Source organism: Streptomyces sp. 378, assembly GCF_030124145.1.
GTDB lineage: Bacteria > Actinomycetota > Actinomycetes > Streptomycetales > Streptomycetaceae > Streptomyces.
This window is the reverse complement of sequence record NZ_JASKMS010000004.1, coordinates 282,664-339,742: the sequence shown is the minus strand read 5'-3', so window position 1 is coordinate 339,742 and position 57,079 is coordinate 282,664. Positions and strand designations below refer to the sequence as shown.

Sequence of the window (57,079 nt, the reverse complement as noted above, 5' to 3'; positions counted from 1 at the left end):
CGTGGCGGTCTTGACGGCGGGGTCGAACTCCCAGCCCGGCACGAGGGACGGGATCTGCACGGTGGCCGTGACCGTGACCTCTTCCCCGCCGATCGACGCCGGGCAGCTCGTCCCGTCGGCCAGCCAACTGCTCACCGCGGCACGGCAGTCCGCCTCGTGCGGCCCGTCCAGCGACGCGCTGCGTGCCCCGGTCCGGGCCGCCGTGCCGGCCTGCTGGGCCGTGTAGGCGATCAGGCCGAGCTGCACGGCCCCCAGGGCGACGATCAGCAGGATCGGCAGGAAGCCGATGTACTCGATGGCGACCTGGCCGCGGTCGCGGCCCTTGCGGACACCGGTCATCTCGGTTTCGCCTCCTCGACCGCCCCGGCGTGGCCGCGGACCGTGAACCCGAAGGACAGCGTGCCGGGGAAGAGGATCGGCACTTCCAGCCTGACGTCGGCCGTCACATAGCCGGAGCCGCCGCAGGTCACGGTGGCGCCGGATCGCCACGCCTCCGACAGGTGCCTGAGCCCGGCCTCCTCGCACGCCCCCTGCCGCGCCCCCGGCTCCGCCGCCGTCGCCTGGCGTACCGCCTCGTCCGCGGCGTTGCCCGCGAGGATGAAGGTGTAGCCGACGAGGACCGCCTGCCACAGGGCGATCAGCGTCACGATGATCGTCGGCGTCATGCCGAGGAACTCGATGGTCACCTGGCCCCGATCCCGCTCCCGCTCTCTCAAGGGCACGTTCATCCCTCCCTCCTCCGCCGAAAGCTCACCGCCCCCCGGCCTCCCTTCTGGGCACCGTCCGGGGCCTTGACCAGGCCCAGCTCCCCCGCAAGGCCCCACAGGGCCTGCTTCACCGAGCTCTTGCTCTCCAGTTCGTGGACGCGGCCCGCGTCGACGACGCTCTGCAGTTCCTTGAAGTTGGCGGGGACCACGGTGGCCGCGACCGCCGTGCCGGTGATCTTCTGGATCAGGGGCGGCTGGATCTCCGTGGCGCGCGAGTGCCGGTTGACGACGACGGTGGTCTCCTCGGCCTTGCGGATCTGCAGCCGGTCCCACATCCGCACGGCCCGTTTGGCGCCCCGGACGGCCACCACGTCCGGGGTGGTGACCAGCAGGGCCCGGTCGGCCATCTCCACCGCCGCCGCCCCGGCGCCGCCGAGCTGGGCGCCGCAGTCGATGACGACGACCTCGTAGCGCGAGCGCAGGGCGCTGACGATCTGCCGGGCGGCGCGGTCGGTGACGTCCTCGCCGCGTTCCCCCTCGGCGGGGGCGAGCAGCAGGGCGAGGCCGCTGTCGTGGCGGAAGACGGCGTCGGCGAGGACGCGGGGTGAGATGTCGGTGATCGCGGCCAGGTCGACGACGGAGCGGCGGAACTGGACGTCCAGGTAGGAGGCGACGTCGCCGGTCTGGAGGTCCATGTCGACCAGGGCGGTGCTGCGGCCGGAGGCCTGGGCGGCCAGCGCCAGCTGGATCGCGGTCAGGGTGGTCCCGGCTCCGCCCTTGGCGCCGCTGACCGTGACGACGGTGCCGCCGACGCCGGTGAAGACGTCGCCGCCGGCGCCCAGGTGCCGGCGTACGCCGACGGACCACTGGGCGACGGCCTGGACGCGGCTGGCGAGTTCCTCGTAGCTGAGCGGCAGGGCGACCAGGCCGCGGGCCCCGTAGTCCATGGCGGCCTGGAAGAGGCCGGGGCTCGCGTCGGAGGTGACGAGGATGACGCCGACGGCCGGGAAGCGCAGGGCCACTTCGCGGATCAGCTCCAACGCCGGGACGGGACCGATCCGCTCGTGCACGACCACGACTTCCGGCAGCTCGTCGACGGACTCGGCGGCCAGCCGGGCGAGGGTGTCGATGAGCTGGGTGGAGTCGACCACCGGGGCGACGGGCTCGGCGTCCGGGAGCTGGCTGAGCAGCGTCGTGACGGACCGGACCGCGTCCGCGTCACCGACTGCCGGGAGGATCCTCGTGGGCATGGCAGCCTCTCACTTGTCTTTCGCGAGTTCGTACGTCCGGTCCCGCTCGGGGACGGTGGTGTCGCTGCCGGGCGCGACGAGGGCGAGCCGGACCCGCTTGGCGAACGACTCGGCGTAGGTGATGCGCTGGGCGTCGAGGGCGGACAGCGCGAACGTGATCGGGACGGCGTCGGTGGGCTGCTGGGTGCGGTTGCCCTCGTCGGGCTTGAGCGGGGTGAATTCGCCGACGTCGAGGACCTTGGCGTTGGTGACGATGATCTTCGACTGGTCGGGGTCGCCCTCGCGCGCGCCCTCGAAGGTGGCGTAGACGTTGACCGAGGCCCCGGGGGTGATCTTGCCGGCCACGCCGGTGGCCGCGTCGATCATGATGGCGACCTCCTGCTGGCCGGGCTGGAGGGCCGGCCGGCGGACGATCATGTCGGACTGGAGCAGGGAGCCCGCGCGCAGCGTGGTCACGGCGATCTTGCCCTGGATCTCCCGCAGATCGGTGACCGCGTTGTCGGACAGCCACCGTTCGGGCATCGTGATCTCCTCGAACTGGCCCGTGCTGAGGGTGGTGTAGGGCGGCACGTCGGAGGTGAGCCGGTAGGCGGTGACCTCGGGGCCGACTTTCGACTTCACGTCACTGATGACGGAGAGCACGCCGGCGAAGGCGCCGAGGGCGCAAATGACCGACAGGAGCAGGAGAATCACGCCGCGGCGCTGACGGGAGTTCATGAACCGTACAACCTCGTTGGGGATATCGGTCGAGCGGGATCGGAACAGGGCTGACGAGCGGTGCCGGGCCTCACCCGACGGCCGTCCGGTTCTCGAGCTGTCGGCCGGGCGGACTCTCGTGGGCGGGGGGCGTGGCCGAGCAGAACACGCAGCGGTCACCGATGACGTCGATCCCGCACCAGTGGCACCGACCCCGGCGTACGGACGTGACCAGCTGGTAGAGGACGGACAGGTCGGGCAGGTAGCTGCAGAACTCGATGAGCTTGCCGGTGCCCCACCAGCCGGGCGACTCGGCCGGGAGCGGGGTCTCGCGCAGCCCCTGCACCTTCCAGGAGGGGGCGAGGGTGCCCGTGACCCAGTCGGACTGGAGCTGGCCCTTGGCGACGAGCATCCAGGTGCCGAACTCGGGGCCGGGGAGCTGGGCTTCGGGGGTGATCCTGACGAGGTGCGGCTCGGGGTGGGCGAGGACACCGAACTGCGTGCCGGGCACCCAGGACTTGGCGTGCGACTTCAGGCCGACGGGTACGCGGTCGAGCCGGGTGACGGAGTTGAGGAGCGCGCCGGCGTGGATGTAGTGGACGAGCAGCCGGCCGGCCGAGGCGAGTACGCCGGGGCTGATGTCGCAGGAGGCGAGCTGCCGTAACTGACGGGCCAGGACGGCGAGTCCGAGGGGCGGAAGTTCCGGCCGGAACAGGGCGATCCGGTCGCTCTCCATGAGGGAGCGCAGGGTGTGCAGCCGTCGCTGCACCGCGGTGGGCGCGGCCTGTGAGCAGACCACGATCACATGGCCGTGGTGCTCGACCAGGGCCTGCATCTCCGCGAGCGCCTGCTCCAGGGGGCGTCGGTCGATGTCGCGGAGCACGACGGCGGGCAGGGTCCGTTCGTCCTGTGGCGGCAGCGCCATGTCGGCGCTGGTCACGGCAATGGCAGTTGGCACGCGCAGCTCCCCGTTTTCCCCATGCCCGTCGGAACGCCGGGTGTCACTCCGGCGCACCGTGTCGACTTCACTGCGTGACTACCTCAGCACTGTATCCACGGCTCTGTGACCGGAGAACAGCGTTTGTGTAGCTGGAGAGCAACTGCCGTTGCACAAGATGCGCCAAAACGGGGCAGGTTGAGCATCTTGCCGGTCGTTGTGACGGGCTCCGGCGGTTCCGGGCGATGGACCCAGGGAGCCTGGCGTTGACGGTGGGCCTTCGTTTCGCGGATGCCGCGCCGGTCGCCGCCGAGAAGGACTTCAAGCCGGGCATGAAGGGTCGGGGGAACTGCTGGGCGACAAGTTGGTCTGGACCTCTTGACACCGTCGCTGGTCTGGACCATTTTCTTGTCATGTCCAGACACAGACGATCCCTGCGGCTGTGGTCGGGTGCCGTCACGGCTGCCCTGGCCCTCACTGTCACGACCGTCGGCCAGGCGAACGCCGCCGACGTCAACAACGCCAGGAACGCCGGCTTCGAGTCGGGCCTGAGCGACTGGACCTGCTCGGCGGGCAGCGGGACGACGGTCTCCTCCCCGGCGCACTCCGGGTCGGCCGCGCTGCGGGCGACCCCGTCGGGGCAGGACAACGCCCGGTGCGGCCAGACGGTGGCGGTGAAGCCGAACTCCACCTACACGCTGGGCGCGTGGGTGCGGGGCGGGTACGCCTACCTCGGTGTGACGGGCACGGGCACCACGGACGTGTCCACCTGGACGCCGGACTCCTCCTCCTGGAAGCAGCTGTCGACGAGCTTCAGGACGGGTTCGTCCACGACATCGGTGACGGTGTACACGCACGGCTGGTACGGGCAGGCGGCGTACTACGCCGACGACGTGTCGGTGTTCGGCCCCGACGGCGGCGGGGGCACGGACCCGGGCCCCACGATCCCGTCCGCGCCGAGCGGCCTGAACGTCTCCGGCACGACGTCCTCGTCGGTCTCCCTCGCCTGGAACACGGTCTCCGGAGCGACGGGTTACACCGTCTACCGCGACGGCACGAAGGTGACGGCCGTCTCCGGCACCTCGGCGACGGTCACCGGACTCGCCGCCTCGACGTCGTACTCCTTCCAGGTCACGGCGTCGAACGGGGCCGGTGAGTCGCCGAAGTCGGCGGCGGTGACGGGAACCACGAGGCAGCCGAACGGCCCGGGCCCCGCGCTCCCCAAGCACGTGGTGACCGGCTACTGGCAGAACTTCGACAACGGCGCGACGGTCCAGCGCATCTCGGACGTCCCCGCCGCGTACGACATCATCGCGGTGGCCTTCGCGGACGCCACGGGCACGCCCGGGGCGGTGTCCTTCACCCTGGACTCGGCCGGGCTGAAGGGCTACACGGTCGACCAGTTCAAGGCGGACGTGCGCGCCAAGCAGGCCGCGGGCAAGAAGGTCGTCATCTCCGTGGGCGGAGAGCGCGGCACGGTGTCGGTCAACGACGCCACAGCCGCGGCCAACTTCGCGAACAGCGTGTACTCCGTGATGCAGACGTACGGCTTCGACGGGGTCGACATCGACCTGGAGAACGGCCTCGACGCGACGTACATGACGCAGGCGCTGCGCGCGCTGTCGGCGAAGGCGGGCCCGTCACTCGTCCTCACGATGGCTCCCCAGACCATCGACATGCAGTCGACGTCCAACGGCTACTTCCGGACCGCGCTGAACGTGAAGGACATCCTCACGGTCGTCAACATGCAGTACTACAACAGCGGCTCCATGCTCGGCTGCGACGGCAAGGTCTACAGCCAGGGCTCGGTCGACTTCCTCACGGCCCTGGCCTGCATCCAGCTGGAGAACGGCCTCGCCCCCTCCCAGGTGGGTCTGGGCCTGCCGGCCTCGACGCGCGGGGCGGGCAGCGGCTACGTCTCCCCGACCGTGGTGAACAACGCCCTGGACTGCCTGACCAGGGCCACGAACTGCGGCACCTTCACACCGCCCCGGACCTACCCCGACCTGCGGGGCGCGATGACCTGGTCGACCAACTGGGACGCGACGGCGGGCAACGCGTGGTCCAGCGCGGTGGGACCGCACGTGCACGGGCTGCCGTAGCCAGACCGACGAGGCCGGCGGGGTGAGGGGGGCCGCGACTCCCCTCACCCCGCTCGCCGCTCGCCGCTCTAGAAGAACTCCCCCCACGGCTGGTCCCAGATCTGCTTCACGCACAGGACGAGGAACAGCAGGCCCGCCCCGGCCAGCATCGCGTTGCTGAGGGGGCCGTTGCGCCACTCGCGGGGCGTACGCGAGGAGTTGAGCAGCCAGATCAAGGTCGCGGCGAGGAAGGGGAGGAAGGCCGCGCCGAGGACGCCGTAGATGATGATCAGGCGGAAGGGCTGGCCCTCGAAGAGCAGGATCATCGGCGGGAAGGTCAGCCAGAGCAGATAGGCGCGGAACGGCCGGGAACGCTCGCGTTCGCCCGAGGCGACCTCCGCGCCCCTGGCCCGGCCCCGGCCCGACAGACGGCCCACGAAGTCGGCGAACATCAGGCTCACGCCGTGCCAGACGCCGATGAGCGAGGTGAAGGACGTGGCGAAGAAGCCGATGAGGAAGAACGTCGCCGTCGCCGAGCCGTACTCGTCCTCCAGGATGTCGCCCAGCTGGACCAGGCCCTTGTCGCCGCTCGCGATCGCGATGTTCGCCGAGTGCAGCAGCTCCGCGCCGACGAACAGCATGGCGATGACGAAGATGCCGGTCGTGGCGTAGGCGACGCGGTTGTCCAGCCGCATGACCTTCATCCAGCCGGTGTCGGTCCAGCCCTTGGCGTTGACCCAGTAGCCGTACGCCGCGAGCGTGATCGTGCCGCCCACGCCGCCGATCAGACCCAGCGTGTTGAGGATCGAGTCCTTCTCGTCCGGCAGCACCGGCAGGAGCCCGGCGAAGGCGTCGGGGATGTTCGGCGTGACACGGACCGCCAGGTACACCGTCACCACGAACATGACGCCCACCAGAATCGTCATGACCTTCTCGAACACCGCGTACTTGTTGAACCAGACGAAGACCAGTCCGACCAGACCGCAGGCGATGCCCCACCACTTGAGGTCCATCACGTCCGGGAACAGCGCCTGCAACGGCAGCGCGCTCGACGACATCGCCGCGGCGCCGTAGACGAACCCCCAGACCACGACGTAGACCGCGAAGAACCATGTGGTCCAGCGGCCGAGGCTCGCCCAGCCGTCGAACAGGGTGCGGCCGGTGGACAGATGCCAGCGGCCCGCCGCCTCCGCCAGGGAGATCTTCACCAGGCAGCCGATGATCGCGGCCCACAGGAGCGTGTAGCCGAAGTTGCTGCCCGCGATGAGGGTGGCGACCAGATCGCCGGCCCCGACGCCGGTCGCCGCGACGACGATGCCCGGCCCGATGTACTTCCAGCTCGCCTTCCGGGGCTGCGGGGGATGGGTGGCCGCGCTTTCCGTGGTGTTGCCCGTGGTGTCCGCCATGAAGGTCAAGAAACCGCAAGGAGGCCGGACCGACAAGAGGGCCTGGACGGAATCACCCCGGGGGTGCGAGACCTGCGCGAAACCACCACGACGACGAGCGGGCCGGAGCCGGGCCCGGGCGGCTGGACGCACCGCCGGGGCCCGGCCGGCGGAGCGTCACGGCTGTCGCCGACCACAGCCGCCCGATCCGCATGTGCCGAGCTCGAACCACACGGTCTTGCCCGGCCCGTCCCGGTGGCAGCCCCACCGCTGGGCGAGCGCGTCCACCAGGAACATTCCGCGGCCGCTCTCCCCCGTGCCCGCGTCCAGCACCCGCGGCACGCGGTGTTCGCCGTCGGCGACCTCGCAGCGCAGCACACCGTGCGCGGCGAAGAGCGTGAGCCGGAAGCGGCTCCGGGCGTGCACCAGGGCGTTGGCCGCCAGTTCACCGACGAGCAGTTCGGCCGCCTCGGCCACCTCACCGCGCTCGGCGAGCCCCCAGGCCTCCAGCTGCCTGCGGACCTCCGCACGCGCCTCGCGGACGGCGGAGGGCCGCGGTGCGTACTCGACACTCAGATGGCCTGCTCCCAGGGGCGGTTGCGGGAACGGGCCGTACTGGGCGTCGGGGTCCGGGAGGGACCACCCGGAGAGTTGCAGCATGGGTCAAGGGTGATCCGCGGGGGTGGTCCGGCGCACGGGGAGGACTACCCGATCCCCTACCTGTTCGCGTAGGTGGGGTGGTCATGCGTACTGGAGACGGACCGTCGCTCCGTCGGCGTCGTCGCGGATGTCCACGTAGGCGCAGACCTGACGCGCGTACCAGAGTCCCGGGCCCGGTTCCGGGCCCGCGGCGGAGGGCGGGACGAAGCCGGCGAGCGGGTCGTCGAGACGGCGGGCCGAGCGCAGTTCACAGACGCAGGCGGGTGCCTCGCCCCAGAGCAGGGCGTCACCCCCGAGGGGCGCGAGGGCCGCCGCCGTCTCCGCCACCGCGGCGGCGAACAGCTCGGCGTCGGCGGCGGGCAGCCCCCGATCCGCTGCCCAGCGCCGCACGCCGGCGGCGTCCGGCTCCCGCAGGGGCCGCGCACCGGCCGGGGGCAACGGCAGGGGCACGGCGTCGAGTTCGGCCGCGAGGCGCAGCGGGTCCTCGTACACCTCCGTGTCGGGGTGGGTGCGGCGGGCCGCGGCGACGACGGCGGGCCCGGCGGTGCGGGTGTCGTACGCGCACAGGGCGGTCGTGGCCATGGGCGCGAAGAGGAGGTTGGCGAAGGCCTCGTAGCGGATCCACTCGGTGGTCTCGCGGGCCGAGCGGCCGGCGCGACCGCTCCAGACGGGCTCCATGACGAGGTGGATCCGGCCACCGGGGCCGGCGTGCGCGGTGAGGTACGCGGCGGCCCGGGCGACGGCGTTGGCGGCGGAGCCGGTGTACCAGTCGGTGTGCGGGATGCAGGTGACGTCCTTCGCGTCCCGGCCGAGGGCGTCCCGCAGGAGGTCCAGATGGCGCGGGGCGGCGATGGCCACCGGCGGCGGTTCGCCGGAGGCGCCGAGTCCTTCGCCGAGAAAGGGCAGGGCGGCGGCGACGAAGCCGTCGTCGGAGTCGAAGACGGCCATGCGGTGGTCGAAGGCGCCGCGTTGTCCGGTGGTCATACGATCCCCTCGGGTGGGTGTGCGTGCGGGTCGTGGGGGCGGGTCAGCGCTGCGCCGTCATCCAGGCGGCGATCTGGCTGCGGTTGCTGAAGCCGAGCTTGCCGAGGATGCGTTCCACATGGCCTTCGGCGGTGCGGCGGGCGATCACCAGGCGGTCGGCGATCTGCTGGTTGGCGAGTCCCTCGGCGACGAGCCGGGCGACTTCGGTCTCGCGGCGGGTCAGCCGCACCGCGGTGTCGTCGTGCGGCGGGGCGGCGGGCTCCGTGGGGTGCGGTCGGCCGGGCTCCTGGAGCGCGTGGCCGGCCAGCTCGGCGAGACCGAGCGCCGCGCCCCGCCGGTGGGCCCGCTCGAACGCCTCGCGCCCCAGGGCCCGCACGGCCCGCTCCTCGCTGTCCCGGCGTACGGAGGTGAGGACGGAGGCACCCCAGCGGCCGGTGTCGATGTCGGCCCAGACGCGGTCGGCGCCGCCCAGCAGCAGGGCGGCGTGCCGGTGGGCGTCGCGAGCCGCCGCGACGGACGCCAGCAGGTCGAGGGTGAGGGCGATGCCGATGACGTCGTGGACGGCGAGTTTGAGCCGCAGGGCCTCGCGGGCGTGCCGTTCGGCCCGGGGCCAGTCGCCGCGCACGGTGTGCGCGAGGGCGAGTATCCGCAGCACGTACGAGCGCACCCATTGCTCGCCGTGCCGCTCGCACAGCCGCAGGGCCTGCTCGCAGACCTCCACGGCCCGCTCGGCCTCCCCCAGGAAGCCCAGCGCGCAGGCGAGTTCGACCTGGTCCAGGCCGACGAGGCTGAGGTGCTGGCCGGGCACCGGGCCACGGCCGACGGTGGTCTCGAAGTGCCTCAGCGCTCCGGGCAGGTCACCGCCGAACAGTCGGATGACGCCGATGACGTACTCGGCGTGGGCGCCCTCGGCCGCGTCACCGAGGGCCCGGGCGAGGGTGAGGGCCTCGGTGGCGTGGCGGCGGCCCCGGGGGAAGTCCCGGGTGGCGGCGGCCAGCAGCCCGGCGACCCAGAGGCCGCGGGCGCGTTCCCGGGTCGGTTCGGGGGCGGCGGCCAGGGCCCGGTCGAGCCAGTACAGGCCCTCGCGGGAGGCGCCGCATGCATGCCAGTAGAACCAGAGCGCGCCGGCGAGGCGCAGTGCGGCGAGCTCCTCGCCGGGGGTGGACAGGCTGAAGTCGAGGGCGGCGCGCAGGTTGTCCCGGTCGGCGCGCAACCGGGCGACGGTCTCCGGCTGCCCGGGCCCGAACCAGCCGCGCTCGCATTCCTCGGCCCGCCGCAGCATCCAGTCCCGCTGCCGCCGCCGGGCGGTCTCCTCCTCCCCGGCGTCCCGCCGCAACTGCTCCAGCCCGTACTGCCGCAGGGTGTCGAGCAGCCGGTAGCGCACCCCACCGGGCCCGGGCTCACGGCTGAGCACGGACTTGTCCACGAGCCCGGCGACGGCTTCCAGCACGTCGTCGGCACGCAGGCGGGGCGCGGAAGCCAGGGCCCGGGTGGGCGCCGCGGGGGGCCGGGCGTGTGGCCCCGGGAGGCCCGTGAGCCCGGGGGCGTCCGGGGGCCGGGCCTGTGCCCACGGGACGTCCGGGGGCCGGACCTGTGACCCCGGGAGGTCCGGGGGCCGGACCTGTGCCCTCGGGGGGTCCGTGAGCGGGGCCTGTGCCCCCAGGGCGTCCGGGGGCCGGACCTGTGACCCCGGGAGGTCCGGGGGCCGGACCTGTGCCCTCGGGGGGTCCGTGAGCGGGGCCTGTGCCCCCAGGGCGTCCGGGGGCCGGACCTGTGACCCCGGCGCATCCGTGAACCGGGCAGGGAACGCGGCCGGGCGAGCGGGCGGGGGCGCCGTCAGGGCCGGGGCCGGCAGCGCGACGAGCCGCTCCCCGCCTTCCGGACACACGACGGCGCCCTCCGAGGCCCCGGAGACATACAGGGATCGGGAGCCCTCTGGGACCTGGGAGACATACGGGGCTCGGGAGCCCTCCGAGGACCGGGAGTCGTCCGGCAACCGGGAGCCCTCCGAAGACCGGTGGCCGTCCAAGAACCGGCGGTCCTCCGGAAACCGAGAGCCCTCCAGGGACCGGGAGCCCTCCGGAAACCGAGAGCCCTCCAGGGACCGGGAGCCCTCCGGGAACCGGGAGCCCTCCGGCCCACAGCAACCCTCCGGCGGCCGGAAACCCCCCGGCGCACAGCAACCCTCCGGCGGCCGGAAACCCCCCGGCTCACAACAGCCCACCACGGCCCGACAGTCCCCCGCCCCACAGCAACCCCCCAGAGACCGACAGCCCTCCGTCCCACAGGAACCCTCCACGGAGCGACAGGACCCCGGCCCGCAGCAACCCTCCACGGAGTGGCATCCCCCCGGCCCGAAGCAACCCCCTGGCGGCCGAGAACCCACCAGGGGTCGAGGGCCCGGGCCATCCGGGACGGCGTCCGCGCACACCGCCTCCGCGGTTTCCAGGTCGAAGCCGCCCGCCAGGACCGACAGCCGGGCCCACACCGTCTGCTCGGGGGTGGTGCACAGATCGTGGCTCCAGGCGACCGCCGCCCGCAGGGTCTGGTGGCGGGGCAGGGCGGTGGGGCTGCCGGTGGTGAGGAAGCGGTAGCGGTCGTCGAGGCGATCGAGGAGCTGGTCGACGTCGAGGACGCGCATGCGGACGGCGGCCAGTTCGATGGCGAGGGGCAGACCGTCCAGGCGGTGGCACAGCCGGGCGACGGAGGCCCGGTTGGCGGCGGTGAGGCGGAAGCCGGGGACGACGGCGGCGGCCCGGTCGGCGAAGAGGGTGAGGGCCGGGTAGCCCTCGGCGGCGGACAGGTCGCCGTCCGGGTCGGGTACCGCCAGCGGCCGTACCTCCAGCAGGTGTTCCTCGGTGAGGCCGAGGCGGTGCCGGCTGGTGGCGAGGATCCGGACGCCCTCGGTGCCGTGCAGCAGGGCCGCGGCGAGCCGGGCGCACGCGCCCGCCAGGTGCTCGCAGTTGTCGACGACGAGGAGCAGCCGCCGGTCCCTCACCTGCTCGACGAGGGCGTCCAGGGGCGGCTTGGCGGAGTGGTCGTGGAGGCCGAGCGCGTCGGCTGCGGCGAGCGGGACGAGGGCCGGGTCGCGCAGTCCGGACAGGTGCACGAAGCGCACGCCGTCCGGGAAGGCCCGCCGCACCCGGGCCGCGATGCGCGCGGCGAGCCGGGTCTTGCCGACGCCGCCCGGCCCGGTCAGCGTCACCAGTCGTGCGCGGGCCAGCAGTTCGCGGCCCTGGGTCAGATCGCCACGCCGGTCGACGAAGCTGGTCGTCTCGGCCGGCAGGTGGTGGTCCCGTCGTGGCGCTGATCCGCCCATGATCAGCCAGTCCTCTGAGGGGTGTCGTCCGGGGAGCCGGACACTCGGCTCCCCTTGTGGGGACCCTCACCCTCTCCCGCGGCGTACATATATGCACGCCGCGGCCACCCCTGTGGGTGTACTTCCACCGGGTCACCTCGATCGCGGCGACGCACGCGTACACTGCGCGGCCACTTTCAGTCTTGACCTGCTCATGCCATTGGCAGAACGATGTGCGCCACCCGCACCCAGCACGTCGCACGGAACAACCCCACCTCCCACAAGGAGATTTCATGCGACTTCGCATACGAGGCTCCGGTGCCCGCACCGGCAGACGCACCGCCGCCCTCGCCGGCCTCCTCGCCCTCGCCCTCGCGGCGCCGTTGTCCGCGACGACGACCGACGCCACCGCCGACAGCGCCCGTCAAGCGGCCGCCACGGCCGACGACGTCCGCCGGTACGAGATCCATCTGCACTCGACGGCCGAAGACCGCACGGCACTTCAGCGCACGGGCGTGACCGTGGACGAGGTCCACGACCACGGTGTCGTGGTCTCCGGCCGCGCCGACCAGATCAGGAAACTGCGCGGGCTGGGCTACGAGGTCGCCCCGCTCGGCGCGGTGCCCGACCGTTCCGCGGGCGAGGACGGCGTCCGGCTCTTCGACTTCCCGTCGGGCGACTCGAAGTACCACAACTACGCGGAGATGACGAGCGAGATCAACGCGCTCGTCTCGGCCAACCCGTCCATCGCGAGCCAGCGCGTGATCGGCAAGTCGTACCAGGGCCGGAACATCGTCGCCATCAAGATCAGCGACAACGTCGGCTCCGACGAGTCCGAACCGGAGGTGCTGTTCACGCACCACCAGCACGCCCGCGAGCACCTGACCGTCGAGATGGCGCTCTACCTGCTGCGCGAGCTGACCTCCGACTACGGTTCCGACTCACGCGTCACCGGCATGGTGAACAACCGTGAGATCTGGATCGTCCCGGACATCAACCCGGACGGCGGCGAGTACGACATCGCCACCGGCTCGTACCGCTCCTGGCGCAAGAACCGGCAGCCCAACCCCGGCTCGCGCTACGTCGGTACGGACCTGAACCGCAACTGGAACTACCGCTGGGGCTGCTGCGGCGGCTCCTCGGGCTCCACGTCGTCCGACACCTACCGGGGGCCGTCCGCCGAGTCCGCACCCGAGGTGAAGGTCGTCGCGGACTTCGTGCGCAGCCGGGTCGTCGGCGGTACGCAGCAGATCAAGGCGGGGGTCGACTTCCACACCTACAGCGAGCTGGTGCTGTGGCCGTTCGGCTACACGTACTCCGACACGGCGACCGGGATGACAGCGGACGACAACGCGGCGTTCAAGGCGGTCGGGCAGAAGATGGCCGCGAGCAACGGGTACACGGCGGAGCAGTCCAGCGACCTGTACATCACCGACGGGTCGATCGACGACTACCTCTGGGGAGCACACAAGATCTTCGGGTACACCTTCGAGATGTACCCCCGCTCCGGTGGGGGTGGGTTCTACCCGCCCGACGAGGTGATCGAGCGGGAGACCTCCCGTAACCGCGACGCGGTGCTGCAACTGCTGGAGAACGCCGACTGTATGTACCGGTCGATCGGCAAGGAGAGCCAGTACTGCGCCTAGTCGGCGTCTTCCTCGAAGTAGGCGTCCAGCACCGCGTCCAACTGCGCGTCCCACTCCGCGAAACGGCTCCTGGCCGGCGCCTCGATCTCGATCGGGTACCAGCGCCGGTCAGGGGTGTGGACGGTGACGGTGTACCGCTTGCCGAAGCGGGCCGTCTCCGTCTCCACCGCGCCGATCTCGTCCCAGCGGAACTCGCATTCCTGGTCGTCCAGGGACAGTCGTACGCCTCTGTGGTCGGCGACCAGCCTGGCGCGGCGGTCGGACGCCTCGAAGACGGGGCCGTCGGTCTCGGTCTCCTCCTCCTGCTCGGAGGAGGCCGTCTCCGCCGGGTCCGCCGGGTCGGGGCCGGCCTCCTCGGCCTCCTCGGTGTCCGCGCCCTCGGGCTCCTTCTCCGGCCCGTCCTCCTCCGTCGGCCGGGACGCGGGTGACGTGAGCCCGGGGATGAAGGCCGGGTCGAATCCGGCGCCTTCCAGGGGCTGGCTGCTCGAACCTATGCGCTGCTCCACAGCGGAGCAGTATGGTCGACAAACCTGTGCGGCACACAGTCGACCGCGGCATCGTTATGAGACGCCTACACGAACAGACTCAAAACCGCCGCCACCGCGAACCCCGCCACCGCCGGCACGCTCTCCCGCACGGTCCGGGTCCTGAGACGAGCCCGGCCCCGTTGATCGGATCGGCGACACCTCCCGAAGGGGGTCACGCACGCGGCGGGCGAGGGGAGCGAACCATCAGCCGAGCACGGCCAGAGCATCGATCTCGATGAGCAGGCCCGCCGGCAGGCCGACGTAGACGGTCGTGCGCGCGGCGGGCGGCTGGGTCAGCCCCTGCTCCTCGAGGTACGCGTTGTAGATCTGGTTCATCTCGGCGAAGTGGGCCACGTCCGTCAGGTAGACGCGGATCATCATCACGCCGTCCCAGGAGGCGCCGCCCTCCTCCAGGATCGCCTTGACGTTGGCGAGGGTCTGGAGGGTCTGCTCGCGCAGGGTGGGCCCGGCGGGCGTGGGCGCCTTGCCCTCCTCGGCGGGCAGGAAGCCGACCTGGCCGGCGACCTGGAGGATGTTGCCCTTGCGCACGCCGTGCGAGAACTTCGCCGGCGGTGTGGTGTGGGTCTTCGGGGTGAGTGCGGTCTTGTCCGTCATACGGTGCCCTTCACCGGTGTCCTGCCGGAGTACTCGCCGCTGATGGCGTCCGCCGTGCGGCGCACCAGCGGCAGGAGGGTGAGGAGTTCGTCGGCGGTGACGACGACGTTCGGCGCGGAGACCGACATCGCGGCGACGACCCGGCCGTCGGCGCCGCGGATGGGCGCCGCGACGCAGTTGATGGACTCCTCGTGGCCGCCGAGGTCGGTGGCCCAGCCCTGTTCGCGCACCTTCTCCAGCTCACGCAGGAACGCGCCGGCGTCGGGGGTCGAACGGGACGTGTAGGCGGGGTAGTCGAGCTTCTGTGCGACCGCCCGCCGCTCGTGCTCGGGCAGGTCGGCCAGCAGCAGCTTGGCGACCGCGGCGACGGTGATGGCCACGGGCTTGCCGATGCGGGAGTACATCCGCACCGGGTAGCGGCTCTCGACCTTGTCGATGTAGAGGACCTCGTTCTCCTCGTACACGGCGAGGTGCACGGTGTGCCCGCAGTCCTCGTTGAGGCGGACCAGGTGGGGGTGGGCGATCTCGCGGACGTCGAGGTTCTCCATCGCCTCCTGGGCGAGGGCGAAGAGCCGGGCGCCCAGGCGGTAGCGCTGGTCGGACTGGCGGTAGACGAGCCCGTGCTCGTGCAGGGTGCGCAGCAGCCGCAGGGCCGTGGACTTGTGGACGCCGAGGCGGTCGGCGACCTGTCCCAGGTCGGCGGGGCCCTCGGCGAGCAACGGCAGGATGCTGAGCGCGCGGTCGACGGTCTGGCTCATGACGTACGTACCTCCTCGTCGGCCCGCTGTGTCCGCTCGGTCCAGCCGGGGCCGAGTCGCAGTCTCCCCCATGCCGCGTCGTCCAGGGCGACGAGCCGGTCGGCGTGCTCCCGCGCGGGCGGTGTCGCGAGGTCACCGGGCACGGTGAGGGCGGCGGCGGCCATCAGATGCCCGTGCCGCAGCCGGTCCCGGACGGGCAGCGCGCGCAGGGTGGCGGAGAGGAACCCGGCGGCGAAGGCGTCTCCGGCGCCGACGGCGGCGACGACGTCCACGCGGGGCGCGGGGGCGAGGGTGGCCGTGCCGTCCGCGTCCTCCGCGTCGCCGGGGTCCTTGCCGAGGGCGACGGCGCCGCCCGGGCCCATCTTGAAGATCACGAGCCCGGGCTCGGGCAGCGCGTCCCGGACGGCGGACGCGCCGCGCAGTCCCCACGCGCCGAGGGCCTCGTCGGACCCGACGAAGACGAGGTCCGCGCGGCGGGCGAGGCCCAGCAGGACCCGGGGCGCGTCGGGGTCGGGCCAGAGCCCCGGCCGGTGGTTGACGTCGAAGGAGACGAGCGGCCGGCGCGGGCCCGGCTCGGTCAGCTCCCACAGCAGGTCGAGACAGCCGCCGGAGAGCGCCGCCGTGATCCCCGACAGGTGCAGCACCCGGGCGGCCCGGACGGCCGCCAGGTCGACGGTGTCGGTGGACATCGCCGAGGCGGCCGATCCGGCCCGGTAGTAGGCCACCTCGTGGGCGTCGGTGGCCCGGTCCCCCGCCGTGCGGAAGTAGACGCCGGTGGGACGCGCCGGATCGCGCCGTACGGACGCGACGTCGACGCCGTAGGAGCCGATCTCCTCGACGAGGTGGTCGCCGAAGCCGTCGGCGCCGACCGCGCCGACCCACCGCACTGAGTGCCCCGCCGCCGCCAGCACGCACGCCACGTTGGACTCCGCCCCGCCGATGCCCCGCTCGAACGAGGGCACGTCGGCGAGGCGGCCCGGCCGGGAGGGCAGGAACGTGACCATGGACTCGCCGAGCGCGACGACGTCCACGACGTCGGGGGCGTTGCGGGGCCCGGTGGGGGTCACGATGCTCGTAGCTCCTCGGCGAGGTCGGTGGGTGGCGGTTTCATTGACCGGCGGTGGCCGAGATGTTAGACAGCGTTGAGCGACATGCGCAATGAAGGTTGCACACACTGCAACATCACAGATCAGGAGAGTCCATGCCAGCCGACCCCGCAGCCGAGCCCCTCGCCCGGCTCGCCGCAGAGCGCGTCGACCACCGGTTCAAGGGCCTCCCGCCGGACGCCGACGGCCTGACGGTCGGCGAGCTGGCCGGCCAGCGCCGCAACCTCTTCACCGGCGGCTTCGCCACGCCCGTGCTCGCGCTGTCCGCCGAGCGCCTGGAGCACAACCTGAAGCTCATGGAGACGTATTCGGCCCGGCACGGCCTGGCCTTCGCGCCGCACGGCAAGACCTCCATGGCGCCGCAGCTGTTCCAGCGGCAGATCGAGCACGGGGCGTGGGGCATCACCCTGGCCGTGCCGCACCAGGTGCGGGTGGCGCGCGCCTTCGGGACCCGGCGCGTGTTCCTCGCGAACGAGGTGGTCGACGCGGCGGCCCTGCGCTGGATCGCCGCCGAACTCGACGGCGACCCGGACTTCCGGTGCGTCTGCTACGTGGACTCCGTGCGCGGCGTCGAACTGATGGACGAAGCCCTGCGGGACGCCACGCGGCCCCTGGACGTCGTCGTCGAACTCGCGGCCGGCGAGGGCGCCCGGACCGGGGTGCGTACGGAGGCGGAGTGCGCGGCGGTCGCGGACGCGGTGGCGGGCACGCGGACGCTGCGGCTGGTCGGTGTCGCGGGCTACGAGGGCGAGGTACCGAAGGCCGACACCGGGCGGGTGGCGGCGTGGCTGCGGCGGCTGGTCGCGCTCGCCGCCGAGTTGGACAAGGCGGGGCGGTTCACCGGACTGGACGAGATCGTGGTCAGCGCGGGCGGCAGCGCCTGGTTCGACGCGGTCGCCGAGGTCTTCGCGGAGATCCCCGAACTGTCGCTCCCCGTGCTGAAGCTGCTCCGCTCCGGCGCCTACGTCTCGCACGACGACGGGCACTACCGCCGGCTGACCCCGTTCAACCGGGTCCCCGAGGAGGGCGCGCTGGAGCCGGCGTTCCGCCTGTGGACCCAGGTGGTCTCACGGCCCTCGGCCGAGCAGGCCTTCGTCAACGCGGGCAAGCGGGACGCGGCCCACGACCTCGACCTGCCCTTCGCCCAGGTGATCCGCCGGGACGGCACCGAGCGCCCGGCCACCGGCGTGTCGGTGACGGCCCTGTCCGACCAGCACGCCTGGCTCGCCACCACCCCGGAGGCGGATCTGGAGGTCGGTGACTGGATGGGTCTCGGCCTGTCCCACCCGTGCACCTCGTTCGACAAGTGGCAGCTGATCCCCGTCGCGGAGGCGGACGGCACGGTCGTCGACTACGTCCGCACGTTCTTCTAGGAGGGGCGGGGCGCGATGGAAGAACTCGTCATCCGGGACGCCGATGTCGTCGACGGCTCCGGCGCGGACGCGTACCGGGCCGATGTGGTGGTCGGCGGCGGCCGGATCGTCTCCATCGTCAAGGAGGCCGCGGCGGCCGGCTGTCAGCGGCCGAAGGCGCGCCGGGAACTGGACGCCGAGGGCCTGGTCCTCTCCCCCGGCTTCGTCGACATGCACGCGCACAGCGACCTGGCGCTGCTGCGCGACCCCGACCACAGCGCCAAGGCCGCGCAGGGCGTGACCCTGGAGGTCATCGGCCAGGACGGCCTGTCGTACGCGCCGGTCGACGACCGCACGCTCGGCGAGGTGCGGCGGGCGATCGCCGGGTGGAACGGCCCGGGCGACGACATCGACTTCGACTGGCGCACGGTCGGTGAGTACCTGGACCGGCTGGACCGGGGGATCGCCGTGAACGCGGCCTACCTGATCCCGCAGGGCACGGTCCGGGCGCTCGCCGTCGGCTGGGAGGACCGCGCGGCCACCCCCGCGGAACTGGACCGGATGCGCCGGCTGGTCGCCGAGGGCCTGGAGCAGGGCGCCGTCGGCATGTCGTCGGGGCTGACGTACACGCCCGGGATGTACGCGCGGGACGCCGAACTGACCGAGCTGTGCCGGGTGGTGGCCTCCTACGGCGGCTACTTCTGCCCGCACCACCGCTCCTACGGCGCCGGGGCCCTGGAGGCCTACACGGAGATGGTCGCCCTGACCCGGGAGGCGGGCTGCTCCCTGCATCTCGCCCACGCCACCTTGAACTTCGGCGTGAACACCGGCCGGGCACCCGAGCTGCTGACCCTGCTGGACGAGGCGCTGGCGGCCGGGTCCGACATCAGCCTCGACACCTACCCGTACACCCCGGGCTGTACGACGCTGGCGGCCGTGCTGCCGAGCTGGGCGAGCGAGGGCGGCCCGGAGGAGACCCTCAGGCGGCTGGCGGACGAGGAGACCGCGGAACGCGTCCGCCACCACCTGGAGGTCACCGGGTCCGACGGCTGCCACGGCGTGCCGATCGAATGGGACACCATCGAGATCTCCGGCGTGCACGATCCGGCCCTGGCGGATTTCGTCGGCCGGACGGTCCGGGAGTCGGCCGACCGGCGGCGCGAGGAGCCCTGGGCGACCGCACGTGGCCTGCTGCTGGCGGACCGGCTGGCCCCGACGATCCTCCAGCACGTGGGCCACGAGGAGAACGTCCGGGCGATCATGCGCCACCGGGTGCACACCGGCGGCTCGGACGGCATCCTCCAGGGCGCCAAGCCGCATCCGCGCGCCTACGGCACCTTCCCGCACTACCTCGGGCGCTGCGTCAGGGAGTTGGGGGTGCTGTCGCTGGAGGAGTGCGTCGCGCACCTCACCTCGCGCCCGGCCGCGCGGCTGCGGCTGCCCGACCGGGGCCTGGTCCGCGAGGGCTACGTGGCCGACCTGGTGCTCTTCGACCCGGCGACGGTCGCGGCGGGCTCCACCTTCGCCCGGCCGCGCACGCTCCCGACGGGCATTCCGTACGTCCTGGTCGACGGCCGGTTCGTGATCGAGGACGGCCGGCGCACGGACGTGCTGGCGGGCCGGGCGGTCCGCAGGACTCCTCCCGCGTGACCGCCCGGCCGGCACCCTGCCTTACGGCTTGGGCAGGGTGCAGCCGCTCGCGCTCAGGTCGAGCTTGTTGTCGATCCCGAAGCAGGCCGGGATCCCGTAGGTCTGCTGGGCGTAGTTGATGCCCTCGCGGACGGTCACGGTGCCGTTCGCGTCGACCTCGCACGGGTTGTTCACCGTGCAGCGCTCACCGTCCTCGTTGCCGGTGTTGTTGATGGCGACGACCTTGTTGGTGGCCTGGTCGACGACGGGCGAGCCGGACGTGCCGCCGATGGTGTTGCAGGCGGAGGTGTAACGGACCGAGTCCTTCCAGGTCCAGTCGCCCTCCTTGAGGCGGTACGCGAACCCGTCGACGGAGCAGCTGTAGATCCGCTTCCAGTAGCCGGAGGGGATGCTGATGGCGGTGCCGGCCACCGGGCGGGTGTCGTTCAGGGTCAGCGGGTTGATGTTGTACGAGCTCTTGATGCGCGCGTACGTGGTGGTGAGCTGGTACAGCGCGACGTCCGTGTCGGTCATCGTGCCGTAGGCGAGCTTGGCGGCGCGCAGGGTGGCGACGCGCGAGCCGGAGGCGTTGAGCAGGCCGAACGTACGGCTGGACGCCTTGTCGACGAGGACCTCACCGGGGCCGGGGAAGCCGGACTCCAGGCAGTGGCCGTTGGTCATCACGAGCGCCGGGTCGTCGGCCTCGGAGTCCGGCATCCGGACGACCGAGCCGGAGCAGTTGCTGAGCGCCACGGTGCCGGCGAAGTTCACGGCCTTGGCCGACGGGTTGGTGAGCCCGGACAGCGTCTGCTCCACGGACGTGACCACGCCCGAGACGGCGGACGTGACCGAGCCCGTGTCCGCGGCCTTGCCGACGCCCGTGGGGGCGGCGTCGGCGGCGGTCGCGGGAGCCGCGCCGGCTCCGGCTATCGCCAGGGCGCAGAACGCGGCGGCGAGAGGTTTTCTCATGGGGGGTCCCCTCTTGCGACGAGGCGACCGGAAATCTTCCGGCCGCCTGCACTGTTGTCATGTGCATTGTGATCGTCGCAAGGGAGCGGCACAAGAACCTGTTCCACGACCGGAAGGCCGATGTCCGGTCCACGCCTGCTCAACCTCCCTTATGGGAAGGTCACTTGGGCCCCTTCGTACCGCCGCGACCGCGCCCGGGCCTGTCACCGGAGTTGCCGGGCGCCGAGGCCGTGGCGGTGGGGGCGGTGTCCGCCGGAGCGCTGCTCGCCGGCCCGGTGGCCGGGGGCGCGCTGTCCGTGCCGGACGCGGACGGGGTGCGGCCCACCGCGGCGGACGGCGACACGGACGCCTTCGCGGACGCCGCTTCGGACACCCCGCCGGACGACCCGTCAGAACCGCCCGACGGGCCGACGAGCGGAACGTCGGGGTTCGACGCGGAGCCGGTACCCGCGCTCTCCGCCGCGGACGCCTCCCCCGCCGTGGGACCCGTGCGGCCGCCCTCGCCGCCGCGCGCACCCCCGGAGGGCCCACCCGACAGGGTGAACCCGGCGATCAGAGCGACCGCCGACACGGCCCCCACGGCACCGGCGGCGACCGCCACCCGGCGCGCGAGCCGCGGAGCCGGTTTGCGCCGGCCGCGGTGGCCCGCAACCGGCCGAGGACGCGCCGGCACCGAAGGCAGCTCACGGGTGTCACCGGCGCCGTCCGCACCGACGGCACCGCCCGTGCCGTCGGGGTGCGCGCGGCCGGGGGTGGCACCGGGGTACGCGCCCGGGGTGTCCGCGCCGTATCCCGGATCACCGGCACCCCCGACCGTCGCGTCGTACACGTCCTGCCATCCGTGCGCCGCGGCCGGATCGGCGTAGGCGTCGTAGACCGGGGGCGCGGCGGACTGCGGCAGGTACACGTTCGGGACGCCCTGCGGCTCGCTGCCGGTCACTCCGTCGGCGTACTCGAATGACTTGGACATGGCGGCGCATTCTAGGGACCGAAGGGGCTGGTGGGACAGCGCGCGCCGATACCGACGCAAATCCCCGCGTCTCACGTGGCGGAAAACACGGCCCGGGACGCGTTACCGGGCCGTAAGCTCCCAGACATGCAGGTGATCCAGTCGACCAAGCTCGCCAACGTCTGTTACGAGATCCGGGGCCCGGTGCTCGAGGAGGCGATGCGGCTGGAAGCGGCCGGTCACCGGATCCTCAAGCTCAACACCGGCAACCCGGCGGCGTTCGGCTTCGAGTGCCCGCCCGAGATCCTGGAGGACATCCTCCGCAACGTGTCGTCGGCGCACGGCTACGGCGACGCCAAGGGACTGCTGGCGGCCCGCCGGGCCGTGGTCATGCACAACCAGACCCTCGGCATCGAGACGGACGTCGAGCACGTCTTCATCGGCAACGGTGTGTCCGAGCTGATCGTGATGGCGATGCAGGGCCTGCTGGACGACGGCGACGAGGTCCTCGTGCCCGCGCCCGACTACCCGCTGTGGACCGCCGCCGTCTCCCTCTCCGGCGGCACCGCCGTGCACTACCGCTGCGACGAGCAGGCCGACTGGATGCCGGACCTCGCCGACATCGAGCGCAAGGTCACCGACCGGACCAAGGCGCTCGTGATCATCAACCCCAACAACCCGACGGGGGCCGTGTACGACGAGGCGATGATCAAGGGCCTGACCGACATCGCGCGCCGACACAACCTGCTCGTCTGCTCCGACGAGATCTACGACAAGATCCTCTACGACGACGCCGTGCACACCCCGACCGCCAAGGTCGCCCCCGACCTGCTGACCCTCACCTTCAACGGCATGTCGAAGGCCTACCGGGTGGCCGGTTACCGGGTCGGCTGGATGTCGATCTCCGGGCCGCGCGCCCACGCCGACTCCTACATCGAGGGTCTGACGATCCTGGCGAACATGCGCCTGTGCGCGAACATGCCCGGACAGCACGGAGTCGTCGCGGCGCTCAGCGGGCGGCAGACGATAAACGACCTGGTACTGCCGGGCGGCCGGCTGCGCGAGCAGCGGGACACGGCCTACGAGCTGCTGACCCAGATCCCCGGTGTGACCTGCGTGAAGCCCAAGGGCGCGCTGTACCTCTTCCCCCGCCTCGACCCCAAGGTCTTCAAGATCAAGGACGACCGCCGCATGGTCCTGGACCTGCTCCGGCGCGAGAAGATCATGGTCGTGCAGGGCACGGGCTTCAACTGGCCGGAGCCGGACCACTTCCGGGTGGTGACCCTGCCGACGGTCGGGGACCTGACCGACGCCGTGGGGCGGATCGGACACTTCCTGGACGGCTACAGCCAGCCCTGATCCGACGGAAGACACACCCCACCAACCTGCCCGCCGTACCCCACCGGACCGCCCGCTCACCCTATGTGCGCGGGCAGTCCTGTTTTGTGAACAACTCAACTTTAGACGAAATCTAAGCTAGGATGGTTTCCTGCAAAAGCTCAGGAGGCCTTCCCATGTACGAACCGATCCGCGCCAAGTCGGTCCACAGCACGGTGGACGGCCCCAACCCGGACTTCCCCCACCGTTCCCGCGAGGAAGAGCTGGACATCCAGCTCGCGGGCCATCTCGCCGCCCTGCTCGCCGTCACGGACGAGCTGCGCGCGACGCAGGCCTCGACCGACCTGGACACCGCGGCGGAGCGGCTCGCGGAGCAGGTGAGCAGGCTGCGCGGAGGACGCACCCCGGTGCGCGCGCCGATGAGCGCCCGGCCCGAGCAGGGCACCACCGCCCTGCACCGGCGGGCCCACGCCCTGGCGGGCCGCGCGCTGGTCGTCGCCGCCTCCCGGGCCGACACGGCGGCCGCGATCCTGGCCGCCGAGCGGATGGACGCCCACACCGCGGCGCTGGAGCCGCGCCCCCTGGCGTCCCGCTGAGCCCTGCGGGGCTCCCCCAGACGGCCCCGGTCCGCGCGCACCCGCAGCGACGCGCGGACCGGGCGCCACTAACCCCTCCGTGAGGGCCGTCGGGTACCCCTGCCCGATGGCCCTCACGCCTGTCGGAGACGGCGATGCGATCCCTCGGTCTCCCCGGCTGCCGCCCGCCCGCGACCACGCGCGACCGGATCCGCCGGAATGGCCGGACCGACCGGAGTGCCGAGAGCGGTGGCGACGCGACGGAAGACCACGCGGCCGTCCGACCCCACCTCCACCTCCGCCCGTCTCCGTGGCCGCTTTGGGAGTGGCATCGCTCGTCCTGTGGACCATTGGGGTCCGTAGCAGGGCCAAGAGGGACAGCAGCTGACTCTGTTCGTAGTGAGCGGTAGTGCATTCGGACTGTTCCGCATCGTCCTGGCCGCTCGCGACCAGAACCATGTGCTCATGGGCGCGCTCTCGGCGGGCTGGCGCTGACCATCATGGCCATGGCCCGCCGGAGAACGACGAGGTGAATTTCCCCCTTGTCGAGGCCTTCGCACACGCCGGTGACAAGCGGGCTCCCACTCCAAAGGGGGTCAGGCGACAGGCGCCGACTTGAGGGACGTGACGAAGGACGTCCACGCCGGGGCCGTGATGGTGAGGACCGGGCCGTGGGGGACCTTGGAGTCACGGACGGGGACGACGGCGGTGTGGGCGTCGCACACTTCGAGGCAGTCGCCGCCGTCGCCGTTGCTGTAGCTGCTCTTGCGCCAGTGGGCGGCGCCGGGGAAGGCCTCGGCTACCTCGACGCAGTTACCGCCGTCGCCGTTGCTGTAGGTGCTCTTGCGCCAGACCGCTGTGCTCAAGTCACGTGCGCTCTTTACCATTTCGGTCATCCTCAGCCGCTTGCTCGATCAGGGCGAGGGACGCCTCCGGGGGCAGTGCGGCGGCCCTGAGCCGATCGTATGCCTTGCGGTACTCCTTCACGAGGGCCGGATCGTCGATGGTGTCCCCGCTGTACTGTGCCTCCGTGTAAACCAGGGGCGGGGCGTCCGGGAAGGTCATGACCATGGCCGAGCCCAGCATCAGCGGGTACGCCCCGCAGTTCCACGGAAGGATCTGGGGAACGATGCGACGGCGTCGCGCCAGGTCCGCGACGCGCTCCCACTGTTCGGCGCTCTGCTCGGGCGGCAGGATCGGCTGTCGCAGCAGCGACTCGGGCAGGATCACCCAGTACTCCGGGGTCTTGTGGTCGTCCTCGAACAGCCGCGCCCGCGCCAGCCTGGCGGTCACCTTCTCCTCAACCTCCACGTCCGGAGCCAGAGGGTGGGCAGAGCGGGTGACCGCCCGCGCATACGCCTCCGTCTGCAACAACCCCGGCACCAGCGTCGGACACCACTCCTCGATGGTCTCCGCGTGCTGCTCCGCCTCCAGCACCCGCTCGAAGTAGCTCGCGTGCCCCCGTCGTTTCGCCCGCCGTACGTCCTCACACCGCCGCCGGAAGAAGCCGTCCGTGCCGAGCGCCCTGTCCACGTGCTCGGCGAGTTCCGCCGGCATCCGGCGCGTTCCCCGCTCGATCTCGCTGAGGTGGCTCGGGCCGTAGAAGCTGCCCTCGACGAGTTGCTGGAGGGTGAGGCCCGCCTCCTCCCGCTTCCAGCGCAACTCACTGCCGTAGAAGGTCGGGACGCCCGTCGACCCGTCGATGTCCTTGCGCTGACCCATCGTTCACCGTCCTTGGTGTGCCGTTACCGCCCGCTACCGGACTCAGCAGCGCGTACGCGCAGTCCAGGCGCGGGATGCCGATGGGCTGTCACGGTACGGCGGTCGGCGTCACAGTGTGAGGAGTTCGTCACTCAGCGCACTGGAAGGTGTGAACCCCCATGCACAGCCCCGCCGAAGCCGACGCCTGCGTCAAGGAGTTGCGAGTCGCACTCGCCGCACACGGCATCACCCTGCCGTCCCTGGGACTCGATCTCCCCGCTTTCGCCTCCCGGCCCACGCGGCCGCTGATCGCGCTCGGCAACTGCAACCTCCTCACCGCCCGAGCCCTGACCGCCGCCCTGCGCAAGGGCGCCGCGTGATGCGGCGGCCGGAGGTGACCCTGGAACTGCTCGCGACCCCGGCCGAGGTGTCCGGCGTGCGGCGGGCCCTGCGTCCGCACGGGATCGACGTGCAGCTCTGCGCGAGCGAACTCGTCACGAACGTGATCCGGCACGTCGGGGAGGGCGTTCCCGTCACCGTGCGGGTGTGGCGGGAGGAGGGCGGGTGCGTCCGGCTCGGGGTCACCGATCCCGACCCCCGGGCCCTGCCCGTCCTGGTCGGGGCGGTCGGCGCCGGGGGTGAGGCAGAATCCGGCCGGGGGCTGGCGCTGCTGGACGCGCTGGCCGTGCGGTGGGGTGTGCAGCAGGAGGCCGGCCGCAAGACGGTGTGGTGCGACCTGTTCACCGAAGCCGGCACAGGCACGGACACCGACGCCGACACCCCGAAAGCGCCCGAGCGCCCCGGTCGACGTAGGCCGTCGGCCGGAGCGCTCGGTCATCCATCGGCACGTTCGTGAGCCCGCTGGGCGGGCCGCGCCGAAGCGGGCGGGGTGGGTCCGTCACCGCCGGCCCCGTCGGGGCGGACGGGAGGCGGTGGCAGGCCCGGTACCCGCACGCCGTTGTGCGGGGTCCCGCCAGTCGGTCCCGCGGCCGGCCTTGACGATGTTGCTGGTCAGGGCACTGTCGGTTCCGGCCGGCCGCGGAGTTCGGGGGGTGGGGGTTCAGCCCAGGCGCTCCACCAGGGCGCGGTGCTGGTCCCACAGCTCCTTCGGCGTGTGGTCGCCGAAGGTGTTGAGGTGCTCGGGGACCAGCGCGGCCTCCTCGCGCCAGACCTCCTTGTCGACCGTGAGCAGGAAGTCCAGGTCGGACTCGGCCAGGTCCAGGCCGTCGGTGTCGAGGGCCTCCTTGGTCGGCAGGACGCCGATGGGGGTCTCGACGCCCTCGGCCTTGCCCTCCAGGCGCTCCACGATCCACTTCAGGACGCGGCTGTTCTCGCCGAAGCCGGGCCAGACGAACTTGCCCTCGTCGTCCTTGCGGAACCAGTTGACGTAGTAGATCTTCGGCAGCTTGGACTGGTCCTTGTCCTTGGCCACGTCGATCCAGTGGGCCATGTAGTCGCCCATGTTGTAGCCGCAGAACGGCAGCATCGCGAACGGGTCGCGGCGCAGTTCGCCGACCTTGCCCTCGGCGGCGGCGGTCTTCTCGGAGGCCACGTTGGCGCCGAGGAAGACGCCGTGGTTCCAGTCGAAGGACTCCGTCACCAGCGGTACGGCGGTGGCGCGGCGGCCACCGAAGAGGATCGCCGAGATCGGCACGCCCTTGGGGTCCTCCCACTCGGGCGCGATGATCGGGCACTGCGAGGCCGGGACGGTGAAGCGGGCGTTGGGGTGCGCGGCCGGGACGCCGGACTCGGGCGTCCAGTCGTTGCCCTTCCAGTCCGTCAGGTGGGCCGGGGTCTCCTCCGTCATGCCCTCCCACCAGATGTCGCCGTCGTCCGTCAGCGCCACGTTGGTGAAGACCGAGTTGCCCCACAGCGTCTTCATCGCGTTGGCGTTGGTGTGCTCACCGGTGCCGGGCGCGACGCCGAAGAAGCCGGCCTCGGGGTTGATGGCGTAGAGGCGGCCGTCCTCGCCGAAGCGCATCCAGGCGATGTCGTCGCCGATGGTCTCGACCGTCCAGCCGGGGATGGTCGGCTCCAGCATGGCGAGGTTGGTCTTGCCGCAGGCGCTCGGGAAGGCGGCGGCGACATACTTGGCCTCACCGCGCGGCGGGGTCAGCTTCAGCACGAGCATGTGCTCGGCCAGCCAGCCCTCGTCACGGGCCATGACGGAGGCGATGCGCAGGGCGTAGCACTTCTTGCCGAGCAGGGCGTTGCCGCCGTAGCCGGAGCCGTAGGACCAGATCTCGCGGTCCTCGGGGAAGTGCGAGATGTACTTGGTCTGGTTGCAGGGCCAGGGGACGTCCGCCTGGCCGGGCTCCAGCGGGGCGCCCAGGGTGTGGACGGCCTTGACGAAGAAACCGTCGGAGCCGAGCTCGTCGAGGACGGCCTGGCCCATGCGCGTCATCGTGCGCATGGAGACGGCGACGTACGCCGAGTCGGTGATCTCCACGCCGAGCGCGGACAGCGGCGAGCCGAGGGGGCCCATGCAGAAGGGCACGACGTACATGGTCCGGCCGCGCATCGAGCCGCGGAACAGACCGCCCTGGCCCTCGGAGCCCTGGAAGATCTCCCGCATCTCGGCGGGGGCCTTCCAGTGGTTGGTCGGGCCGGCGTCCGCCTCCTTCTCGGAGCAGATGAAGGTCCGGTCCTCCACGCGGGCGACGTCGGTGGGATCAGAGGCCGCGTAGTAGGAGTGAGGGCGCTTGATCGGGTCGAGTTTCCGGAAGGTGCCCTTCTCCACGAGCTCTTCGCACAGTCGCTCGTACTCGGCCTCGGATCCGTCACACCAGACCACGTTGTCCGGCTGCGTCAGTTCAGCGATCTCGTTGACCCACGAGATCAGCCCCTGATGGGTGGTGGGGACGGGGGGAGCCGCGATATCGCGCGCCACGATTGCTCCTAAATGAGGGATTTTTTGTGATGTCAGGCCCCGTGGGGGCTGCGACCCGGATGCTTCACGGAGGATCTTGGGCGCTCATCCGGTGCCGACCGCACTCATTTGATCATCCGATGCTCGCGCCCATCTGTCCAGAGGAGCGCACAGGTGAGCAACGTGAGGCTCGCCACGGTTTCTCGCGCCGCTTTACGTGCACGTTGCGTTCACCTGACCTACCGTTTGCGTAACCATCACCGAGCCGGAGTGAGAGGATGGCCACTCTTCACCGGTCAAGCGCAGCCGCTGATACGTCACTTACGGTTCCGTAGCTACCATTCGGCCATGACTGCGTTCGTCCCCGACGCGCCCACGGACTCGGCGGCCGACGGCCACGGTCCACAGGCGCTCTCCCTGCCTCACCCGGTGAAGCCGAAACTGCGTGGCTGGCTGCACCTCGGCATGTTCCCGGCCGTTCTGGTCGCGGGTCTGGTGCTGACCGCCCTCGCCGACTCCTCCAGAGGGCGCATCGCCTGCGGCGTCTTCGCTCTGACCGCATGCCTGCTGTTCGGCGTCAGCGCGCTGTACCACCGGGGCGACTGGAGCCCGCGCATGGACGGCGTCCTGCGCCGGCTGGACCACGCCAACATCTTCCTGATCATCGCGGGCACCTACACACCGCTGACCATGCTGCTCCTGCCGGACTCCAAGGGCCGGTGGCTGCTGTGGGGCATCTGGGGCGCGGCCGTGGCCGGGATCCTCTTCCGCGTCTTCTGGGTCGGCGCCCCACGCTGGCTCTACACCCCGTGCTACATCGCGATGGGCTGGGCGGCCGTCTTCTACCTGCCCGACTTCATGCGCACCGGCGGTGTCGCCGTCCTCGTCCTGGTCGTCGTCGGCGGCCTGCTCTACAGCGCGGGCGGCGTGGTCTACGGGATCAAGCGGCCGAACCCCTCGCCGCGCTGGTTCGGCTTCCACGAGGTGTTCCACTCGCTCACCCTGGCGGCCTTCGTCGCCCACTACGTGGGGATCTCGCTGGTGGCGTACCAGCACGGGTAGGCCCCCACCCGCTCCCCTCCCGGCCACGGCTCGCGCGCCGTGGCCTTTCGCGTGCCCGACAACGACCCGCATGACGGCTCCCCCCCCACCCCACCCCCTCCGGCCGGGACTGCGGGAACGGAAGAAGATCAAGACCCGCCGGGCGATCCGCACCGCGGCCTACGCGCTGATCGAGGAGCGGGGCTACGACGCCACGACGATCGAGCAGATCGCCGACCGCGCCGAGGTGTCGCCGTCGACCGTCTTCCGGTACTTCCCCACGAAGGAGGGCATCGTCGTCAAGACGACGTCCGGGATCTCGCCGACCGCGCCCTGGACGTCCTGGAGCACGGCCTGCCGAGCGGAAAGACCTGAGGCCGGCGACCCGGGCCATGGCATCCTGACCGGGTGAACGGTCCCGAGATCCAGGTCCATTTCGCCCCCGAGCTGACGGTGTTCGTGCCCCGGGCCCGGGGCACGAACACCGTGCGGGCAGGCACCGACGGCGTCTCCAGCCTCGGCCATGTCGTCGAGTCGCTGGGCGTGCCGCTGACCGAGGTGGGCGCCCTCGTCGTGGACGGCCGCGAGGTGCCCTTCGCGCACGTCCCGTCGGCCGGCGAGGCGGTGACCGTACGGGTCGTCGCACGCCCCCAGCGGGTCCCGGGCGCACCCCTGCGCTTCCTCCTCGACGTGCACCTCGGCACGCTGGCCCGTCGGCTGCGCCTGCTCGGCGTGGACACCGCCTACGAGTCGACCGACATCGGCGACCCGGCCCTCGCGACGCGCTCGGCGGCCGAGCAGCGGGTGATGCTGAGCCGCGACCGGGGTCTGCTGCGGCGCCGGGAGCTGTGGGCGGGGGCGTTCGTCTACAGCACCCGGCCCGAGGAGCAACTGCGCGACGTCCTGGACCGCTTCCGCCCCGTGCTGCTCCCCTGGACGCGCTGCACGGCCTGCAACGGCGTGCTCCGCAAGGCGACCAAGGACGAGGTCGCCGACCAGCTCAAGCACGGCACGCATGCCACGTACGACGTGTTCGCGCAGTGCACGGCGTGCGGCCGGGCGTACTGGAAGGGCGCGCACCACGAGCAGCTGGAGGCCATCGTGGAGCGCGCCCTGGCGGAGTCGCGCAGCGACGGCTAAGAGCGTTTCACGTCGCCCTTGCCGCAGGCGGTCCCGTCCCGGTTGCGGTCCAGGCCCAGCGGGTCGTCCTTGCCGTTGACCTTCAGGCGGCCGTAGTCGTTCGCCTTGAGCCACTTGCAGCGTGCGGCCGTCGTCTTCTTGACCTCCGCGGGGAAGTCGGTCGGCACGCAGACGTTGATCGAGCCGTAGTGCCGGTCACAGCCGGAGATCGTCGGGCTGACCTTCTGCGCGGTGCGCTTCTTGCCGGGCTTGACCACCTTCCCCTCCGGCTCGTCCGCGAAGTCGTGGACGTGGGCCGAGGCGTCCGTCGCCCTGAGCGCCTGCGGGCCCTGGAGGTGCACCCACTTCGCCACCGACGGCACCCCGTTGGCGTCGACCGCGAAGAGCATGTACCAGCCGGGCGGGGCCAGGTTGGGGTTGCTCGTCACGTTCAGGTCGACGTTGTTGCCGTCGACGGACAGCGGCAGGTCCACGAACCGCTGGTTCGGGTCCGAGGAGTGGGTGACGGCGGCCGGGCGGATCAGCTCGGCCTTGGCGATGGGCCGGTCGACGGTGATCCGCTGGGTGTCGCCGTAGTTCCACTCGGTGTCGATGACCGACGTGATCTGCGGGCGCGGGCCCTTGAACAGGTAGGGCGGGCTGTAGACCGACACGTCGTGGTTCCAGGAGCCGTTGCCCGGGTTGTCGCCGGTGGTCATCACCCGGCCGTCGGGGAGCAGGAACGCCGAGGCGTGGTAGCCGCGTGCCTCGGGGTCGACGGCCACCGGGTCGAAGGTCTCCGACTCCGGGTCGAAGAGCGACGTCTCGTACACCGGGTTGGCGCGGTTGTGCAGCGCGCCGCCCGTCTCCAGCACCTTGCCGTCGGGCAGGAGCACCGCCGAGACGTACATCTTGCCCTGGTTCCCGGTCTGCGGGACCGGGCCGTTGCCGAGGTCGACCGTGCCCTGCGGGATGGGCGGCCCGGCCACGTACGACGGGTTCGGCTGCTTGAGGTCGATGATGTCGGTCAGGCGGTTCGCCTCCGGGTTGGAGTCGATGTTGCCGCCGCCGAGAGTGAGGACCTTCTGGTCCTGCGCCGGGGGCAGCAGCACGCTCGCCGACTGGTCGCGCTCGTCCTTGTTCTGCAGGCCCGGTACCTGCGTGATGGTGTTGGCGCCGTAGTCGTAGATCGCCGAGCCGGTGCCGGGGATGTTGTTGCCGAAGACGTGGCTGCCCGAGTAGAAGAGGCGGCCGTCCTGCATCAGGATCATCGACGGGTACAGACCCCAGTAGGACCAGGTCTGGTTGACCTTCCACAGCGGCTGCCACCGCTGCTCGGCCTCGGAGAACAGCTCGGCGGTGACCGAGCCGGTGGAGTCCTCCTTCAGGCCGCCGAAGGAGATGACGTCGCCGTTGCCGAGGATCGTGGCCGACGGGTACCAGTGGCCGTCGTTCATGTCGTTGGTCTTGGAGTAGGTCTCGGTCTCCGGGTCGAAGACGTACGAGTCCTTGTAACCCTGGTAGCCGACGCGGCCGTCCGCCGTGGGATAGCCCTTGTTGCCGCTCATGACCAGCACCCGGCCGTCCTGGAGCTGGACGTGCCCGGCGCAGAACATGTCCTTGGGCGTGGGGATGATCTTGTAGGAGCCGTTCGCCGGGTCGTACACCGCCGAGGTGAAGGTGCCGGCCTCGAACATCGACTCGTCGTTGCCGGAGCCCGCGATCAGCAGCACCTTGCCGTTGTGCAGGACGACCGAGTGCATCGAGCGGACCGGGTTCTGCGTGGGCAGCACGTCCCACCTGCCGTTCGCGCACTGCTCGGCGGTGCCGGTGCACTCCGGGGGCAGGACCGGGTCGGGCACCTGGTCCATCGTGTAGTCGTCGGTGGTGGCGGAGCCCGTGCCGTAGACGGAGACGCCCCAGGAGATGCGGTCGGTGCCGGCCGGGACCTCGGGGGTGCGGACGGTGGCCTCGGTCCAGTCCCCGGCCAGGTCCAGGGTCTTGAGGTCGGTCCAGTACTGCCAGCCGGCCGTGGTGTCGTGCCGGAACAGGGTGATCGCCGCGTCGGGTGTGGTCGTCTTGTACCAGAGGCCGAGGTCGTACTGCTTGCCCGGCGTCACCACCGGCGCGCACTCGGCGGACTCGGTGATCAGGGCCTTGCGGTCACCGTCGGCGCGGCGGGTCAGCTCGACCTTCATGGCCTTGGCGCCGGTGTGCGCGTCGGCCGTGGTGGTGAAGGTGAAGTCGTTGTCGCCCCAGCCGGACTTCTTCCAGCAGTACGGCATGTCGCCGGTGCCGGCGGTCTCGAAGCCCGGGTTCTTGATGAGGTTGGCGGCGGAGGCGGACTGGGGTGCGGTCAGGAGCAGGCCGGCGGTGAGGCCCGCCACGGCCAGGAATGCGGTACGTCTACGACGTCTGTTCACACGGCTCTCCTTGCTGTGCGGTGCTCCCGCGACCGGGCTTCTCGCGTCCCCGGCGCGGCAGGTAGACCAGCGCTTCGGTCCCGGCGAAGCGCAGGACGAACGTCGTCACCAGCGCGAGCGCGGTGGCCGACAGCACGCCCAGGTGGAACTGGTGCACGAACAGGGCGATCAGCGGGATGCGCAGCACCAGGTCGGCGTTGGCGAGCAGCGCGAACCGCCCGGCCCGGTCCCACCAGCGCCGGTGCCGGCGCCGCTCGCGGAACAGCAGGTGCTCGATGAGCCAGAAGTTCCAGGCGACGCCGAGCTGGTTGGCGAGGATTTCCGCCGGTACGTAGTGCATGCCGGCGGCGGTCAGCGCCCACAGGCCGGCCAGGTTCGGCACGAAGCCGGTGAGCCCGATCAGGCCGAAGCCGACCATGCGCGCGACCGGCGAGGCGGCACGCAGACCGGCCAGATGGCGCAGGAACCGGAAGCCCTCCTGCGCGGTGGACTTGGACTCCCCGGCGAACCGGTCCTGGAAGACGAAGGGCACCTCGGTGACCGTGCGGGGACGGCTGCGGACGGCGAGTTCGAGGAGGATCTTGTAGCCGAGCGGCTGGAGGATCTCGGCGGTGACCGCGCTGCGGCGGATCGCGAAGAAGCCGCTCATCGGGTCGCTGATGCCGTGCAGCCGGCGCGGGAACAGCGCCTTGGTCAGCCAGGTCGCCCCACGCGAGACGAACACGCGGTAGCTGCCCGCCAGTCCGGCGCGGCTGCCGCCCTTGATGTACCGGGAGGCGACGACCAGCCCGGCGTTCGCCCGCTCGCCGGTGGCGACCAGGTCGGGCACGAGGGACGGCGGGTGCTGGCAGTCGCCGTCCATGACGACGATCCAGTCGGACGTGGCCGCCTTCAGTCCCTCGACGACGGCGCCGCCGAGTCCGCCCACCGGCTCCTCGCGATGCAGCACGGTCACGGGGAACGGGCAGTCCTGGGCCGCCTTCTCGATGACCTCGGGCGTGTCGTCGGTGGAGTCGTCCACGAAGACGACCTCGCAGGGCAGCCGGGCCGGGACGGCCTCGGTGATCTGGCGCAGCAACTGCCGTACGTTCGCCGACTCGTTGAACGTCGGTACGACGATGGTGACGGCGCCCGGTTCGGGGATCTCGGCGGTCTCGACGACCTCGCCGGGGACGGTGGACTCCTGGCTCATCGCGCGCCTCCGGCGGACGTCTGGATCTGGCGGATCTCGATGCGGTCCTCGCCGGTGCCGAAGGTGGCGACCGGGTGCGAGTGCTCCATGGCCGCCTTGACGTTGGGCAGGTCGGCCGCGTCACGCCGCACGGTCGGCGAGGCGACGACGTAGTCGAGGTCCTTCCAGCCGCGCGGCATCGTCTTCGTCACCGCCGGGTCGAGGTCGGCCTTGTAGAACCAGATGACGCCGAGGCCGGGCCGGTAGCCCTGGTGCACCAGGTCCAGCCAGAGCGCGTCGTCGACCAGCACGCGGGTGCGTTCCGGGTCCTCGACCTCGGTGGCCAGCCACTTGGAGGCGGCCTTGTAGGGGGCGTTGGCGTCGGTGGTGACGGCGATGCGGGCGCCGTCGTACCAGTGCGGGACGACGTAGGCACCGGCGGCCAGGGCGAGGACGGCGGCGAGCGCGTACCGGCCCACGCTGACGTACCGTTTCTCCGCCTCGGAGCGCCAGCGGCTCAGCACCGCGTGGGCGACCGACGCGGTTCCTCCGGCGAGGACGAGCGCGAGGAACGGCAGGGCCTGGATGACGTACATCGCGGGCAGGTAGCCGTTGGGGCGCAGCGCCAGAGCGGCGAGGATCGCCACGGCCAGGGCGGGTCCGGCCAGGGCGCGGGCGGTGACCGACCAGCGCCAGGTGACGAGCAGGAGCAGGGCGCCCGCGAGGCCGCCGAGGGGCAGGATCCTGTCGTAGTACAGCCACGACTGGAGCACGCCCCAGGAGCCGGAGCCCTGGTCCAGGATGAAGCCCGAACCGGGTCGGGTCATCTGGTACTTGACGCCGTCCCAGAGGGACACGTGCCCGCTGCCCGGCAGCAACTCGCCCTTGAGCAGGGCGAACAGGGGGTAGGAGAAGCCGATCAGGGCGCAGGCCGTGACGGCTCCGGTCAGGGCGAACTTGCGGGTGTCCCGGTGGCTGTGGCGCCACATGGTGAGGAACAGCGCGGGCAGGACGACGAGCATCGTCTCCTTGGTGAGCACGGCCGTGGCGGCCGCGATGCCCGCACCGAAGTGGTGCCAGAGGTGGCGGCTCGGGGAGGCGGCCAGCGTGAAGGCCAGCAGCGTCCACATCACCGCGAGGTTGTCGAGGAAGATCTCCCGCTGGAGCACGACCGACAGCGGCGAGAGCCCGAAGAACACCATGCCGAGCGCCGCCGCCCAGCGGGGCAGCGCCAGGCGCCGGCCCAGGACGTAGATCAGGACCGCGCTGATGCCGCTGATCACGAGCATCGCGGCGCGCATGGTGCCCACCGTCATCGACTCGGGGCTGATCAGTGCCGGGATCCAGGTCAGCACGGCGATCTGGATCCAGCCGAGGGGCGGGTGGTCGTACCAGTAGGTGTAGTGGGCGAGGCCGTTGCCCTGCTGCACGGACCAGGCCTGGGCGAGGTAGGTGCCCTCGTCGTCGCTGAGGGCCGGGTAGTCGGCGATGTTCCAGCCCTGCACGACGAGGATCGCCACGAGCAGGACACCGCACAGGATCAGGTCGGGCCGGGAGGAGCGCAGCCGGCTGGGCGGCTCCGGTCGCCGGTGCGCACCGGTGGGGGGCGCGGGCCGGCGCTGCGCGGGGACCCTCGGAGCGGTCACCGCGGGAAGGGTGGAGGTCACGCGGGAACGTCCTCTCGGGTGACGGGAACGTCCTGCCGGATCACGGCCGTCTCGCCGAGATGCGCGCCCACATGGGTCGTCAGCTCCCAGTCGTTGCGGCCGCGCTGCTCACGCCACACGGCCCGGACGGCCGCACCGGCGAGCAGGACCTGGTAGAAGGGGCCGCCCACGATCAGTTTCAGGTAGTGCGCGAAGCGGACGCGCAGGCCGTACTGCTTGCCGAAGTCGTGCAGTCCGACGACCTCGAAGACGAAGGTGACCAGGGCGGTGACGGCCGGCAGGAAGGTGATGAAGGCGATGCCGACGGGCACGTCCAGGAACAGCGCGATCGCCACGTTCAGCGGGATGATCAGACCGGTGAAGGCCTGCATGAACGGCGTCATCAGGGTGTAGCGGGCGAGCAGCCGCTGCCCCAGGGTGGGCAGTTGCTTCCAGTCCTTCTTCCGGTACACCTGAAGGAATCCCTGGTTCCAGCGGGTGCGCTGCTTCAGCAGGGACATCAGCGAGCCCGGGGTCTCCTCCCGGGTCACCATGTCGGAGTCGTAGGCGACGACGACCTTCTTGCCGACGCTGGACAGGCGTACGCCCAGGTCGCAGTCCTCGGCGAGGCAGTTCGGGTCCCAGCCGTCGGCTTCCCGCAGGACGTCCGTGCGGACGAAGACGGTGTTGCCGCCGAGCGGAATGAATCCTTTCTGCGCGTGCAGGTGGAGCCGCGAGCGGAACCAGAAGAAGTACTCCAGGCAGTTGCGCAGGCTGTACCAGCTGGAGTGGAAGTTGATCAGCTGCACCCCGCCCTGGACGACGTCCGCGCCGGTGGTGCGGAAGGCGTGGTCGACGTGGGCGAGGAGCTCGGGATGGACCTGGTCCTCCGCGTCGAAGACCCCGACGACGTCGCCGCGGCAGTGCGGCAGCGCCGTGTTCATGGCCTTCGGCTTGTTCTTCCTCTCGTGCGTGTCGACGACCACCCGGACCCGTGCGTCACGCGCGGCGGCCTGTTCGGCCACCGCGGTGGTCTCCGGGTCGTCGTGCCCGACGATCACGATGATCTCGAAGTCGGTGTGGCTCGACTCCAGCAGCCGCCGGATCGTGTGGTCCAGCACGGCCTGTTCGTGCCGCGCGGGCAGTAACAGCGAGAAGGAGACGTGTTCGTCCCCGTCCGGACTGCTGAACCGGGTGGAGGCGAGCACTTCCGGCGTGCGCCAGGCGTGCATCTGCCACCACAGCGTGAACGCCGCCATCCAGAACAGAGCAAGTGAAACCGCGGCGATGAAGACAGACGTCAGCAAGAAGATCCCCCCAGATCCCAGAGCCCCCGGTCGTGACGGTGTGCCGGTGCGGCCCCTCCCGTCACGTCACTGTGCAGAGATTAGGGGGGAACTGTGAAACCTGGGGGCTGTTCAGATAAAGAGCGTGTTTCCGTTGATTCCCGACTTCAGTCGCTCAGCACCGCACGCAACCGTTCAACTTCCGTTGTCGGCGCGTCACACGTGAAGTTACGGCAGACGTAGGCCGCCGGTTCACCGCCGACCAGCGGACGGTCGCTGAGCAGCGGGAACTCATCGCTCCCCGGGGCGCCGACGGCGACGACCGCACCCGGCGCGGTCCCCAGAAGTGCCGTGCGGTGCAGTGACCTTGTGCCCTCGTCGTCGAGCGACGGCCCCACGACTGCGACTTCCCGCGGACCGTCCAGCACGGCCTCCGCTACGGCGAGCCCCCAGCCGATGAAGCGCGGCACCCGCGGCCCGAGCGCCTTGACGACACCGAGGGCCTTCTCCGCGGCCGTGCGGTGCGGCTCGGAGCCGGTGTGTGCGGCGTACCCCAGCAGGGCACCGGCCGCAGCGGTCCAACCGGACGGGGCGGCGTTGTCGGTCGGGTCCTGCGGACGGCGGATCAGCCGCTCGGCGTCGGCCGCCGTGTCGTACAGCGAGCCCGACTCCGGGTCGGTGAAGCGGGCCAGGACGTGGTCGACGAGGAAGCCGGCGAACTCCAGCCAGACACCCTCACCGGTGACGGACGCGAGCGCGAGGAAGCCCTCCGCCACGTCCGCGTAGTCCTCCAGGACACCCGCGTTGGCACCGGCCTGCCCGTCCTTGCTGGTACGGGTGAGCCGGGCCTGCTCGTCCAGATGCAGCCGGACCAGGAGATCGGCGGCGGCGACGGCGGCCTCGACCAGGTCGGGCCGGTCGAAGTAGGCACCCGTCTCGGCGAGCGCGGCGATCGCCAGCCCGTTCCAGGCCGCCACCACCTTGTCGTCCCGGCCGGGCGCGGGCCGCTCGGCCCGCTTCACCAGCAGCCGCTGCGAGATCGAAGCGATCTTCTCCGCGTCGAACACGCCCTCGCGCACCGGGAGCTGGAGAACGGACGCGCCCTCCTCGAACGTGCCCTCCTCGGTCACACCGAAGTGCTCGGCCGCCAGTTCGGCGTCCTCCTCGCCCAGCACCTCCCGCAACTGCTCGGGCGTCCACACGTAGTAGGCGCCCTCGACGTGCTGACCGGTGCCGTCATCGCTGTCGGCGTCCAGCGCCGAGGCGAACCCGCCCTCACTCGTGCGCAGTTCACGCACCATGAAGTCGGCGGTCTCCAGGGCGACCCGGCGCGCGAGCTCCGAGCCGGTGGCGCGCCAGAGATGGGCGTACACCCGGCACAGCAGGGCGTTGTCGTACAGCATCTTCTCGAAGTGCGGCACGACCCAGTCACGGTCGACCGAGTAGCGGGCGAAGCCGCCCCCGAGCTGGTCGTACAGACCGCCCCGGGCCATGCGCTCACAGGTGTCCCGCGCCATCTCCAGTGCCCCCTGCGCACCGGTGCGCGCATGGTGACGCAGCAGGAACTCCAGCACCATGGACGGCGGGAACTTCGGAGCCCCGCCGAAACCGCCGCGCTGCGGGTCGTACTCCCGGGTCAGCCCGAGCAGCGCCTGCGCGAGCTCCTCCTCACCGGGGGTCCGCGCGTCGCCGTAGGAGATCTCCCGCCCGGCCAGATCCCGGACGATCTTCCCGGCGACCTCGGTCACCTCGTCCCGCCGCTCGTCCCACGCCTGGTGCACGCCCTGGAGCACCTGCCGGAACGAGGGCATGCCCTGGCGGGGGGCGGGCGGGAAGTACGTACCGAAGTAGAACGGCTCGGCGTCCGGGGTGAGGAAGACGGTCATGGGCCAGCCACCCTGCCCGGTCGCCGCCTGCACGGCCTCCATGTACACGGCGTCCACGTCGGGGCGCTCTTCGCGATCGACCTTGATGTTGACGAAGTGCTCGTTCATCACGGCGGCCGTCTCCTCGTCCTGGAAACTCTCCTTCGCCAGGACGTGGCACCAGTGGCAACTGGAGTAGCCGACACTCAGGTGCACCGGGACACCCCGTCGACGCGCCTCTTCGAAGGCCCCTTCCGACCAGGGCCACCAGTCGACGGGGTTGTCGGCGTGCTGGAGCAGGTACGGGGACGTCTCATGAGCCAGTCGGTTCGGCATGCTTCCATCCTGCCTCACGACGGCCACCCGGCAGCGGAACGCGTTCCCCGCCCGCCGCCGCCCCTGCCGTTGTCACGGGGCCCGGGCCACGCCGGACGGGCTCGACTCGGGAGTGATCCCGGGCGTGGCCGCCTTGACGCCCCTTCCGACAGCCGGCCCGGCACTCGTACACAGGAGCGCCCAGCCCCCCGGAGCCGAGTCACCGGACCGCACACGTTGATCGTCGCCCCCTCGCGCTCATGCCTCCCACCAAGGACACTCCTAAGCACAGGAGTTGTGGCCGGAGGGGGACGTGACATGCGGGACGGTCATCGGGCGGAGGCCGAGCGGTTGTTGGTGCGGGCCGTGGAGGAGGAGGTGCGCCGCTCGGGCGGGCGCAGTGACGGGAAGGTGCTGCTGGCGCGGGCGCGCGGGGCGCTCGACACGATGGCGCGGAGCGCGTCCGAGGAGTACGAGGCCTACACGCGCGCCCTGGACGAGGCGGCGGCCGGTCAGCAGACCTTCGGGCAGCGTTACGCCCGGGAGGGGGCCGGGACGGCGCTGCTGGTGGCCGGGGTGGCGGCGGTCGCGGCCGTGGCCGCCGACATGGCGCTGGGCACGGGGGCCGGGACCGCTCTCGGGGCGGGTGCGACGGTGGGTGTCGCGGGAGCGGCGGCGACGGTGGTGAAGGTGGTCGGATCGCATCTGCCGGCCGCGAGCCGTCGCGCCGGGGCCGCGAGCCAGCCGGGCGGGCCCGAGCAGTTGCGGCTGCAGTGGCTGACCGCGCTGGAGGTGCGGGGCATCCGCCCGTTCCTGGACCAGCAGCGGGTGCTCGCGGCCTCGACCGGGCCGAAGAAGACGGGGCCACGGCTGCGGGGCGCGGACAAGAGCGCGGCGGCGCGCGGACGCAACGTGCTGGAGCAGTCCTTCGGGCAGCTCCCGGAACCGGCCGAGCCGTTCGCGGGACGGCGGCACGAGCTGGCGCAGATCCGGCAGTGGGTGCAGGCGGCCCGGGCGAGCACGGAGACGCAGCCGACGGTCGTCGTGCTGCACGGCACGCCCGGCAGCGGCCGCACGACGCTCGCGGTGCACGCCACGCACGATCTGAAGGACTACTTCCGCGGTGCCTGCGTCGTCGACCTGCGCGCGGACGGGCCGGGCGAGTCCCCACTGTCCACCCGCGACGCCCTGCTGCATCTGCTGAACCGGCTCGGCGCGCCCCGCGAGCAGCTGCTGTTCCGTGAGCGCTCCTCCCCCGACCAGCAGGTCAAACGGCTGAGCGAGCTGTACCACCAGCATCTGACGGGCCTGCCGGTGACGGTCGTCCTCGACGACGCCGCGGACGCCGAGCAGATCCGCGCCCTGGTTCCGGAGCGGTCCGACAGTCTGGTGCTGGTGACCGCGCGGGGCCCGTTGGAGCCGGCGGGGCTGCCCGCGCGGGTGCATCAGCTGGCGGTGGCGCCGCTGGACGCCGCCGGCGCGGAGGAATTGCTGGGGGCGGTGGCCCAGGACCGTTCGGGACCGTACGACGCCGAGTCCGCGGACCGGCTCCGGGAGCTGTGCGGCGGGCTGCCGCTGGCGCTGCGCGCCGCCGGTTCGTGCCTGGGTCCGCGTTCCCCGCGCGCGCTGGCCGCGGACCTGGCCGCGTACGGCCCGGTGGAGCCGGTGGAGCGTGCCCTATGGCTGCGCTACACGGACCAGTCGGAGACGGTACGGCGGCTGCTGCGCCGACTGGCCCTGGCCGGGCGGGCCTCGCTGGGCGCCGCCGCTGCCGCAGCGCTGCTGGCGACCGACGAGGCGGAGGCGAAGCGCCACTTGCGGGCCCTGACGGAGGCCGGCCTGATCGACCACGTCCGGGGCGATCGCTACCGGCTGCACGACCTGGTGCGTTCCTTCGCCCAGGCCCGCCTTCTCGACGAGGAGGAGCCGACCGAGCGCACGGCGGCGCAGGAGCGGCTGATCGTGAACTACGCCGAGCTGGCCGACTCGGTGCTGCGGATGGTCGACGGCAACATGTCGACCCGCACCAACCGCTTCAGCCCGTACGGTTTCACGTCCCTCGACGAGGCGCTGCGCTGGCTGGACGACGAGTCGAGCTTCATCACGGCGGCGCTGCGGCATGCCGAGGGCGTGGACCAGGCGGCGGTGCTGAACCTGCTGGGCGCCCTGTGCGACTACTGCCTGCTGCGGGGAGACCTCTACCGCCTGGGCGAGATCAGTGAACTGGCCCAGGCGGTGGACGAGGGCCTGCTGGTCCGCTCGGTGCAGTGGCGTACGGGTATCGCGGCGCGGCAGCTGGGCGAGCTGGACAAGGCCCGCACGACGCTCACGTCGGTCGTGGACCTCTACCGGGAGGCCCATCACGACGCCGGTGCGGCCCGCGCCCTGTGCTCCCTCGGCATCACCCTGCACCACCAGGGCAACCTGACCGAGGCGTCGGAGAAGCTGCGTGAGGCCCTCGCGCTTCAGGCCTCGCCCGCGCTGGCCGTGGACCGGGCGTGGACGATGCACGCGCTCGCGGCGGTGGAGCGGGACCGGGCCCGGCTGGCGGAGGCGCTGGAGCTGCTGACCGAGTCGCTGGTCCTGCATCGCCGGGGCGAGTCCGTGCACGGCCAGGCGTGGGCGCACTTCCAGCTCGGTCAGCTGGGTCTGCGCATGGGGGACGTCCCGCGTGCCGAGTCGGAGCTGCGGGCGGCTCTGGAGCTGTACGGCCGGACCCGTGACGCCCGTGGTGAGGCCTGGGCTCTGACGCAGCTGGCCCGGGCGCTGCTGGTGGCCGGGGACGCGTCGCCGGCGGTGGAGGAGCTGCGCGGGGCCGCCGCGCGGCACCGCGACAACGAAGACGCGCGCGGCGAGGCCTGGACGCTGTACTACCTGGGCCAGGCCCTGGAGGAGACGGGCAGCCTCGACCAGGCGGTCCGCGAGCTGGAACGCGCCCGAACGATGTTCTCGCGGATGCGCGATGTGTACGGCCTGGCCTGTGCCCGGCACCACTCGGCCCGTGTCACCCGCGACCAGCGAGCGGCCCAGACGGGTTCCCTGCGGAACTCGGGCTTCGCGCGGCAGCTGCTGGTCGACGCCCGGGCGGACTTCCGGCGCATCGGTGTCGCCCATGGCGAGGCGTGGACCTGCCTGGAGCTGGCGGTCGTGGACGCGGGCAACGCCCGCACGCAGCAGGCTCTCGGCCTGTGCGACGAGGCGGTGGAGCTGTTCGCGTCGTACGGCGACCGCCGGGGCGGGGACTGGGCCCGCTTCCTGCGCTGCACCCTGCTCCCCTACGCCGCCCCGGGCGGCGTGGAGATCGGCACGGCGGTCGCCCAGGAGGAACTGGCGCAGTTGTCCCGCGCCGGCCACCCCCTGCGGGACCAGAAGCTGGACGACTACCTCGACGCGTACCAGCTGCTGCTGGAGCGCGGGATCACCCTGGAGGCGGGCTGGCAGGCCTGGCGTCTCGGCATGGTGCCGAACCGGCATGCGCGCGAGGTGATGGGCGTGGCCGTGGAGCCGAAGCCGTAGGCCACGGCCGGCCGTGGGGCCACGGCCGACCGTGAGCCGACTGACGCGGGGCCCCTGCCGCCCGGCGTTCCTCGCGCAGATGCGCGGGGCTCCGCGGGGCTCCGCGGGGCTCCGCGGGGCTTCCAATCAGCGACGCTCCTCGCCGCGGCCGGGTGCCCGTCGGCGGCGCTCCTCGCAGGTGCGTAGCCACTTCCGTCAGCGACGCTCCCCAAGGCGCGCGGTGCCCCTCCACCGCGCTCCTCGCCGCGGCCGGGTGCCCGTCGGCGGCGCTTCTCGCTGCGGATCGGTACCCGGCGACGGCGCGTGCCGACCACCCGCACGGGGGCCCCGGTCGGCAGCGTGCCTCGCAGATGCGCGGGACTTCCGTCAGCGGCGCTCCCCCAAGGCGCGAGGCCCGTCCCGGGCGCTCCTCCCTGCGGACCGGTGCCCGTCACGGCGCTTCTCGCCGCGGCCGGGTGCCCGTCGGCGGCGCTTCTCGCTGCGGATCGGTACCCGGCGACGGCGCGTGCCGACCACCCGCACGGGGGCCCCGGTCGGCAGCGTGCCTCGCAGATGCGCGGGACTTCCGTCAGCGGCGCTCCCCCAAGGCGCGAGGCCCGTCCCGGGCGCTCCTCCCTGCGGACCGGTGCCCGTCACGGCGCTTCTCGCCGCGGCCGGGTGCCCGTCGGCGGCGATCCTCGGCTGCGCGCGGCGCGCCCCTCGGTGGCGCGTGGTGCCGGACACCGACGGGGGTTGCCGCTCCAGGGGGTCAGCCTTGCTTCTTGCCGCCCTGGCCGGAGGGCTCGGCTTCCGCGGGCTCCGTGTCCTTCCCCGACGGGTCCGCCGGGTCCGCCGGGGAGTGTTCCGGCTGGTCGGCCCTCGGGTCGGGGACCTGGGTGAAGTCGACCCGGTTCATGTGCCGGCTCATGGACTTCATCAGGGCCCACACCGCCACGGCCATCGCCGCGAAGACGATGAAGCCGAGGACGCCGGGGGTGACCTTGTCCTCGTCGACCTCCTTGGCGAAGGAGACGAGGTGCGTCATTGCCAGGCTTGCGCTTGCGCTCATGTCAGGCATTGTCGCGGATGCCCGCAAAGAGGTCGTCCTCGGGGAGGGAGGTATCGACGAGGGCCTTCGCCAGCTCGTACTCCTCCGTCGGCCAGACCTCCTTCTGGATCTCCATCGGAACCTTGAACCAGCCGCCGTCCGGGTCGATCTGGGTGGCGTGGGCGATGAGCGCCTTGTCGCGGATCTCGAAGAACTCGGCGCACGGGATGTGGGTGGTGAGCGTGCGCTGCTTCATGCCGAACTCCTCCCAGCGCTTGAGCCAGTCCCCGTAGGGGGACTCCAGGCCGCGGTCGAGCATCGCCTGGTGTAGGGCCTCGGTGCGCGGGCGGTTGAAGCCCTGGTTGTAGTAGAGCTTCCGCGGCTGGTAGGCGGGGCCGTACTCCGCCTCCGGGTACTTCTCGGTGTCCGCCGCCGACTCGAACGCCACCATGGAGATCTTGTGGGTCATGATGTGGTCGGGGTGCGGATAGCCGCCGTTCTCGTCATAGGTGGTGATCACTTGAGGGCGGAAGGCGCGGATCTTGCGCACCAGCTCCCCGGCCGCGTGGTCCACGTCCTCCAGGGCGAAGCAGCCCTCCGGCAGCGGCGGCAGGGGGTCGCCCTCGGGCAGCCCGGAGTCGACGAAGCCGAGCCACTCCTGCTTGACGCCCAGGATCTCCCGGGCCTCGTCCATCTCCTTCTTGCGCACCTCGTGAATGTGCTCCTCGATGTACGCGTCGCCCTGGAGCTTGGGATTGAGGATGGAGCCGCGTTCCCCGCCCGTGCAGGTCACGACCAGCACGTCCACCCCCTCGGACACGTACTTCGCCATGGTCGCGGCGCCCTTGCTCGACTCGTCGTCGGGGTGGGCGTGAACGGCCATCAGTCGCAACTGGTCAGTCAAGACTCAATCCTCAGTAAGTCGGCGCCCTGTGTGCGTCGGCGCAATCAGCGGCTTCTATAGTGACCGAATCGGGGGGCGAATAATTCCGGGGCCCGGTCCTGGAGCCCCTTCCGGGACCTTCGTCCCGGCCCGGTCTGGAGGACGATCATGAGTACGGCGAGCACGCGACTGCCCGAGGGCCGCTACGGCCGTTCCTCGGAGGAGCGCGCCGACCGCACGCTCAAGGTCGTGGGGGCCGTGCTCGCGGTGGCGCTGCTGGGGCTCGTCGGCTGGTTCGGCTACCACTACGTCGCCCAGAACGAGATCAGCGCCGAGGTGATCAGCTTCGAGCCGGGCAAGGAGTCGGTGCGGGTGCATCTGGAGGTCCGCAAGGACGCCGGCACCGACGGCTACTGCACCGTGCGCTCGCAGGCCGAGAACGGGGCCGAGGTGGGCCGGGCCGACTTCCGCTTCGACGGGGACGACACCCGCATCGACAAGGTCGTCACACTCCGTACGACCTCCCCGGGGACGACGGCCCAGCTGCTGGGCTGCCACGCCGGCTGACCACAGCGTGCGTCACCAGGAATACGTACGGCCTGACCTGCATTGACGTTATTCTGGTCGCTTATGTCCTCCCCCTGGGGCTCCTGAATTGTTAGGCTCGTGGTTTCGCCCTTCCGTGAAGGAACATTCTTCTGTGTAGGGCGATGCTTTGTATTCCCAGTACCTACGAGGAGCACCTGTGACCCAGACCAGCGAGAACGTCACCTGGCTGACCCAGGAGGCGTACAACAAGCTCAAGGCTGAGCTTGAGCACCTTACTGGTCCCGCGCGGGCGGAGATCTCCGCGAAGATCGCCGCGGCGCGCGAAGAGGGCGACCTGCGTGAGAACGGCGGGTACCACGCGGCCAAGGAGGAGCAGGGCAAGCAGGAGCTCCGTGTGCGCCAGCTCACCCAGCTCCTCGAGAACGCCAAGGTCGGCGAGGCGCCCGCGGCGAACGGCGCGGTGGCTCCCGGCATGGTCGTCACGATCGCGTTCGACGGCGACGAGGACGACACCCTGACGTTCCTGCTCGCGTCCCGCGAGTACGCGAGCTCCGACATCGAGACGTACTCGCCACAGTCCCCGCTGGGCACCGGCGTGATCGGCCACAAGGTCGGCGAGGACGCGGAGTACGAGCTGCCGAACGGCAAGAAGGCCCTGGTGAAGATCCTCAAGGCCGAGCCGTACGAGGGCTGACCCACCCCCTCCGAGCCCTGGTATGCCCCCGGTGCCGCTGCGCGGCACCGGGGGCATTCTCACGCCGTCGCCGAGCGGCACCTGCGCACCGCCAGCGTCCGGAAGGCCACCAGGATCAGGATCGAGTAGATCAGCGAGGCCCGGACGGGGTGCCGGACGGGCCTACGGGCGGGAAGTGTCTCAGTCCAGGTCCCTGCGGCCACGGATGGAGCTCGTCCACATGGCCAGCGGGGTCAGGAAGCCGACGGCGACGATCAGCCAGAGGGCGCCGCGGCTGCCGAGGAGGGTGCCGGCGATGCCGGCGGTGAGGGCGCCGACGGGGACCGCTCCCCAGGAGACGAAGCGGACGGTGGCCATGACGCGGGGCAGGAGTTCGGGCGGGGTGACCGTCTGGCGGTGGGTACGGGCCAGGACGCTGAGCACCACCGCCGCCGCGCCGACGCCCACGTTGCCGAGGGCGAACAGGAGCAGGCTCCAGCCGCTGCCGGCCAGCGGCATCAGGAGGGCGGCGCAGGCGCCGGCCAGGGTCGAGTACAGGATCGTACGGGCGCTGCCGAAGCGGTTGGCCAGGGTGGTGGTGACGGCTGCCCCGATGAAGCTGCCCAGTCCCTCGGTGGCGATCAGGACGCCGACGAGGCTCGCCGGGGCGTCGAGCGTCCTGACGAGGAAGACGGGGATGAGCGCCATGAGCGCACCGAGAGTGAAGTTCACCAGGGTCGCCGCGGCCGCGCACAGCCGGATGACCTTGTGGCGGACGACGAAGTGCCAGCCCTCCTTGATGAGCGCCAGGGTCGACTCGCGCTCGGCCTGCGGTGGCTTCGGGGCCGCGGGTCTCGGCAGGCTGCGCAGGAGCACCGCGGAGACGAGGTAGCTGACGGCGTCGAAGACGAGGCTGACGGCCGCGCCGCACAGTTGGACCAGCACACCGCCCACCGCCGGGCCGCCCATCTGGGTGGCGGAGGCGGAGCCCGAGGTGAGGCTGTTGCGCGCGGTCAGTTCCTCCTTGCTGACGATCGACGGCAGGAAGGTGGAGTTGCCGACGTCGAACACCACCGTCGCCAGGCCCACGACCAGGGCGACGACGACGAGTTGCGTCAGGTGCAGGACGCCGAGGAGGGCCGCGACGGGCACGGACAGGACCGCGACGGCCCTGATGACGTCCATGGCCACCTGGGTGCCACGCAGCGGCAGGCGCTGCACGATGACGCCCGCGGGCAGGCCGATCGCGATCCAGGCGGCGTACTGGGCCGCCGGGAGGAGGCTGACCTCAAAACTCGACGCGTGTAGAACACTGACGGCAAGGAGGGGCAGGGCGACTGTGGTCACCGCGTCGCCGACACCGCTGATCGTCGTGGCGGTCCAGAATCGCCAGAAGAGGGATGCCCCCTTCGCCGGGGCCTGTGTCGACCCGCTCGCCGCGTCCTGCGTCGACCCCTTCGCCGTCCGGCTGATATCTGATGTCCCATCAGATCTGGTCGTCTGGTCGGCCGTCACCGGTCCCCAACCTCCATGAAAATCGCAGCAATTGCAGTTCTTGCACAGCTTGCCACTCTCGCTGATTTCGCTGACTCTTACGCTTCGGGCGTTGCGGGCACAGCACGATCGGCGTCAACTCGCGTTTTCCCCGACCACGTCGTCGGCGCCCCCGCCGAGCAAACCCGAGTTGGCCATGAAGACGCCCAACTGGCAGCGGCTGCGCGCTCCGAACGTCTCGTAGATCTTGGAGATATGGCTGCGACAGGTCCGCACGCTCAACCCCATACGGCGGGCGATGGTCTCGTCCGTCTCACCGTCGGCGAGCAGCTTGATGATGGACAGGCGGACACCCGAGAGCAGGACCTGCACATCGGGGGCACGGTTCTGGGAGGGGAAGGGAGTTCCGAGGAGCCAGGCCCGCTCGAAGATGCCGACCAGGAATTCCACTATGGCCGGCTGCTGGATGGCGAGGGCGACCTCGCGATCGCTGCGGGCCGGGATGAAAGCGACCTTGCGGTCGAAGATGATCAGGCGCTCGGCGAATTCCTCGAGGCTGCGGACCTGTCCGCCGTACTTGATCACCTGGTTGACGTAGCGTCTGGTGGCCGGGCTGAAACGGGCGGAATGCTGATAGACCGTGCGCATGCGGATGCCGCGTTCCAGCATGTCCTTGGTGGCCGACCAGGCCGATTCCAGACTCTCCGCGCTCCGGCCTCCGCCCGGCTGGGCCGTGAGGACCTCCTCCTGGCACCGAGCGGCAGCCCGCTCCAGCTCGGCGTTGATGGCGTCGTGGCCGACCAGCGTGACGAACTCCAGGTCCCGGTCGGAGCCGGCGACCGCCTCGTCGTAGGCGACCTGGTACTTGCCGAAGTCGGCGCGGAGCCGGAAGGCCTCGCGTTCCAGGCTCTCGATCTGCCGGTCGAGCGGCGCGAGGAGTCTCGATGCCGCATGGCGCGGAGTGGAGACGCTGTAGGTCTCTCCGTCCTGATGGACCGAAACCAGCAGGTTGTAATGGCACAGCTTCTCGACGGCGGCGGCTGTGCGCTCCCTGCTCCAGCCGAGGGTTTCACTCAAGCCGCCCAGTGTGACCTGCCTCTGCCGGACCGCCAGCGAATACACCCGCTGCGGATCCGCCTCGCCCTCTGACGTGGCATCAGCAATCGCTATTTCTTTCAGTGGTGAACTACTCACACTGTCCCCCTCTGCGCTGACACGCGCAAGCAGACCAGCCATCGTGGCCCTTGATGGACTGATCCCTGTCTCCACACGAGGATATTGCGGACGACGGACCTGGCCACATCACAGGATCCGCGCTAAGCCCCCCGGAATTGTCGTCGCCGCACCTGCCGCATTCAGACACTGCCGAATTGGGCAAGCGGAGAGTAAGCGTATGGTTCCTACAGGCACTCGACAGTACGGTTTTGAGACACAGTTCAAGCCAGGACGATTGAATTCGGCCCTACGCCCGAGGGGATGCGGGCAGCGGTCAGGCGCGCGTGGCGGAATCCGTCCAGGCGATGAGGTCCTCGACCTCCACCACGCAGTCCCCGCAACCGGATCCGGCCCCCGTCTCGTCACGCACCGCCGCCGCGTCGCGGTGGCCCGCCCGGATCGTCGCCACGATCTTGCTCTCGGGCACCCGCGCGCACAGGCAGATCAGCGGATCGTCACTGCCGGACACCGTCGCCCAGTCCTTCCGCCCAGCGGACGAGTTCGGCGTCGGCGAGTGAGGAGGCCATCCAGTCGTGGTCCAGCACGGCGCCCGGCAGGGAGGGCACGGTGACGACGTAGAGGCCCGCCGCCCGGGCCGACGCGATGCCGGTGGCGGAGTCCTCGAAGGCGACCGAGCGACCCGGGAGGGCGCCCAGCGCCTCGCACGCCACCAGATAAAGGTCGGGGGCCGGCTTGGCCGTGATCACCTCGTCGGCCGCGAAGGACACGGGGAAGTAGTCGGCGAGGCCGGACGAGGTGAGCGCGGTGTCGAGCAGTTCCCGGGGGGAGTTGCTGGCGACCGCCACCGGAAGGGTCGCGGCGCAGCGCTTGACGAGTTCGGCGGCGCCGGGCAGCGCGTCGGCCCCCTTTGCCAGCTCCTCGCGTACCAGGCCGAGCAGTTCGGCGGCGAGCTCGCGGCCGGCTCCGGGCCTGCCGAAATACTCGGCCATCGCCTCGCCCGCGCCCTGCAGCGTACGGCCGATGACCAGGGCCTTCTGCTCCGGGCCGAAGTCGTGGCCATGGGCGGCGAAGATCTTGGTCTCGGCCCTGGTCCAGCAGACCTCGGTGTCGACCAGGAGTCCGTCACAGTCGAAGACGACCGCTTGCGGGGCGGGGGGAAGGGCGCTCACTCTTCGTTCCTCCAGTCGGCGGCCGCGACGGTGGCGAGCAGCGGCGCGACACCTGGTTCGTTGCAGTCGATCCATTCTGTCAGCACCGACAGGACGTCCCAGCGGGCGGCGCCCGGGGGCAACTCCGCGTCGCCCAGGGCCGTCAGCCAGTGCCGGACCGCGTCACGTGTGCGGTGCTCGCGGGCGAGCGCGCCCCACCGGTCGGTACGCCCCGCGAGCCGGCCGAGGCTCGGCTCCGCCGCGAGGTCGTGCAGCGGGATGTCCCGCTCCAGCTCGGCGACCAGGCTCCGGGCCGGGCACGGCTGCCCCTCGGCGGGCGGGCTCTGCGTGAGCGCGCTGCGCAGCCAGGCGGTCCCCGTGCGGTAGGTGAACAGCCGCAACTCCCGTACCAGGTCGGCCGGTTCGTCCGGGGTGTGGACGAAGTTGAACAGCCCGTTGACCCGGCCGAAGCGGGTGCGCAGGTCACGGCCGTGGGCGGAGGCGGGGTCGGCCGCTCCCTTGGCGGCGGTCAGCCGTACGCTCGCGGGAAGGCCGGATCCCGCTCTACGCGTGTCACGCAGCAGGACGAGCGCGGACGGGCCGGAGCCCAGCAGGTGGTCGACCACCGCGATGCGCTGCCGTGAGGCGGCGTTGAACTGGTAGCGCCAGATCTCCCTGGTCAGCACCGGGTCGAAGGGGAACGGCCGGGCCGCGAAGGGCTTCCAGCCCTCCTCCTCCAGGATGTCCAGCACCCGCGGACCACGCCGGCCGGCCAGGGCGTCCGGCTTGAGGACCACGAAGGTGTTCGCGTGCAGCCAGGCCCGCTCGCTGGGGGAGCCGAACAGCTCCAGTCCCTCCCGCGCGTAGGGGTCCAGGCGGTACAGATCCCGCTTGCGCGGGTCCACGGTCAGGGAGTCGAACGCCCGCGGCAGCACGGCCGAGCGGGTCGTGCCCGGCACGTGGAGGTCCGCCGGCGCCGGGGCGGCGGTGGTCGTCGTGGTCACCTGTCCTCTTTCCTGGCGGTCGCGGCACCGCCGCCGATGAGCTCCATCACGGTCCGGCAGGCGGGGCGCTGCGGGTTCACCAGATGCATGTGGCGTGCGCCGGGCACGGACACCGTTGTCAGCCGTGGTCCGTCCTGCGGCCAGTGGTCCAGCTGGTGGCGGGTGAGTTCCACCGGTACGGCCTGGTCCTCCTGCGCGCTCACCACCGTGACGGAGGCCGCGTCGGCCGGCGCGAGCACGGGCGTCGCCTCCCGGTGGGTCCCACCGGCGGCGCGGTGTTCGGCCAGGAAGACCTCCACGGCTCCCTCGCCGACCCCGAGGCGGGCCGCTTCGGCGAGGTCGGTCACCGGGGCGAGCAGCACGACGCGGGCCCCGCGGGCCTGCTCCTGGAGGGCGGCGAGCAGCAGATGGGCGCCCGCGGAGTGGCCCACGAGCACCGCGCCGTCCCAGGTGCTGTCCTTCTGGCCGAGCAGGTGCAGGGCCGCCCGGCAGTCCTCGGCGGCGCCCGGCCAGGCCCCGCCGTCCCAGCTCGGCCGGTACTCCAGGACGGCGACCCGGTGGCCGAGTTCGGCCAGGGCGAACGCCAGCGGTTCCAGATCCTGCGCCGTACGGTCGTGCCGCCAGAAACCGCCGTGCACCAGCACCACCGGTGCGGCCTGCGGGGTCTCGGCGACGGACACGTCACCGTCCTCCGGTTCCGCCGGCCCGTACAGGTCGATGCGCTGCCACCCGGAGGGTCCGTACCGGAGGTGACCGAAGGCCGTGCTCACAGGAGGCCGAACGCTTCGAGTCGCGACAGCCAGTGGTGCATGCGCTCGTCGGACATGCGCACCTCGGCCCGGCGCTCCGCGGACTCCTCGGCGGCGCCCAGGCGATACCAGACGGTCCCGTCGTCGCGGCGGATCATGAAGGCGCGCTGCTTGCGGGCGGGGCTCTGGATCATCAGCGAGATCGTCTCGGGCTCGGTGATGGTGGTGTGCAACTGCTCGTGGTCGAGCGTGATGCACCGGCCGGCCGGCTCCTCGCGCACGAAGTACGGCCAGAAACGGGAGACGTCGGCGCTCTCGTCGAGCGGCTGGTCGGTCGCGTACAGGGTGTGCTGGTACGCGCCGTGCAGGATGTAGGCGGTGAAGCTGTAGCGGTGGTTGTGGACCCGCTCGTACTGGTCGGTGTTGGCGAGCCGGAGCCGGATGCGCAGGCCCTTGTCCTGGTCGTCCCAGATCACGATCTTGTCGTCGAGCGCGTGGCACTCGAACTTCTCGCGCAGTTCCGGTGTGCGCAGCGCACGGCCCACGAGGGTGCGCAGCAGCGCCCGGTCGTCGCCGAGCCGGTGGGCGATCGCCTCGGTGATCTCCGCCGCCGCCTCCAGGTCGTCCCAACGCACCTTGGGCAGCGAGGCCATGAGCGCCTCGGCCTTGGCGATGTCCTGCTCGGAGGGCGCGTTCAGCAGGATCGACGGGGTGAGATACATCAGGTCGTCGCCGGGGCGGGTCACCATCACAGCACCTCCATGGCCCGCAGGCGGCCGGTGAGTTCGTCGAAGTAGTCCTTGCTGATGCGCTTGCTGCCGCGGCGCTCGGTCTTTTCCTTGTCCTCGCCGAAGCGCCACCAGACACGGCCGGTCTCCCGCTCGGTGATGATCGAGCGCTCCTTCTCCGCGGGGCCGCGCAGAAAGAGCGAGACGGTGTCCGGGGTGGTGTACGTGGTGTGGATCTCGCTGTGGTGGAGCGTGTAGCAGTTGCCCGCCTGCTCGTTGGTGACGAACCGGGGCACCACGCGCAGGTCGGTCGGCACGGCGTCGAAGTCGTCCTGGGCGCTGCGCGGAATGTCCTCCTCCGAGAGACGCCCGGTCAGTTCGTGCCGCACGTGCTTGTACTGGCCGCGCATGATCAGCGAGGTGAAGGTGAACCGGTGGTCGTGCGGCCGGTCCCGGTGGTCCTCGGTCGAGACGTGCACGCGGATGCGGAAGCCGCGGTCCAGGGCGTCGTAGATGACGAGCTTGTCGAGCAGCCGGTGGTGCTCGCACTTGTCGAAGAGGTCCTCCTCCTCGCGCGCCCGCTCCAGCAGCTGCGTCAGTGCCGCCTTGTCCTCGGAGAGCGCGGTGAGGATCTCCTTGGTCTGCGCGCGGGCCTTGGGGAGATCGGACCAGTCGACGACCAGCCGGTCGAGTGCGTCAAGCATGTGGGGCTCCTTCTTCGGATTACGCGACGGGGAGGCGGGCTTCCGACCGGACGGGCAGTCCGAACACCCGGTGCGCGGTGCCGGCCGCGAGGGTGCGGACGTCCTGGGGGGACAGACCCTGCGACTGCGCGTTGGCCATCTGACGGGCCAGCGGCACGGAACCGGCCGCGACGATCCCGTCCTGCTGGTACCAGAGGGCGTTGTCCACGCGGTGGTGCAGGTCCTGGCCGCCGAGCCGTGCGGAGTCGCAGCGGTCGGTCATCATCATCGAGTTCTCCACGCCCATCAGTTGGACGGCACGGGTCGCGATGGCCAGGTCGACGTGCTCCCCGTCGAAGTTGATGCAGGCGCCGATACGGCCGGCCGCCGCCTGACGCATGATGGCCGCCGGGACCGGTCCGACGATCCGCGGCATCTGGTCGAGGGTCCAGCCGGGCAGGTCGTAGGAGGCGATGACGGCGTCCCGCTCGGCGCGCGCCCGGGCACTGCGGAAGGCGTGCCGGATCAGCAGCGGCATGTCGTTGAACAGGTGGTCGGTGACGACGCGGACGCCGGTGCCGGACCACTCGTTCTGCCAGGCCAGCTCGACGATCTCGTCGACCTGTTCCGCGCTGCGCAGCGGGTCGGCACGGGTGAAGTGGCCGAGCGCGGGGCGGATCCCGTGGGCCATGAGGAGCGGGATGAGCCAGTCGAAGCCCGTGTCGCGGGCAGTGGGCTCGTCCTGGAGTTCGGAGGCGGGCGAGAACGCGTCGGGCGACAGGACGGTGTACGTCAGTCCGTACGGTCCGAGGGCCGCGAGGCGCTCCCACTCGTGCCTGCTGGGGGCCCAGACGGTGGCCGCGGGGGTACCGCCGTGACTGGCCAGGAGCGGCCCCTCCAGGGCGATGCCGGCGACGTGCGGCAGCAGTCCCTCGCCCCGCATGCGGTGGTACTCGTGCACGAAGGCCTCGAACTCCGCGAGCTGCTGCCGGTGGAGGTACATCGTGGGCAGGCTCAGGACGCCCTCGCTCGCGCACCAGGCGTCGAGGCGCGCGAGGTCGACCTTGGTGAAGTCCGAGAAATCGACGTCACCGAACCCATGGCAATGGACCTCCACGGGCGGCAGCCCACTCCATGGATTCGCCATAGGCGACCTAGACCCGCTCGCTGCAGTGGATTCCACGAGACAACTCCCAATCCAATAAGTTGGCCTTAGTGATTGTCGTTCACCGTACTGCGCTGCTACCAGTCCGCACCGAGTTCAGCATCATGCAGTGCAGGATGGTGAAGGTGCGCTGATCGGCTCCGGCGGCTTAGTGTCGTTCCAGCGAAGCCGACGGGCTCCGGTCACCGGAACCTGATGGTTCGCCTATTCCACAGGAAAAGGAGGTGATTCCACATGAAGAAGTACACCAAGCCGGCCACCAAGAAGGTTGCCTTCGGGACCGTCCTCAGCACGGTCGTGTGATGTGAGCGCCGGGGCGCCGAGGTTCTATGGACCACGGCGCCCCGGCGCAAATCCTTTTTTTCCGGAGTACTCCGAGATCGAGTGAGGTGAATATGTGCGGCCTTGCAGGTCTGGCCCGCACCGATGGGCAGGTGCTCTCGCCGGACACTGACGGCCTTCTGCGTCGCATGGCGCGGGCCGTGGCCCATCGAGGCCCCGACGATCAGGAGTTGTTGCGTACCGGGCCGGTCGGCCTGGCCTTCACGCGACTGTCCCTCGTGGACCCCACCAACGGCGGCCAGCCGATCCACAGCCCCGACGGCGACGTGATCCTCATCGCCAACGGCGAGGTCTACAACCACCGCGAACTGGCCGCGACCCTGCCTTCCGGCGTCCGCCTTCGTACCTCCGGCGACTGCGAAGTGCTGGTCCATCTCTACCAGCAAAAGGGCCTCCGGTTCCTGGACGACGTCCGGGGCATGTTTGCGATCGTCCTCTACGACCGCAAGAGAAACCGTCTCCTTTTCGCTCGAGACCGGTTCGGCATCAAGCCGCTGTTCTATCACCGGAACAGCGAGCGCATGGTCTTCGGCTCCGAGATAAAGACGCTCTTCGAAGACCCTGCCTGTCCGCGCGAACTCGACTGGGACAGCGCCCTTTCCGACCAGGCGCTCACCGGAGCGCCGGATTTCGTCGAAGGCGCGCCCAATACCTGGTTCCGCGGTGTCGAACTGGTGCCGGCCGCGACCGTCGTCACGATCGACCTGCGTGACGGAAGTACCGAGAATCACCGCTATTGGTCCTTCCCGCGCACGGCGGATCTGCGGGACGAGCTCTCCCCCGCCGAGTTCACCGAGCGGTACGCGCAGGCGCTCGCCGACTCGGTGCGCGAGTGCGAGACCTCGGACACCGAGGTGGGCCTCTTCCTCAGCGGTGGTGTCGACTCCGCGTCGATCGCCGCCCTGAGCACCATCCGCCCCCGCACCTTCACCGCCCTCAACGGCAGCACCCTCGCCAACGAGGACGCCATGTACGGGCATCGCGTCGCCCGGCACTACGGGCTCGACAACCACCAGGTCCTCTTCGACATCTCCCAGGTGCCCGCCGCGCAGGAGTGGAAGAACCTGCTGTGGCTGCTGGAGAGTCCCCAGTGCGGTCCCGAGGTCTTCTACAAGCGGGAGCTGTACCGCTTCGTCAAGGCCCGGTTCCCGGAGATCAAGGGCATGCTGCTGGGCGGCGGCAGCGACGAGTTCAACGGTGGCTACACGGCCGGCTTCGGCGACGACTGGGAGCAGTTCGCGTCCGGCATCGACGGCATGGCGCTGCGCGACGACCGCCATCGCCACCGCGGTCTCGCGGCCTGGTGGGAGCAGTCCCCGCAGCCGCTGGTGCGGGCCGAGGTGCTGCGCCGCGGGACGCCCGCCGAGGACCCCTACGAGCGGTACCTGCGCTGGAAGTACCGCGACGTCCAGCAGTACAACTGCTGGCACGAGGACCGGACGGCCGCCGGCAGCGGCATCGAGGCCCGGGTCCCCTTCCTGGACCACCGTCTCGTGGAACTCTCCGCCTGTGTCCCGCCGTCGCTGCGCGCCCGGCTCACCTGGGACAAGCGCCTGCTGCGCGACGGCCTCGGCGGGGTGCTCCCGGCCGAGTTCGCCGAGCGGACCAAGGTCGGGTTCTTCTACGGCGACGGCATCCGCCACACCTACCGCGCCTTCGCGGGCATGCTCGCGGCGGACGGCGACGCCCTGCTCGAAGAAGCCCTGTCCGGCCCGCGGGCCAAGGAGTACCTCGACGCCGACAACGCGCGTGCCACCCTGCGCGCCCTGCAGCAGGACCCCTCCTCCGGGCACGTGGAATTCCTGCTGCGCGCGGTCAACCTCGGACTGCTGGACGTGATGCTGCAGCAGCCGCCCACGCCGCCGGTGGAGGCCACGCCCGCTCCGGTCCCGGTCGAACTGATCGTCGGAGACTGGGAGGCGGAGCGCGACGGTATCGAGGCCCGGGTGCTGCGGCGGCCCGACCTGCACGACGCGCTCGTGCCCGCGCTGGACGACTCGGTCCTGCTGCTCACCGACCAGAAGGAACCGCTCCTGCGCTACCTGGTCATCGACGGCGAGATCCAGTTCGTCATCGACGGCGAGGAGATGCCGCAGTGGCAGCGGCTGATCGACGGCATCGACGGACAGCGCACCCTCGGCGAGCTCCTGGCCGCCGCGGAGTGCGAACTCGCCGACGTCGAGGAACTGCTGTTCCAGTCCGCCGAGTTCGGCCTGCTCACCCTCTCCGGCCCGGCGACGGGCGAATAGCCGGGCCACCGGCCTGCCACCGGCGTGTGCGGTGGCAGGCCGCCCGCCGTATCCAGCCCCTTACGACCGCGCCCCGGAAGGCCAACGCCCGCATGAGTTTCGACTTCACCCGCTGCCTGGACGAACTGGCCGGGCGCGACCTGCTGCCCGACAGCCACGACTCCGCGTTCGTCGTCGGCTCCCTCGCCCGCGGCTGGGGCAACGACCTGAGCGACCTCGACATCTACGTGGTGGGCGAGAAGCCGTGGACCGGCAGTTCCTCCGGCACGATCCGCGTCCCGCTGAGCCATCCCGACGTGCCCACGGAGCACTTCTACCTCGGTGAACGGCGCTGGGAGGTCAAGTACTGGACGTCCGGCCAGGTCGAGGAGATCCTCGCCAAGGTGTCCTGGGCGGAGTTCGGCCAGGGCCGGACCGTCGGCCAGATGCTCACCCGGGACGAGGAGCAACTGCTGGAGCGGCTGCTGGTCTGCCACCCGCTGGACGGCGAGGAGTGGGTGCGCCGGCAGCAGCGGCTGATCCAGGAGTCGGCGTTCCGGGCAGCCGTGGTGACGCACTGCCTGACCAACGCCGACGACTTCGCCGAGGACGCCCTCGGGCAGCTGGCCACGGGCGACGAGGCGAGTGCCGTGCTGTCGGTCCGCCAGGCGTTCGGACACGCCGTGGACGCCCTGGTCGCCGCGCACGGGGAGTACGGCCGGCTGGTGAAATGGCGGGCCCGGCGCATGAAGGCGGCCGCTCCGCAGGCGCTGTCGTACGAGCGTTACTGGGCGGTCGAGACGATGCGCGACTTCG

General features: G+C 71.2%; 49 protein-coding genes and 2 pseudogenes (2 of these 51 running past the window's edge). 16 read left to right on the top strand and 35 right to left on the bottom strand.

Translation table 11 applies throughout. From position 1 onward, the window contains the following. The 5 genes from QNO09_RS08565 to QNO09_RS08545 form a co-directional block, all read right to left on the bottom strand. Positions 1–339: the 5' portion of a TadE/TadG family type IV pilus assembly protein gene (locus QNO09_RS08565; protein ID WP_283969454.1), read on the bottom strand. It extends 18 nt beyond the left edge of the window; the window shows 339 of its 357 coding nt (coding positions 1–339); the start codon lies at positions 337–339; its stop codon lies beyond the left edge, outside the window. Continuing rightward, positions 336–728, bottom strand: a complete 393-nt coding sequence (locus QNO09_RS08560; protein WP_283969453.1) for a pilus assembly protein — start codon at positions 726–728, stop codon at positions 336–338. The genes QNO09_RS08565 and QNO09_RS08560 overlap by 4 nt, the downstream gene beginning before the upstream one ends. Beyond that, positions 725–1,957: a CpaE/TadZ family protein gene (locus QNO09_RS08555; RefSeq protein ID WP_283969452.1), complete on the bottom strand. Its 1,233-nt coding sequence runs from the start codon at positions 1,955–1,957 to the stop codon at positions 725–727. Before QNO09_RS08555 ends, QNO09_RS08560 begins: the two co-directional genes overlap by 4 nt. Before the next feature lie 9 nt (positions 1,958–1,966). Then, complete coding sequence (gene cpaB, locus QNO09_RS08550; protein ID WP_283969451.1) at positions 1,967–2,674, bottom strand: Flp pilus assembly protein CpaB; 708 nt, start codon at positions 2,672–2,674, stop codon at positions 1,967–1,969. Positions 2,675–2,744: 70 nt separating this feature from the next. After that, on the bottom strand, positions 2,745–3,578 hold the full coding sequence (locus QNO09_RS08545) for a hypothetical protein (RefSeq protein ID WP_283969514.1): 834 nt from the start codon (positions 3,576–3,578) through the stop codon (positions 2,745–2,747). A 425-nt stretch (positions 3,579–4,003) separates the two neighbouring features. On the opposite strand from QNO09_RS08545, the gene QNO09_RS08540 reads away from it, so the two are divergent. After that, the gene (locus QNO09_RS08540) at positions 4,004–5,692 is read left to right on the top strand and encodes a chitinase (RefSeq protein ID WP_283969450.1); all 1,689 of its coding nucleotides are present in this window, start codon (positions 4,004–4,006) and stop codon (positions 5,690–5,692) included. Between the two features lie 68 nt (positions 5,693–5,760). Here QNO09_RS08540 and QNO09_RS08535 read toward each other — a convergent pair whose 3' ends face one another. From QNO09_RS08535 to QNO09_RS39885, 4 genes are all read right to left on the bottom strand, one after another. Beyond that, positions 5,761–7,077, bottom strand: a complete 1,317-nt coding sequence (locus QNO09_RS08535) for an Nramp family divalent metal transporter (RefSeq protein ID WP_283969449.1) — start codon at positions 7,075–7,077, stop codon at positions 5,761–5,763. Positions 7,078–7,233: 156 nt separating this feature from the next. Further along, positions 7,234–7,716 (bottom strand): ATP-binding protein, encoded by a 483-nt coding sequence (locus QNO09_RS08530; protein ID WP_283969448.1) that lies wholly within the window; start codon positions 7,714–7,716, stop codon positions 7,234–7,236. Between the two features lie 81 nt (positions 7,717–7,797). Then, entirely contained in the window at positions 7,798–8,700 is a 903-nt protein-coding gene (locus QNO09_RS08525) for an anti-sigma factor RsbA family regulatory protein (RefSeq protein ID WP_283969447.1), read from the bottom strand. A 43-nt stretch (positions 8,701–8,743) separates the two neighbouring features. Then, on the bottom strand, positions 8,744–12,019 hold the full coding sequence (locus tag QNO09_RS39885; protein ID WP_502962264.1) for an ATP-binding protein: 3,276 nt from the start codon (positions 12,017–12,019) through the stop codon (positions 8,744–8,746). Positions 12,020–12,291: 272 nt separating this feature from the next. Between QNO09_RS39885 and QNO09_RS08510 the strand changes: the two genes are divergently transcribed. Further along, positions 12,292–13,644, top strand: coding sequence for a M14 family metallopeptidase (locus QNO09_RS08510; protein ID WP_283969446.1), 1,353 nt, complete (start codon positions 12,292–12,294; stop codon positions 13,642–13,644). Here QNO09_RS08510 and QNO09_RS08505 read toward each other — a convergent pair. From QNO09_RS08505 to QNO09_RS08490, 4 genes are all read right to left on the bottom strand, one after another. Further along, positions 13,641–14,150 (bottom strand): hypothetical protein, encoded by a 510-nt coding sequence (locus QNO09_RS08505; protein WP_283969445.1) that lies wholly within the window; start codon positions 14,148–14,150, stop codon positions 13,641–13,643. The two genes, QNO09_RS08510 and QNO09_RS08505, sit on opposite strands and share 4 nt — an antisense overlap. A gap of 225 nt (positions 14,151–14,375) precedes the next feature. After that, on the bottom strand, positions 14,376–14,786 hold the full coding sequence (locus QNO09_RS08500; RefSeq protein ID WP_283969444.1) for a RidA family protein: 411 nt from the start codon (positions 14,784–14,786) through the stop codon (positions 14,376–14,378). Next, positions 14,783–15,544: an IclR family transcriptional regulator gene (locus QNO09_RS08495; RefSeq protein WP_283969443.1), complete on the bottom strand. Its 762-nt coding sequence runs from the start codon at positions 15,542–15,544 to the stop codon at positions 14,783–14,785. Before QNO09_RS08495 ends, QNO09_RS08500 begins: the two co-directional genes overlap by 4 nt. Continuing rightward, positions 15,541–16,611, bottom strand: coding sequence for a sugar kinase (locus tag QNO09_RS08490; protein ID WP_283969442.1), 1,071 nt, complete (start codon positions 16,609–16,611; stop codon positions 15,541–15,543). The genes QNO09_RS08495 and QNO09_RS08490 overlap by 4 nt, the downstream gene beginning before the upstream one ends. A gap of 134 nt (positions 16,612–16,745) precedes the next feature. On the opposite strand from QNO09_RS08490, the gene QNO09_RS08485 reads away from it, so the two are divergent. Together QNO09_RS08485 and QNO09_RS08480 are read left to right on the top strand one after the other, a co-directional pair. Then, positions 16,746–18,023 carry an amino acid deaminase gene (locus QNO09_RS08485; protein ID WP_283969441.1) on the top strand — a complete coding sequence of 426 codons (1,278 nt, stop codon included), beginning with the start codon at positions 16,746–16,748 and terminating at the stop codon, positions 18,021–18,023. Positions 18,024–18,038: 15 nt separating this feature from the next. Continuing rightward, positions 18,039–19,652, top strand: a complete 1,614-nt coding sequence (locus tag QNO09_RS08480; RefSeq protein ID WP_283969440.1) for an N-acyl-D-amino-acid deacylase family protein — start codon at positions 18,039–18,041, stop codon at positions 19,650–19,652. 21 nt (positions 19,653–19,673) lie between these two features. Here QNO09_RS08480 and QNO09_RS08475 read toward each other — a convergent pair whose 3' ends face one another. Continuing rightward, on the bottom strand, positions 19,674–20,600 hold the full coding sequence (locus QNO09_RS08475) for a S1 family peptidase (RefSeq protein WP_283969439.1): 927 nt from the start codon (positions 20,598–20,600) through the stop codon (positions 19,674–19,676). A gap of 160 nt (positions 20,601–20,760) precedes the next feature. Then, positions 20,761–21,570 carry a hypothetical protein gene (locus QNO09_RS08470; protein WP_283969438.1) on the bottom strand — a complete coding sequence of 270 codons (810 nt, stop codon included), beginning with the start codon at positions 21,568–21,570 and terminating at the stop codon, positions 20,761–20,763. A 126-nt stretch (positions 21,571–21,696) separates the two neighbouring features. On the opposite strand from QNO09_RS08470, the gene QNO09_RS08465 reads away from it, so the two are divergent. Next, positions 21,697–22,908, top strand: coding sequence for a pyridoxal phosphate-dependent aminotransferase (locus QNO09_RS08465; protein ID WP_283969437.1), 1,212 nt, complete (start codon positions 21,697–21,699; stop codon positions 22,906–22,908). Positions 22,909–23,063: 155 nt separating this feature from the next. Continuing rightward, positions 23,064–23,483 carry an SCO4983 family protein gene (locus QNO09_RS08460; protein WP_283969436.1) on the top strand — a complete coding sequence of 140 codons (420 nt, stop codon included), beginning with the start codon at positions 23,064–23,066 and terminating at the stop codon, positions 23,481–23,483. A 575-nt stretch (positions 23,484–24,058) separates the two neighbouring features. On the opposite strand, the gene QNO09_RS08455 is transcribed toward QNO09_RS08460, so the two are convergent. Both QNO09_RS08455 and QNO09_RS08450 read right to left on the bottom strand, forming a co-directional pair. After that, on the bottom strand, positions 24,059–24,328 hold the full coding sequence (locus QNO09_RS08455) for a DUF397 domain-containing protein (protein ID WP_502962263.1): 270 nt from the start codon (positions 24,326–24,328) through the stop codon (positions 24,059–24,061). A gap of 1 nt (position 24,329) precedes the next feature. Continuing rightward, on the bottom strand, positions 24,330–25,184 hold the full coding sequence (locus tag QNO09_RS08450) for a helix-turn-helix domain-containing protein (protein ID WP_283969434.1): 855 nt from the start codon (positions 25,182–25,184) through the stop codon (positions 24,330–24,332). Between the two features lie 158 nt (positions 25,185–25,342). Between QNO09_RS08450 and QNO09_RS08445 the strand changes: the two genes are divergently transcribed. Both QNO09_RS08445 and QNO09_RS08440 read left to right on the top strand, forming a co-directional pair. Beyond that, entirely contained in the window at positions 25,343–25,543 is a 201-nt protein-coding gene (locus QNO09_RS08445) for a hypothetical protein (RefSeq protein ID WP_283969433.1), read from the top strand. Beyond that, positions 25,543–26,019 (top strand): ATP-binding protein, encoded by a 477-nt coding sequence (locus tag QNO09_RS08440; protein ID WP_283969432.1) that lies wholly within the window; start codon positions 25,543–25,545, stop codon positions 26,017–26,019. Before QNO09_RS08445 ends, QNO09_RS08440 begins: the two co-directional genes overlap by 1 nt. A gap of 204 nt (positions 26,020–26,223) precedes the next feature. Here QNO09_RS08440 and QNO09_RS08435 read toward each other — a convergent pair whose 3' ends face one another. Further along, positions 26,224–28,053: a phosphoenolpyruvate carboxykinase (GTP) gene (locus QNO09_RS08435; protein ID WP_283969431.1), complete on the bottom strand. Its 1,830-nt coding sequence runs from the start codon at positions 28,051–28,053 to the stop codon at positions 26,224–26,226. Between the two features lie 327 nt (positions 28,054–28,380). On the opposite strand from QNO09_RS08435, the gene trhA reads away from it, so the two are divergent. The 3 genes and pseudogenes from trhA to QNO09_RS08420 all read left to right on the top strand — a co-directional run bounded on the left by trhA (position 28,381) and on the right by QNO09_RS08420 (position 30,213). Next, on the top strand, positions 28,381–29,094 hold the full coding sequence (gene trhA, locus QNO09_RS08430) for a PAQR family membrane homeostasis protein TrhA (RefSeq protein ID WP_283969430.1): 714 nt from the start codon (positions 28,381–28,383) through the stop codon (positions 29,092–29,094). Positions 29,095–29,164: 70 nt separating this feature from the next. After that, positions 29,165–29,374, top strand: a pseudogene (locus tag QNO09_RS08425) (TetR/AcrR family transcriptional regulator); the annotation flags it as partial. Between the two features lie 107 nt (positions 29,375–29,481). After that, positions 29,482–30,213 (top strand): Mut7-C RNAse domain-containing protein, encoded by a 732-nt coding sequence (locus tag QNO09_RS08420; protein ID WP_283969429.1) that lies wholly within the window; start codon positions 29,482–29,484, stop codon positions 30,211–30,213. On the opposite strand, the gene QNO09_RS08415 is transcribed toward QNO09_RS08420, so the two are convergent. The 5 genes from QNO09_RS08415 to QNO09_RS08395 form a co-directional block, all read right to left on the bottom strand. Then, the gene (locus tag QNO09_RS08415; RefSeq protein WP_283969428.1) at positions 30,210–32,615 is read right to left on the bottom strand and encodes a galactose oxidase family protein; all 2,406 of its coding nucleotides are present in this window, start codon (positions 32,613–32,615) and stop codon (positions 30,210–30,212) included. The genes QNO09_RS08420 and QNO09_RS08415 overlap by 4 nt on opposite strands. Then, positions 32,599–33,807, bottom strand: coding sequence for a glycosyltransferase (locus QNO09_RS08410; RefSeq protein WP_283969427.1), 1,209 nt, complete (start codon positions 33,805–33,807; stop codon positions 32,599–32,601). The genes QNO09_RS08415 and QNO09_RS08410 overlap by 17 nt, the downstream gene beginning before the upstream one ends. Next, on the bottom strand, positions 33,804–35,453 hold the full coding sequence (locus QNO09_RS08405; protein WP_283969426.1) for an ArnT family glycosyltransferase: 1,650 nt from the start codon (positions 35,451–35,453) through the stop codon (positions 33,804–33,806). Before QNO09_RS08405 ends, QNO09_RS08410 begins: the two co-directional genes overlap by 4 nt. Further along, positions 35,450–36,739: a glycosyltransferase gene (locus QNO09_RS08400; RefSeq protein WP_283969425.1), complete on the bottom strand. Its 1,290-nt coding sequence runs from the start codon at positions 36,737–36,739 to the stop codon at positions 35,450–35,452. Before QNO09_RS08400 ends, QNO09_RS08405 begins: the two co-directional genes overlap by 4 nt. A gap of 146 nt (positions 36,740–36,885) precedes the next feature. Then, positions 36,886–38,919, bottom strand: a complete 2,034-nt coding sequence (locus tag QNO09_RS08395; RefSeq protein ID WP_283969424.1) for a thioredoxin domain-containing protein — start codon at positions 38,917–38,919, stop codon at positions 36,886–36,888. A gap of 297 nt (positions 38,920–39,216) precedes the next feature. Between QNO09_RS08395 and QNO09_RS08390 the strand changes: the two genes are divergently transcribed. Continuing rightward, positions 39,217–42,414 carry a tetratricopeptide repeat protein gene (locus QNO09_RS08390; RefSeq protein ID WP_283969423.1) on the top strand — a complete coding sequence of 1,066 codons (3,198 nt, stop codon included), beginning with the start codon at positions 39,217–39,219 and terminating at the stop codon, positions 42,412–42,414. A 748-nt stretch (positions 42,415–43,162) separates the two neighbouring features. Here QNO09_RS08390 and QNO09_RS08385 read toward each other — a convergent pair. Both QNO09_RS08385 and mca read right to left on the bottom strand, forming a co-directional pair. Beyond that, positions 43,163–43,471, bottom strand: a complete 309-nt coding sequence (locus QNO09_RS08385; RefSeq protein ID WP_283969422.1) for a hypothetical protein — start codon at positions 43,469–43,471, stop codon at positions 43,163–43,165. Next, positions 43,464–44,345: a mycothiol conjugate amidase Mca gene (gene mca / locus QNO09_RS08380; protein ID WP_283969421.1), complete on the bottom strand. Its 882-nt coding sequence runs from the start codon at positions 44,343–44,345 to the stop codon at positions 43,464–43,466. The genes QNO09_RS08385 and mca overlap by 8 nt, the downstream gene beginning before the upstream one ends. Positions 44,346–44,492: 147 nt before the next feature. Between mca and QNO09_RS08375 the strand changes: the two genes are divergently transcribed. Continuing rightward, positions 44,493–44,891, top strand: coding sequence for a DUF4307 domain-containing protein (locus tag QNO09_RS08375; RefSeq protein ID WP_283969420.1), 399 nt, complete (start codon positions 44,493–44,495; stop codon positions 44,889–44,891). Between the two features lie 178 nt (positions 44,892–45,069). Continuing rightward, positions 45,070–45,567 carry a transcription elongation factor GreA gene (greA, locus tag QNO09_RS08370; protein WP_062928785.1) on the top strand — a complete coding sequence of 166 codons (498 nt, stop codon included), beginning with the start codon at positions 45,070–45,072 and terminating at the stop codon, positions 45,565–45,567. A gap of 59 nt (positions 45,568–45,626) precedes the next feature. Here greA and QNO09_RS08365 read toward each other — a convergent pair. From QNO09_RS08365 to QNO09_RS08320, 10 genes and pseudogenes are all read right to left on the bottom strand, one after another. Then, a pseudogene (locus tag QNO09_RS08365) lies at positions 45,627–45,728 on the bottom strand (ABC transporter permease); the annotation flags it as partial. A 19-nt stretch (positions 45,729–45,747) separates the two neighbouring features. Then, on the bottom strand, positions 45,748–47,061 hold the full coding sequence (locus QNO09_RS08360; protein WP_283969419.1) for an MFS transporter: 1,314 nt from the start codon (positions 47,059–47,061) through the stop codon (positions 45,748–45,750). 114 nt (positions 47,062–47,175) lie between these two features. Further along, complete coding sequence (locus QNO09_RS08355) at positions 47,176–48,117, bottom strand: helix-turn-helix transcriptional regulator (protein ID WP_283969418.1); 942 nt, start codon at positions 48,115–48,117, stop codon at positions 47,176–47,178. A gap of 412 nt (positions 48,118–48,529) precedes the next feature. Further along, positions 48,530–48,724, bottom strand: a complete 195-nt coding sequence (locus tag QNO09_RS08350; protein WP_283969417.1) for a (2Fe-2S)-binding protein — start codon at positions 48,722–48,724, stop codon at positions 48,530–48,532. Then, on the bottom strand, positions 48,711–49,385 hold the full coding sequence (locus QNO09_RS08345) for an HAD family hydrolase (RefSeq protein ID WP_283969416.1): 675 nt from the start codon (positions 49,383–49,385) through the stop codon (positions 48,711–48,713). The genes QNO09_RS08350 and QNO09_RS08345 overlap by 14 nt, the downstream gene beginning before the upstream one ends. After that, entirely contained in the window at positions 49,382–50,368 is a 987-nt protein-coding gene (locus tag QNO09_RS08340) for a nucleoside-diphosphate kinase (RefSeq protein ID WP_283969415.1), read from the bottom strand. Before QNO09_RS08340 ends, QNO09_RS08345 begins: the two co-directional genes overlap by 4 nt. Beyond that, positions 50,365–51,138 (bottom strand): alpha/beta hydrolase fold domain-containing protein, encoded by a 774-nt coding sequence (locus QNO09_RS08335; protein ID WP_283969414.1) that lies wholly within the window; start codon positions 51,136–51,138, stop codon positions 50,365–50,367. The genes QNO09_RS08340 and QNO09_RS08335 overlap by 4 nt, the downstream gene beginning before the upstream one ends. Then, the gene (locus QNO09_RS08330; protein WP_283969413.1) at positions 51,135–51,866 is read right to left on the bottom strand and encodes a hypothetical protein; all 732 of its coding nucleotides are present in this window, start codon (positions 51,864–51,866) and stop codon (positions 51,135–51,137) included. Before QNO09_RS08330 ends, QNO09_RS08335 begins: the two co-directional genes overlap by 4 nt. Next, complete coding sequence (locus tag QNO09_RS08325) at positions 51,866–52,549, bottom strand: hypothetical protein (RefSeq protein ID WP_283969412.1); 684 nt, start codon at positions 52,547–52,549, stop codon at positions 51,866–51,868. Before QNO09_RS08325 ends, QNO09_RS08330 begins: the two co-directional genes overlap by 1 nt. 19 nt (positions 52,550–52,568) lie before the next feature. Beyond that, on the bottom strand, positions 52,569–53,645 hold the full coding sequence (locus QNO09_RS08320; RefSeq protein ID WP_283969411.1) for a hypothetical protein: 1,077 nt from the start codon (positions 53,643–53,645) through the stop codon (positions 52,569–52,571). 377 nt (positions 53,646–54,022) lie between these two features. Here QNO09_RS08320 and asnB point away from each other — a divergent pair, with 377 nt between their 5' ends. Together asnB and QNO09_RS08310 are read left to right on the top strand one after the other, a co-directional pair. Then, positions 54,023–56,284 carry an asparagine synthase (glutamine-hydrolyzing) gene (asnB, locus tag QNO09_RS08315; protein ID WP_349636953.1) on the top strand — a complete coding sequence of 754 codons (2,262 nt, stop codon included), beginning with the start codon at positions 54,023–54,025 and terminating at the stop codon, positions 56,282–56,284. A 92-nt stretch (positions 56,285–56,376) separates the two neighbouring features. Further along, a protein-coding gene (locus QNO09_RS08310; RefSeq protein WP_283969409.1) for a hypothetical protein crosses the window boundary here: on the top strand, positions 56,377–57,079 show its 5' portion. 77 nt of this gene lie beyond the right edge of the window; the window shows 703 of its 780 coding nt (coding positions 1–703); its start codon is at positions 56,377–56,379; its stop codon lies off the right edge, out of view.

Bases quoted from the DNA above. Each gene is read 5' to 3' on its own strand.
- QNO09_RS08470 (WP_283969438.1), bottom strand. From the start codon at position 21,570: ATGTCCAAGTCATTCGAGTACGCCGACGGAGTGACCGGCAGCGAGCCG.
- QNO09_RS08325 (WP_283969412.1), bottom strand. From the start codon at position 52,549: ATGCTTGACGCACTCGACCGGCTGGTCGTCGACTGGTCCGATCTCCCC.
- QNO09_RS08560 (WP_283969453.1), bottom strand. From the start codon at position 728: ATGAACGTGCCCTTGAGAGAGCGGGAGCGGGATCGGGGCCAGGTGACC.
- QNO09_RS08460 (WP_283969436.1), top strand. From the start codon at position 23,064: ATGTACGAACCGATCCGCGCCAAGTCGGTCCACAGCACGGTGGACGGC.
- QNO09_RS08495 (WP_283969443.1), bottom strand. From the start codon at position 15,544: ATGAGCCAGACCGTCGACCGCGCGCTCAGCATCCTGCCGTTGCTCGCC.
- QNO09_RS08545 (WP_283969514.1), bottom strand. From the start codon at position 3,578: ATGGCGCTGCCGCCACAGGACGAACGGACCCTGCCCGCCGTCGTGCTC.
- QNO09_RS08390 (WP_283969423.1), top strand. From the start codon at position 39,217: ATGCGGGACGGTCATCGGGCGGAGGCCGAGCGGTTGTTGGTGCGGGCC.
- QNO09_RS08385 (WP_283969422.1), bottom strand. From the start codon at position 43,471: ATGCCTGACATGAGCGCAAGCGCAAGCCTGGCAATGACGCACCTCGTC.
- QNO09_RS08480 (WP_283969440.1), top strand. From the start codon at position 18,039: ATGGAAGAACTCGTCATCCGGGACGCCGATGTCGTCGACGGCTCCGGC.
- QNO09_RS08440 (WP_283969432.1), top strand. From the start codon at position 25,543: ATGCGGCGGCCGGAGGTGACCCTGGAACTGCTCGCGACCCCGGCCGAG.
- QNO09_RS08395 (WP_283969424.1), bottom strand. From the start codon at position 38,919: ATGCCGAACCGACTGGCTCATGAGACGTCCCCGTACCTGCTCCAGCAC.
- QNO09_RS08485 (WP_283969441.1), top strand. From the start codon at position 16,746: ATGCCAGCCGACCCCGCAGCCGAGCCCCTCGCCCGGCTCGCCGCAGAG.
- QNO09_RS08445 (WP_283969433.1), top strand. From the start codon at position 25,343: ATGCACAGCCCCGCCGAAGCCGACGCCTGCGTCAAGGAGTTGCGAGTC.
- QNO09_RS08410 (WP_283969427.1), bottom strand. From the start codon at position 33,807: ATGAGCCAGGAGTCCACCGTCCCCGGCGAGGTCGTCGAGACCGCCGAG.
- QNO09_RS08475 (WP_283969439.1), bottom strand. From the start codon at position 20,600: ATGAGAAAACCTCTCGCCGCCGCGTTCTGCGCCCTGGCGATAGCCGGA.
- QNO09_RS08555 (WP_283969452.1), bottom strand. From the start codon at position 1,957: ATGCCCACGAGGATCCTCCCGGCAGTCGGTGACGCGGACGCGGTCCGG.
- QNO09_RS08530 (WP_283969448.1), bottom strand. From the start codon at position 7,716: ATGCTGCAACTCTCCGGGTGGTCCCTCCCGGACCCCGACGCCCAGTAC.
- QNO09_RS08535 (WP_283969449.1), bottom strand. From the start codon at position 7,077: ATGGCGGACACCACGGGCAACACCACGGAAAGCGCGGCCACCCATCCC.
- QNO09_RS08510 (WP_283969446.1), top strand. From the start codon at position 12,292: ATGCGACTTCGCATACGAGGCTCCGGTGCCCGCACCGGCAGACGCACC.
- QNO09_RS08375 (WP_283969420.1), top strand. From the start codon at position 44,493: ATGAGTACGGCGAGCACGCGACTGCCCGAGGGCCGCTACGGCCGTTCC.
- QNO09_RS08540 (WP_283969450.1), top strand. From the start codon at position 4,004: ATGTCCAGACACAGACGATCCCTGCGGCTGTGGTCGGGTGCCGTCACG.
- QNO09_RS08500 (WP_283969444.1), bottom strand. From the start codon at position 14,786: ATGACGGACAAGACCGCACTCACCCCGAAGACCCACACCACACCGCCG.
- QNO09_RS08330 (WP_283969413.1), bottom strand. From the start codon at position 51,866: ATGGTGACCCGCCCCGGCGACGACCTGATGTATCTCACCCCGTCGATC.
- QNO09_RS39885 (WP_502962264.1), bottom strand. From the start codon at position 12,019: ATGGGCGGATCAGCGCCACGACGGGACCACCACCTGCCGGCCGAGACG.
- trhA (WP_283969430.1), top strand. From the start codon at position 28,381: ATGACTGCGTTCGTCCCCGACGCGCCCACGGACTCGGCGGCCGACGGC.
- QNO09_RS08465 (WP_283969437.1), top strand. From the start codon at position 21,697: ATGCAGGTGATCCAGTCGACCAAGCTCGCCAACGTCTGTTACGAGATC.
- asnB (WP_349636953.1), top strand. From the start codon at position 54,023: ATGGACCACGGCGCCCCGGCGCAAATCCTTTTTTTCCGGAGTACTCCG.
- QNO09_RS08450 (WP_283969434.1), bottom strand. From the start codon at position 25,184: ATGGGTCAGCGCAAGGACATCGACGGGTCGACGGGCGTCCCGACCTTC.
- cpaB (WP_283969451.1), bottom strand. From the start codon at position 2,674: ATGAACTCCCGTCAGCGCCGCGGCGTGATTCTCCTGCTCCTGTCGGTC.
- QNO09_RS08525 (WP_283969447.1), bottom strand. From the start codon at position 8,700: ATGACCACCGGACAACGCGGCGCCTTCGACCACCGCATGGCCGTCTTC.